This window comes from Brevibacterium otitidis (assembly GCF_042429315.1).
Classification (GTDB): domain Bacteria; phylum Actinomycetota; class Actinomycetes; order Actinomycetales; family Brevibacteriaceae; genus Brevibacterium; species Brevibacterium otitidis.
Genome location: NZ_JBHMAU010000068.1, coordinates 1 through 44,491, shown reverse-complemented (window position 1 = coordinate 44,491; position 44,491 = coordinate 1). Strand labels below are relative to the sequence as shown.

Here is a 44,491-nt window from a genome sequence, read left to right as displayed (position 1 = left end):
CGCCGCCAGCGTTCGTCCTGAGCCAGGATCAAACTCTCCATAAAAAAATGAAAAACAAAACCCCAGCCGAAAACCAAAGAAAAAGACAAGAGAAAACCAAACAATAGTCATCAAATGTCACATCTCTGCTTCAACCAGAAAAAACTGGCATCACAAAAACAAACAAACACGCTATTGAGTTCTCAAAGAACAGACGCCCTCCGCAACTACCAGAGCTTTCCGCTCTGTTCACCGCGGCGCGGTCGGTTATTCACTTTAGACTCACACTTGAGTGCTTTGCAAATCGCTTGCTCGTGATCTGCGCCACACGCTTCTCCGCGCTGGATGGGCCGTGCTCGGCTTCCATCGTGAAGGTTCAGTGTCAGCTGTTCTCGACTGCCGTTCCAGTGGTAGCGAGGCGTCCAGCGGTTCGTATGCGACCGGGACGGCCTGCTCTCTTCGGTGTTTCCGTCGAGCAACAGGTACTAACTTACACACAGTTGCAGCGACTGTGCAACTCGAGGGCGCTGTGTTCTGCCTCACCGCTCATTCCATGCGGCAAAACTGGCCTCAGAACTGCATTCGACGGGCGTGCAATGTGCCTTGTTCTCCCCGCTGTCAGGCGGCGTGCGTGCGGCTGTGTCTGCCGGTGATGAGGAACAGGATGACAGCTGCTGGACCGATGACGATCCAGCCGGAGACGCCGAGCGGATTGGCGATGATGGGCCGGTCCCATGCGGCGTCGACAGCGATCATGATGCTGATGCTGGCTGCAGCATTGAAGGCACCGTGTCCGATGGCTGCAGGCCAGATCGAACCGGAGATCTCCCGCAGCCAGGTGAGGACAGCTCCAAAGCAGATGCAGCCGGCCATCATGACCGGAATCGAGATCGGCGATCGGGTGTCGAAGTTGTGGCCGAGCAGCAGCACCGGCGCATGCCAGGCTCCCCAGATCGCTCCGGACACGATGATCATCGCAACGTTGCCCATACCTCGGCGGCGGAGAGCAGCGGTGAGGTAGCCGCGCCAGCCCAGCTCCTCCCCCAGCGCGAGCACACCGTTGGGAATGAACGCACCGATGACGACCTGGACGATCTGCAGCAGCACGAGCAGGACCAGCGGCAGCGCCAGACCCGCCTCGGCCATCTGCTCCCGCACGGCTGTCATCTGCCAGTCCGGTTCGAAACCGCCGAGCAGGGGTGCAACGAGCCCCGCGATGACCACGAGGATGAAGGCCAGGCCGACGGCGAGGAAGCTGAAGAGCAGGACGCGGACGAACGGATGCTGTCGGCCGTTGTGGTTCGCCCTGCTGCCGTCGGGGCAGCGCAGGGATCCGGCGCCGAGTGCTGCGAAGGTCTGTCGGACGGGAACCTTCTCGACGGTGCGCATGACGAACAGGGCGCTGAGCGCCGGGGTGAGCATCATGAGCGACAGGAGCACCAGCGGTACGAGGCCGGCGACGAGGGCTTCTCCGGTGGGCGGCGCCTCGGGATCGGTGTTCGCAAGCTGCCCGGCAGGGCTGCCAGGGCCGAAGAAGAGATCGTAGTTGAGCCACAGCGGAAGCACGACGAGCCAGGCCAGGCCATAAGCCAGCAGGCAGAAGATGAAGATGCCGCGCCAGGAGCCGAAGACCGGTTCCTGCGGGAGTGCTGCCTGGCCGGGTGCCGGAGGTTCGGGTGCCGGCTGGCCGGGTGCCGCTGGGGAGTGCGTCACGGGTGCTCCTTGCTGCAGGGGATCCTGTCCTCAGACTATCGTCTGCTCATCTCATCCGCGTTCGATCGAGGGCGTCGCTCCAGGTCAGGCGGGAGTGTTGCGCCAGGTCACAAGTAGAATTCGGTTTCTCGCCGCTGCTTCTCGCGGTGTGTGCGAACTGGATAGTCTGCATCCATCGACGACAGATGCGATTCGAAGGAGAACCTGTGCACCTGCCGACTGTCCGGCTCATCACCGCTGCTGCCGCAGCGTCCGTCCTTGTCCTGGCCGGCTGCGGTCAGGGCTCCGACTCGGGCAACGCTGAGCCCACCCGTGATCTGACCTTCGCCACCGGCGGCACGGCCGGTGTCTACTACCCGCTCGGCAGTGAGTTCAGCCGCCTGTTCCAGGAGGAGGTCGAAGGGCTGAGCGTTGTTGCGGTTGAGACCGATGGCTCAGTCGACAACCTCGGCCGGATCGCCAAGGGCGAGGCGCAGCTGGCGTTCTCCCAGACGAACACCGCCAACAATGCCCGCGATGCGGAAGCGGAGTTCAGCGATCTGGATCGGGGCATCGACAACATCGGATTCATCGGCCAGATCTACCCTGAGGCCGTCCACGTCATCACGCTGGAGGACAGCGGCATCGAGACCTTCGAGGATCTCAAGGGCAAGCGGGTGGCGATCGGCGCTCCCGGTTCGGCGAACAAAGCCGTTGCAGCGCTGCTGTTCGACGCTTACGGGATCGAGGAGGGCGACTACACGCCGTTCGAGGAGAGCTTCGCGGATGCCCGTTCGAAGCTGCAGGACGGTCATGTCGATGCCTCGATCGAGATCATCGGTGTGCCGGCGGCTTCGCTGGGCGAGCTCGATGCCAGCGCCGATGTGCGGCTCATCTCCCTCGATGAGGACAAGGCTGAGGAGGTGTCTGCGGACAACCACTATGAGACCTATACGATCCCCGGCGGTTCCTACGGCTTCGCGGATGAGGACATCACCACGGTTGCGGTCTTCGCCTCGATCGTCGCCTCCCTCGATCAGGTCAGCGAAGAAGACGCGTACGGCATCACGAAGACGATCTACGAACGGTCTGAGGACATCACGCTGGCGCAGAAGCGGTTCATCAATCTTGATGATGCGCTGTTCGGCCGCGGTGGTGTGCCGCTGCATCCGGGAGCCAAGCGCTACTACGAAGAGCAGGGCATCGACACCGGCGAGTGACGTACACGAGCCGCTGCCGTGGTGACACGGCGGCTGCGGTGCTGAATGCGGCGAGGGCCGGTGTGCATATGCACGCCGGCCCTCGCCGTCGGCTGGGCGGTTTCGCCCGGCCGCGGCAGTCAGCACGAGCCTGTCAGCTGATGACGGTGAGCGCGCCGAGGGTCTTCTTGCCGCGGCGCAGCAGCACGACACCGTGGGCGCCGGCAGCGAGCACATCATCGGTGGTGATCGTCTGCTCGCCGTCGGTGACCTTGACGTTGTTGACGTAGGCGCCGCCGTCCTTGATCGCGCGGCGCGCCTCGCCCTTGGACTTGACGATGCCCGAGGCGGCGAAGGCATCGGCGACCGGCATCCCGTCCGAGATCTCGGCGGCCGGCACCTCGGCGCCGGGCAGCTCGGCGGTGGCCGAGCCCAGGGTTCCCGCGTCGAGAGCTGCCAGTTCGCCGGAACCGAAGAGCGCCTCGGCGGCGGCGAAGACCTGCTGGGTGGTCTGCTCCCCGTGCACAAGAGAGGTGACGTCCTCGGCCAGAGCGCGCTGCGCGGCCCGCTTGTGCGGGGCGGCGGCGAACTCCTCGCCGATCTGCTCGATCTCCTCCAGCGAGCGGAATGAGAAGACCTTGAGGAACTTCATGACATCGCGGTCATCGGCGTTGAGCCAGAACTGGCTGAACGCGTACGGGCTGGTGAGCTCGGGGTCGAGCCAGACTGTGCCCGATTCGGTCTTGCCGAACTTGGTGCCGTCGGCCTTCGTCATGAGCGGGGTGGCCATGGCGTGCACGCTCGTGCGCTCGACGCGGCGGATGAGATCAGCACCAGCGGTGAGGTTGCCCCACTGGTCGGATCCGCCGTGCTGCAGCGTGATGCCGTAACGGCGGTAGAGCTCGAGGTAGTCGTTGCCCTGCAGGATCTGGTAGGCGAACTCGGTGAACGAGATGCCGTGTTCGCTCTGCAGGCGGGCGGCGACGGTCTCCTTGGCCAACATCCGGTTGACCGAGAAGTGCTTGCCGATATCGCGCAGGAAGTCGATCGTCGAGATCTCACCGGTCCAGTCGAGGTTGTTGACCAGCTGAGCTGCGTGCGGGCCCTCGACGTCAAGGAAGCGCTCGATCTGGGCGCGGATCTTCTCCACCCAGCCTTCGACGACATCGCGTTCGTTCAGGGTGCGCTCACCGGACATCCGCGGGTCGCCGATGAGGCCGGTGGCACCACCGACGAGGGCGTACGGATTGTGGCCGGCCAGCTGCAGCCGGCGGGCGAAGAGCAGCTGGACGAGGTTGCCCATGTGCAGGCTGGGTGCGGTCGGGTCGAAACCGATATAGAAGCTGACCGGACCTGCGTTGAGCGCCTGCTGCAGCGCCTCCTCATCGGTGGACAGCGCCACCAGGTCGCGGGCCTTCAGCTCACGGAAGATATCAGTCACGATTCACCTTTTCTCATCTGGTCTGCGCGGCGCCGGAATCCGTGGCAGTCACCGCGCTGGCGCCGGGCGGATTCTTCCCGGCAGCACCACAGTGCATATCTTACTCAGACGCGCGGGGGTGACGGGGCGGGGTCCGTATGGCTGACGTCGGGCCGCGGCCGAGATGGTAGTCGAGCAGCACGGAGGGGCGGGACCAGCACGTGGCTGGACCCGCCGCTCTGGATCGTCGGTCAGTATGAGAAGAAGCCGACGCCGCCGGCTCGGCAGGTGAGGACGTGTCTGCCCGACTCTGCATCGGTTGGAACGGTGCCGAGGATCGGGTCCGACGCCTCGTCAAAAGCGTCCCCAAGAGGAATCCCGACCTTGAAGCGACGCCACTCATCGCCTTCATAGTGGCCGTACTCGAGCCACCGTCCGTCTTTCTCCACCTGCCAGTGGTACCTGACAACGGTTTGGCCAGCACGAGGATCGTTGATGAGAAGCACGTGTTCCAGACGGCCGTCGCTGGCCACTTCCTGCAGTGCCGACACAGCGTCTGAGTTGATCGGCCAGTAGTGGCGTGCCCTCTCCCGCGCTTCCTCATCGCTCCATGGTTCGCGTGGATCCCACCCACGACGCACCCGCTCTGTGTCGTCATCGCTGGTCAGTGTCCGGAACACACCGTCGACGAAGTGCGGCTGATCTACAGGAACGAGGTCCTCGCTGAAGCTCATGTCCTCGCCAGTTCCCTTGACAGCGATGACAAGGGTATCGCCGGAGCGCTCTCCGCCAGGGCAGAACTCGTAGATCTCGTCGACAGAGATGCTCTCGACGTCGAACGTCTCTGCCCCGTAGTAGCGGCGGACTTCGGCAGCTGGCTTCAGCAGATTTGCGGACTGACGGCCGCGTACAAGATTGGTCAATCCGACTCCCATGCTGTCGAGCAATTCGATTGTCAGGGCCTCCAGCGCAAAAGCATCGTTCTCGCTGATGCCACCCTTAACGATGTAGGCATACTGCTCAAGGTCGATCTCATCGTCACTCGACTCGAGAATCTCGCGGATCGCCGTGTGCTTCGCTGTCAGCATCGGGCCGTCCTCATCGGCGGTGTTGATGTCCTCAAGCCTGGAGATCTCACGCTTCGCATCGCGGAAGTGGCTCGCCCAGCGAGTCCCGGTTCCTTTCCCGACGTAGAAGACAGAATGCGGATCGAAGGTCTCCCCTGCGGGCGCCTGCGTCAGCGCATAGACATAGTAGTTGTCCTCGTTCGACACGATGTGTTCGCTCGTCATGTTTTCCTCCCTGTGCTGCGTGCTCGATCACGTACTTCGCTTCGACTTCGCCGAGGTAGTCGCTAGCCGCGCCGCCCAGCACCATCTCGCTTCCTCTGTTCCGAACTTCTCTTTCCTGGTGTGCTCTGCAGCACACTTGAAATATTAATGCACTGCTCCGCACTTTGTCTAGTTGCTTAATGATACATTCCAGTTCATACTGTTGTGCATGGTGACGATGAAGACCGCAGTGGCAGCACAGGGATACTCGATGGTTCGGCAGAAGACGTTCGGTTCGACACCGTATGAAATGTGGTCGCTGACCTCGCAGGCGACCCGGGAGCGGTTCTTCGCAGTCGTCGTTCGTACGCTCAACCGCGACAGTCTCTTCCGCATCAGCGATGTCGTCGCATTCGGCCGCCGCTTCAAGGTCGCCAGCGCCGTCATTCTGCGTGCAGGTGACGACGTCGAGATCGTGTCGCCTGAAGAAGCACTGGCAGCCGTCTCCGATAGGCTGAGAACCCAGCTCACACGCCGGATCACGCGAGCAGAAGTGACAACGCAGACGACCGACGAACTGCCCGCTGCTGAGATCGAGAAAGACCTGGCGCTGCTGGAGCAGGAGATCGCTGACATCGAGGAGGAGATCCGTGGAGCACCGTGATGCCGTCGAGCTGGTGTCATTGCGCAGCATCTGGACGCAGTTGGAGATCTCCAACCACGGTGCGAACGCAATGGCAGGTGCGGGTCTGCTCGGCCAGTCGTACGTCCTCAAGAGTGAAGACAGCTCCCGGGCCCAGCCATTGTTCTTCGAAGCCAGCTACATTGATGAATTGGCCGGCCGGCCGCATGTGAGCAGGGCTGATGTTCAGGCACTTGCGGCACGCACCCGAGCTGAGATCGTCCTCGTCATCCGTCAAAGCGGCCCGCAGAAGGAAGACCCAGCTCTCTGGGGCCGCACGTGGTTCGGGTTCGATGCCCGCAAGGCCTACAGCTCTGACCCCAATAAAGTGCGCGAACAGGATGAGGCCACCCGGAGGCTCTGGAAGATCTCGGCGGTCAACCGCGCACGGCTGGATTCGATGGAGCGCCACGGCGGATTCGGGATGCTCATCGCCACAGTCGGAGGACTAGTTGTGTGGACGCGTGAGATCACCGGCCTCGACCCCGAGGTGAACGCGGCCGATCCCGAGCGCTACGGCTTCACTGTTCGTGAGGCAGGAAGCTGGCAGGAGAAGCTGCGCGGCAACTGGCTGCGCACCGGCAAGGGCCCGTCGGTGCTGACGTGGCTGCCGGACCGGTCTTGACCTACCGCGATTTTCGATCCCGTCCGGGGAACTGCGCCCCCAGCAGTCGCAGCAGCGGTTCGGCTTTGACTGCGGTCTCTTCGAACTCGGCTGACGGGTCTGACAGTGCGGTGATCGCACCGCCGACTCCGTAGCTGAAGCCCCCGGCGGTGATCACGAGAGTGCGGATGACCATCGACAGGTCGAGTGCACCAGACAGTGAGAAGTAGCCGAGCGCACCGGAGTAGATGCCGCGCGGGCCGGCTTCGAGGTCGTCGATGATCTCCATCGTCCGCAGCTTCGGCGCCCCGGTCATCGACCCGCCGGGAAAGCAGGCGCGCAGGCAGTCGACGACGCCCGTATCTTCGGCCAGCTGGGAGCGCACGGTGCTGACAAGCTGATGGACGGTGGCGTAGCTTTCGACCTCCAGGAACTGCGGGACCTCGATGCTGCCGGGCACCGCGGTGTGCGTCAGGTCGTGGCGGACCAAGTCGACGATCATGAGGTTCTCCGCCCGCTCCTTCTCACTCGCCTGCAGCTCAGCACGCATGAGCGCGTCGGCCTGCGGGTCGGACGAGCGCGGGCGGGTGCCCTTGATCGGCTTCGATGTCGCCTGCCGGTCAGCGGTGATGGCGAGGAACCGTTCGGGAGAGGTCGAAAGCACCCCGATCTCCCCGAAGTGCAGCAGGCCGGCACGCGGGCTGCGGCTGGTGGCGCGCAGTCTCCGGTAGGTCTCGACGATTGGCAGGCGCGCCTCGCCGCTGAGCTCATTGGTCAGGCAGATCTCGTAGCTCTCCCCCGCCCAGACGTGCTCATGGCACCGGTCGATGAGTGCCTCATAGGCGTCCCGGTCGTGGCGCAGCGTCAGGTCACCGGTGATGGGCAGATCGCTGGGTGGCGGCACCGGGCCCGAGGCGGTGAGTGCGTGGGCGGCCGCAGCGAACCATGCCTCGGTGCTGGCTTCGTGGGCCGGGGTGGTGAGTGCGAGCAGGTGGGCGGTGCCGGTGTGGTGGTCGATGATGATCGCACGGTCGGCGAAGAGAAGCTGCGCATCCGGCAGCGGTGAGGCATGGGCGGCGCTGCCGCCGCATTCGGCTTTGAGCTCGTAGCCGAGGCTGCCGATCCACCCGAGGGCGAATCCACACCCGGTATCCGGCAGCTTGATCGTGCTGCGGATCTCCCGCATCCCGGCCTCTTCACCGGCGAGCCAGTCGAAGAACCCGGAGGTGATCGTCTGCTCCCCTGCCGGGCCGGTGACCGTCAGCGTCCCCGCGGGGACGTCGGCGGTGACCCGGTGCGCCAGTGGCCCGGAGGCGTCGCCGAGGATGCTGAAGCGCCCATCGGGGTGAGCCGGGTCGCGGCTGTCGAACCAGAAGGCATGCGTGCTGTCGGCGAAGATACCTGTGAAGACGGCCTCCGCCGGGACGGTCAGAGGATGTGTCTGATGTACCAATCGCAGTCCGGGCAGCGCTGCGAGCTCACCGGCGACCGGTGCACCGGAACCGTCGGCAGCCGGGCCGGCCGCCGCCTCGGGCGCAGGCGTGCGCTCGGCCGCAGCCTCGGGAGCGGGCGTGCGCTCGGCTGACGGCGAGGGATCCGCAGCGCGATGCGAATCGTGTTCGGGCCGGTGTGTGGCGTTCCAGTCGGCGGCGAGCGCGAGGAAGTTCGCAAGTATCTGCCGGCCGGCGGCGGTGGCGATGGATTCGGGGTGGAACTGCACACTCCAGGCCGGTCGGCTGCGGTGTGTCAGCCCCATGATGGTGCCGTCTTCGGCGCGGGCGGTGACGTTCAGGTGCGGGCCGGGGTCAGTGACGGTCAGGGAGTGGTAGCGGACCACTTCGGTGCCGGCGGGCACGCCTGTGAAGACGCCGGTGCCGGTGTGGCTGAGGGTTGAGGTGCGGCCGTGGCGGGGTTCGGCGGCCTGGCCGATCGTCCCGCCGCAGGCGAGTGCCAGGGCTTCGTGACCGAGGCAGACTCCGAGCAGCGGGATCGGCACCTCAGCGAGCACCCGAGAGCTGATGCCGATGTCGCTGGGCTCCTCCGGGGTGCCGGGACCCGGTGAGATGACGACGGCGTCATAGCTGGTGAGGTCATCGAGCACGGCCGGATTGCTGCGGTGGGAGATGACGTCAGGGGTGGTGCCGGTGAGGGTGGCGATGAAGTCGACGAGGTTGTAGGTGAAGGAGTCGTCGTGGTCGATGATGAGGATCCGGCTCACCGCTCACCTGCCTTCGGGTTCTGTGCCTGCTGGGCCGGTGCGGCCCGCAACTGAAGTAAAGCACATACCGGTGCGTAGGCGTCGGGACGACGACGCCCGCCGTCTCGCCCGAGGTGTGGGCGAGACGGCGGGCGATCCGTCGTGGTGCGCTGGGCTCAGCGGGTCGTCGAGGAGGCGAACTCACGCAGGCGGGCGAGTTCCGCCTCGGCGTTGGCCAGCTGCTGGGCGACCGCGCTGCGGGCGGTGCCGCCCTTGGCGCTGCGCGCGTCGATCGAGCCGAGGGTGGTGAGCACCTCGCGCATCTCGGGTGTGAAGTGCTCGGAGATCTCCGCATAGTCCTCATCGGAGAGATCCCACAGCTCGACACCGCGCGACTCAGCCTTGGCAACCGCTGCCCCGGAGAGTTCGTGGGCGACACGGAAGGGCACGCCCTGGCGGACGAGCCATTCGGCGACATCGGTGGCCAGCGCGAAGCCGCGCGGAGCCAGATGCGCCATCCGCTCGGTGTTGAACGTCAGCGTCTGCACCATCCCGGCGAACGCCGGCAGCACGAGGGCCAGGGTGTCGACGGCGTCGAAGACCGGTTCCTTGTCCTCCTGCAGGTCGCGGTTGTAGGCCAGCGGCATCGCCTTGAGGGTGGCGAGCAGCCCGGTGAGGTCGCCGATGAGGCGGCCGGCCTTGCCGCGGGCGAGCTCGGCGACATCCGGGTTCTTCTTCTGCGGCATGATCGACGAGCCCGTCGAGAAAGCATCGTCGAGGGTGATGAAGGAGAACTCGGCGGTTGCCCAGGCGATGATCTCCTCGCTCAGCCGCGACAGGTCGATGCCGGTCATCGCTGCAACGAACGTGAACTCTGCGAACACGTCGCGGCTGGCTGTGCCGTCGATGGAGTTCCCCACCGAATCGGAGAACCCGAGCTCAGCGGCGACTGCCTGCGGGTCGAGGTCGAGGGAGGACCCGGCGAGCGCGCCGGAGCCGTACGCCGAGGCGTCAGCGCGGGCGTCGAGGTCGCGCAGCCGGTCGACATCGCGCATGAGCGGCCAGGCGTGGGCGAGCAGGTGGTGGGCCAGCAGCACCGGCTGGGCGTGCTGCAAGTGGGTGCGCCCGGGCATCGGTGCTTCCGGGTGGGCCTTCGCCTGCGTGATGAGCGCGTCGACGACGTCGAGGACGAGACCGGCGATGATGCGGGCGGAGTCGCGGATGTACATCCGGCCCATCGTCGCGATCTGGTCGTTGCGTGAGCGCCCGGCCCGCAGCTTGCCGCCGAGTTCGGGCCCGGCGATCTCCAAAAGGCCGCGCTCGAGTGCGGAATGGACGTCCTCATCGGAGTCGGCTGCGGTGAACTCACCGGAGGTCACGCGGCGCTCGAGCTCATCGAGAGCGGCGATCATGCCGTCGAGCTCAGACTCGTCGAGGAGGCCTGCCCGGTTGAGCACGCGGGCGTGCGCCCGGGAGCCGGCGAGATCATAGGCGGCCAGCCGCCAGTCGAAGTGCGTCGACTTCGACAGCAGCGCCACGGCATCCGAGGGTCCCGAGGCGAACCGGCCGCCCCACAGGGCCAGCCGCCCCGGCGCCTCGGACCCGGGGGCGGCATCCGGTCCGGATGCCGTCCCAACACCGCCTGCGTGCTCGGGTGAGGTTCCTGGTGTCGGGCTCACAGCCGGATTCCCTTGCCGAACTTGTGGTCACGGGCGGCGGCCTGCTTCGAGGACAGTCCGTAGATGTCGATGAACCCGCGGGCCGACGACTGGTCGAAGGTATCGCCTTCGTCGTAGGTGGCCAGGCCGAAGTCGTACAGCGAGGACTCCGAGCGCCGGCCGGTGACGGTGGCGCGGCCGCCGTGCAGCTCCATGCGGATCTCGCCGTTGACGTACTCCTGGGTGTCGTCGATGAACGCGTCGAGGGAGCCCTTGAGCTCGGAGAACCACTGGCCGTCGTAGACGACCTCAGTCCAGCGCTGGTCGACGGTGCGCTTGAAGCGGGCCTGCTCGCGCTCGAGCGTGATGTTCTCCAGCTCCTTGTGCGCGGCGATGAGGGTCATCGCGCCGGGGGCCTCGTAGATCTCGCGGCTCTTGATGCCCACGAGGCGGTCCTCGACGATGTCGATGCGGCCGATGCCCTGGGCGCCGGCACGCTGGTTGAGCTCTTCGATCGCCTGCAGCGGGGTGACGTCGCGGCCGTCGATCTGCACCGGGATGCCCTTCTCGAAGGTGATGGTGACCTCATCGGCCGGCGGCGGGAAGGCCGGGTCGTCGGTGTAGTCGTAGACGTCTTTGGTGGGGCCGTTCCAGATGTCCTCGAGGAAGCCGGTCTCGACGGCGCGGCCCCACACGTTCTGGTCGATGGAGAACGGGTTGGACTTCGTCGTCACGATTGGCAGCTCATTGCGTTCGGCGTATTCGATCGCCTTCTCGCGGGTGAGGGCGAGGTCGCGGACCGGGGCGATGCACTTCATGTCCGGGGCCAGGGAGGTGATGCCGACTTCGAAGCGGACCTGGTCGTTGCCCTTGCCGGTGCAGCCGTGGGCGACGGTCGTGGCACCGTACTTGCGGGCGGCGGTGACGAGGTGCTTGACGATGACCGGGCGGGAGAGCGCCGAGACGTTCGGGTAGGCGTCCATGTACAGGGTGTTGGCTTTGAGCCCGGGCATGCAGTATTCGTTGGCGAACTCGTCGCGGGCATCGGCGACATAGGCCTCGACGGCACCGCAGTCGAGGGCGCGCTGGCGGATCGTCTCCAGATCCTCGCCTCCCTGGCCGACGTCGACGGCCATCGCCACCACCTCGGCACCGGTCGCCTCCTGGATCCAGCCGATGGCCACCGAGGTGTCGAGGCCGCCTGAGTAGGCGAGCACAATGCGTTCAGTCATGTCGGGACTCCTTTTCGGAAAGGTCGTTGCTGTTCAGAATATGGGTTCGGGCCCGCCGGGGCGCACCTGCACCCCGGCCGGCCCGCAGGCATGTGGTTATGCGTCGCCGGCCAGCTCGTGCAGCTTCTCAGCCAGGGCCTCCCCGCTGGTGGACTCGCCGGCGATGACGAGGACGGTGTCGTCGCCGGCGATCGTGCCGAGCACCTCGGGGATGACAGATCGGTCGAGCGCTGAAGCCAGGTACTGGGCGGCCCCGGGCGGGGTGCGCAACACGACGAACTGCCCCGAGCTGGTGGCGGTCACGAGCAGCTCTTCGAGCAGTCGCTGCAGCTTCGCATCGAGCAGGTCGGTGGCCTGGGCGGACTGCAGGCTGCGGTCCCCGCCCTCGCCGGGCACGGCGTAGACGGAGCCCTTGGCGGTGCGCACCTTGACCGCGCCGAGATCGACGAGGTCGCGTGACAGGGTCGCCTGGGTGACGGAGAAGCCGCGGCCGGTCAGCAGCCCGGCGAGCTCGGTCTGCGAGCGAATCACCTCCGTGCGGATGAGCTCGATGATGAGCTGCTGGCGGGCGGCCTTGGTCGTCGGGGTCAGCTGTTCGCTCATGCGCGTGCCTCCAGCCAGGCCATGAGCCCCATCTGGGCGTGCAGCCGGTTCTCGGCCTCGTCGAAGACGACCGACTGCGGCCCGTCGATGACCTCGGCGGTGATCTCCTGCCCGCGGTAGGCCGGCAGGCAGTGCATGACGAGTGCGCCCTCGGCGGCGACATCGAGGAGTGCGGAGTTGACCTGGTAGGGCATGAACGGCGAGTCGGTGCCGCCCCGGCCCTGAGCGTCCTGGCCCATCGACACCCACGTGTCGGTGACCAGCACATCGGCGCCGGTGGCTGCCGCCTGAGCGTCGACGATGATCTCAATCGACCCGCCGGTCTCGGCGGCGAGCGCGGTCGCGCGTTCGACGGTCGCGGCGGCCGGCTGATGGCTGGCCGGTGCTGCGATACGCACGTGCATGCCGGCGTTGGCGCCGGCGAGCAGGTAGGAGTTGGCCATGTTGTTCGCGCCGTCGCCGAAATAGGCCAGCGTCGTGCCGGCCAATCTTCCGGGTGCGTCGGTGGGCCGGTGCTCGCGGATGGTGAGCAGGTCGGCGAGCAGCTGGCAGGGGTGGTAGTCATCGGACAGGGCGTTGATGACCGGCACCGAGGAGTTCGCGGCCATCTCTTCGAGGCCGGCCTGCGCGTAGGTGCGCCAGACGATCATCGAGACCATCCGCGACATCACCTGCGCGGTGTCAGCGATCGACTCCTTGTGCCCGAGCTGCGCCTCGCCGGGGTTGATGATGAGCGGGCTGCCACCGAGCGCTGCGATGCCTGCGGCGAAGGACACGCGGGTGCGGGTGGAGGTCTTGTCGAAGATGACGGCTACGGTCTGCCGTGCCGCGCCCGAGGCGGTGGCTGCCTGCCCGGCAAACGGCACCTGGGTGCCGGGGTCGGCTTTGAGTTCGGCGGCCAGGTCGAGGACCTCGAGCAGTTCGGTGGGGCTGAGGTCGGTGTCGGTGAGGAAGTGTCGGGTCATGACTGTGCCTTCACGGTCTCGGCGATGAGTGCTGGCAGGGCGTCGATGAAGTCCTGCAGCTGTACGGGGGTGATGATGAGCGGGGGTGCCAGGCGGATCCGGTCGCCGGTGACCGGGTTGATGATGAAGCCGGCCCCCTGCGCGGCTGCCGCGAGTGCCTGGGCGACGGGCAGCTCACCGGCGTCTGCCTGCTGCGGGTCGGTGATGGCGAAGGAGCGCAGCAGGCCGGCCCCGCGTGCCCCGGTGATACCGGGGATTGCGGTGAGCTGTTCGGCCAGCCAGTCACCGGTCTCACGGACGTGGGCGAGCAGTCCGTCTGTCTTGATGGTGTCGAGCACGGCGAGGGCTGCGGCGGCGCTGACGGGGTTGCCGCCGAAGGTGGTGCCGTGCTGGCCGGCACCGAGCAGTGCACTGACCTTCTCGCCGATGGTGATGAGTCCGCCGATCGGGATGCCGCCGGCCAGTCCCTTGGCCACGGTGATCGCATCGGGCGTGATGCCCTCGCCGACCTCCGGGTGCTGGAAGGCGAACCAGTGGCCGGTGCGGCCGATGCCGGTCTGGACCTCGTCGAGGATCATGAGCGCACCGGCCTCGCGCGTCGCCTCGCGCACGGCAGTGAGATACCCGGCTGGGTGCAGGCGCACGCCGCGCTCTCCCTGGATCGGTTCGATGATGACGGCGGCGACCGTGTCATCGACGGCGGCTCTCAGGGCGTCGGTGTCGCCGAAGGGCACATGGGTGACCTCGGGCATGAGCGGGGCGAAGGGTGCGCGGTAGGCTTCCTTAGCCGTCAGCGACAGGGCGCCGATGGTGCGGCCGTGGAAGGCGCCGTCGACGGCGATGATCCTCGACCGACCCGAGCTGCCGGCTTCAGGGGCACCCACCCGGCGGGCGAGCTTGATGGCGGCCTCATTGGCCTCGGTGCCGGAGTTGGCGAAGAACACCTGGGAGCCTGCCGGTGCGCCGGCGATCTCCAGCAGCTTCGACGCCAGGTTCAGCTGCGGGTCGGTGGTGAAGAAGTTCGAGACGTGGTCGATCGTCGACAGCTGACCGGTCACCGCCTCGGTGATGGCCGGGTGGCCGTGGCCGAGCGTGTTGACGGCGATGCCGCCGAGCAGATCGAGGTAGTCCTTGCCGGCATCGTCGGTGACGGTGCAGCCGCGAGCTGCGACGAGCTTGGCCTTCGGGGTGCCGAAGACCGGCAGCATCGTCTGGGCGTAGTCGTCCTGCCAGCTCATGCCTGTCCTCCCTTCGTGTGGTCGTCCTGGACCATCGTGCCGATGCCTTCGGTGGTGAAGACCTCCAGCAGCAGCGAGTGGGCCATCCGGCCGTCGATGATGTGTGCCTGCCGCACGCCGGCTTCCACTGCTTCGAGCGCGGCGGTCATCTTCGGGATCATCCCGGAGTCCAGGCGCGGCAGCAGCTCGCGCAGCTCGGCCGGGGTGATCGCTGAGAGCAGTGAGTCTTCGTCCGGCCAGTCGGCGTAGAGCCCGGGCACGTCGGTGAGCATGACGAGTTTGTCCGCACCGATCTGCCGGGCGATCGCCGCGGCGGCGAGGTCGGCGTTGATGTTGAGTGGCTTGTTGACGGCTCCGCCTGCTTCGGTGGCGATCGAGCAGATGACCGGGATGCGGCCGGCGGCCAGCAGCTCGTTGATGAGCTCGGTGTTGACCGAGACGATCTCGCCGACCCGGCCGAGATCGATCTCCTCACCGTCGACGGTGGCGGTTGTGCGCGTGGCCAGCAGCAGATCGCCGTCCTCTCCGGAGAGACCGACAGCGGCGTCACCGTTCTGGTTGATGCGGGCGACGACCTCGCGGTTGACCTGCCCGGAGAGCACCATCCGCACGACCTCGGCGGCCTCTTCGCTGGTGACCCGCTGGCCGGCGCGGAATTCGCTTTCGATGCCGAGACGATCGAGCATCCGGGAGATGTGCGGGCCGCCGCCGTGGACGACGATCGGGCGGAGCCCGGCGAAGCGCAGGAAGGCGATGTCGTCGGCGAAGGACTGCTGCAGCTCCGGGGAGACCATCGCGTTGCCGCCGTACTTGATGACGATGGTCGCGCCTTTGAAGGTCTTGATCCACGGCAGCGCCTCGGTCAGGGTTTCGGCTTTGGCCTGGGCTTGGACGAGCCGGTGGGCTGACGATGTCTCAGTCATGATGAGTAGGCGCTGTTCTCCTCGACGTAGTCATGGGTCAGGTCCGAGGTCCACACGCTGGCCTCGAAGTTCCCGGCGTGCAGGTCGATCTCGACGACGACGCGGCGGTCGAAGAGCACCTCGGCGGGATCGGCTGCCGGGGCGGAGCCGACGCAGACGGGCACGCCGTTGAAGGTGACGTCGATGGCCTGCGGGTCGAATTCGGCGTCGGTGGTGCCGACCTGGGCGACGACGCGGCCCCAGTTCGGGTCCTCGCCGAATACGGCGGCTTTGAAGAGGTTCGAGCGGGCGACTGCGCGGGAGACGTCGACGGCCTGCTGTTCGGAGAAGGCTCCGCGGGTGGTGATGGTGATGTCGTGGCCGGCGCCCTCTGCGTCGGTGTGCAGCTGGGCGGTGAGCTCGGCGCACACCTCGGTGAGCAGGCGGGTGAACTCGACGAGGTCGGCCTGGTGTTCGGAGGCCCCAGAGCTCATGACGATGACGGTGTCGTTGGTCGACATGCAGCCGTCGGTGTCGAGCCGGTCGAAGGTCTTCTGCGTCGCTGACCGCAGGGCGATGTCGAGGTCGGCCGCTTCGACGACGGCGTCGGTGGTGATGACGACGAGCATCGTCGCCAGGCCCGGTGCGAGCATGCCGGCACCTTTGGCCATGCCGCCGATGCGGTAGGCGGTGCCCTCGCGGGTGGCGGTTTTGGCCACGGTGTCGGTCGTCATGATCGCCTCGGCGGCAGCGGCACCTGCTTCCGGGGTCTCGTTGGCAGCGTCGAGTGCGGAGGCGAGAGTGTCGAGGATCGGCGTGCGGAACTCCGGTCCGCCGATGCCGATGAGCCCGGTCGAGCAGACGAGCACCTCACCGGCATCGGTGCCGAGCAGTTCGGCTGTGCGGGCGGCGGTGAGTGCGGTCGTCTCGTAGCCGTAATCGCCGGTGTAGCAGTTCGCTCCGCCGGAGTTGAGCACCACCGCCCGGGCGGTGCCGTCTGCTGAGGCCTGCTGGCTCCACAGCACGGGGTTGGCCTTGCAGCGGTTGGCGGTGTAGACGGCAGCGACCGCATCGACGGGGCCGTCGTTGACGACGACAGCGAGGTCGGCTTTTCCGCTGGGCTTGAGTCCGGCGGTGGCGCCTGCGGCGCGGAAACCGCGCGGGTAGGTGACGCTCATGATGCGACTCCATTCGGCTGGCGAGTCGGCGGTGGCGGTGGCAACCGCTGTTCAGTATGCATAAGAATACATTACGAGTGAACTTTATTCATCTCTGGCGGTGTCACTGTGAGGGAGCTCACGGCCGCCGGGCCGCGCGCCCGCGCCTCAGGGAGCCAGCCCCCCGGTCGGCAGACCGGTCGCCTCGGGTAGGCCGAGGGCGAGGTGGGCCGACTGCAGCGCCTGGCCAGCGGTGCCGCGCACGAGGTTGTCGAGGGCTGCGACGACGACGATCCGGCCGGCGCGCTCGTCGATGCCGAACTGCAGGTGAGCGGTGTTCGAGCCGGTGGTGGCTGACAGCTGCGGCCAGGACCCGTCGCCGAGCACGTGCACAAAGGGCTCATCGGCGTATGCGGCGGCATACACCTCGGCGACGGCCTCGCGCGTCAGCTGGGCGCCACCAGCCGGGACGGCTGAGAGGGTGGCGAGGATGCCGCGGCTGACGGGGATGAGGGTGGGGGTGAAGGAGATGCGCACCGGCCCGTCGGCGGGATCAGCGCCGAGGGCGAGGTTGAGGTTCTGTTCGATCTCGGGTACGTGCCGGTGGGTGCCGGCCACGCCGTAAGGGGAGGCGTTGCCGAGGATCTCGGCTGCTGTCAGGTGGGGCTTGAGCGCCCTGCCGGCCCCGGAGACACCGTTGGCCAGCACGGCGCTCAGTCCGGCCGGTTCGATGAGCCCGGCCTGCAGCAGCGGGCCGAAGCCGAGCGTCACGGCGGTGACATTGCAGCCGGGCACTGCGATCCGGCGGGTCTGCCTCAGCGCCTCGCGCTGCTTGGTGCCGTCGGCGAGCAGCATCTCCGGCAGGCCGTAGGTCCAGGTGCCCGGATGGTCGCTGCCGTAGAAGGCCTCCCAGGCGGCTGGGCTGATGAGGCGGTGGTCGGCGGCGAGGTCGATGATGAGGGTCTCAGGTGAGGTCTCGGCGAGCGCGGCGGCGATCTCGCCCGAGGCGCCGTGCGGCAGAGCGAGGACGACGACATCGTGACCGGCGAGCACCTCGGCGGTCGAGGGCTTGACGATCATGTCGCCGTAGGCGAGCAGATGGGGCTGGTGGACCACCAGCCGGTCACCGGCGCTCGAATGGCCGCAGACCGTTGTAACGTGAAGTTCCGGGTGACTGCTCAGCAGCCTGAGGACCTCACCGCCGGCATAGCCGGTGGCGCCTGAGACTGCGACTGACATTCGCGACATATGCATAATCATACTGCACCATCGAACTTTATTCAGGAGGGGCTGTGGCCCACGTTGTACAGGCGATCGAAGCCGGCGGACCGGAGGTGCTGCGCTGCACCGAGATCGACGACCCGCAGGCAGGTCCCGGCGAGCTCCTCGTCGAGGTCGCCGCTGCCGGCATCAACTTCATCGACACCTACCGGCGCAGCGGACTGTATCCGATGGAGTTCCCGCACATCGTCGGCAGCGAAGGCGCCGGACGCGTCATCGCTGTTGCCGATGGTGTCACCGGTTTCTCCGTCGGCGACCGGGTCGCCTGGCACAACGCGCCCGGCTCCTATGCCACCCGTGTCGCCGTCCCAGCTGACGGCGTGCTGCGGGTGCCCGAAGGTGTGTCCGATGAGGTCGCTGCCGCGATCCCGCTCCAGGGCCTGACCGCCCAGTACCTGGCGACGGGTTCGCACCGCCTCGAGCCGGGGGAGACCGCCCTCATCCACGCCGGTGCCGGCGGAGTCGGACTGCTGCTCACCCAGCTGGCCAAGCACCTCGGCGCCCGTGTCATCACGACGGTCTCGACTGAGGAGAAGGCCGAGCTGTCCCGCGGTGCCGGAGCGGATGAGGTGTTCCTCTACGGTGAGGGCGTCGACATCGCCGCCACCGTCCGCGAGCTCACCGACGGTAAGGGTGTCGACGTCGCCTATGACGGGGTCGGCAGGGACACCTTCGACGCGTCGCTGGCCTCGCTCAAGGTGCGCGGTTCGCTCGTGCTCTTCGGCGCTGCCTCCGGGCCGGTCGAGCCCTTCGACATCCAGCGGCTCAACTCCTCCGGTGGGCAGTTCCTCTCCCGCCCCTCGCTGCAGTGGTTCGTCCGCAGCCCCGAGGAACTGGCCGAGCGTTCGGGCATGCTCTTCGACGGGCTCTCGACCGGCTGGCTCGACTTCCGCGTCGGCCACGAGTTCCCGCTCGCGGAGGCTGCCGAGGCGCATCGTGCGCTCGAGGGACGCAAGACCACCGGCAAGGTCATCCTCAAGCCCTGATCCGGGCGTTGCGCTTCCCGACGGCGGGATCTTAGGGGTGCCGTCGGGAAGGGCGTCGATGATGGCCGCGGTGCCGCCAGCTCATGTCCCACTATCGTGCACTGTCCGGATGCGTTCAACCCGTCAATCGGCTGATGAGCCTGGCTTCGATCCGGGGTCGCGCTACTTGAATCGCCGGGTCGCCAGCGCCGGCGCCAGCACGACCGCGGCGAGCACGAAGCCGCCTAACAGCACCCACGCGCCGAAGTAGGTGAACAGCTTGAGATCCGGAGCCAGCGGCGGGCCGAAGTCAGCTGACATCATGACGACGCCGCCGAGGATGAGGGCGGTGGCGATGATGACCTGGACCAGCTGGTCGACCGTCGTGCGCACGAGGTTCTTGATGAGGTCGATGTTGAGGCCGCTGGTGCCGATGTCGAGGGTGCCGTCCTCCAGGTGCTGGGCGATTCGGCTGATCTGGGCCGGCAGCGAGGCGAGCATCGGAGCGTTGGCGGTGACGTAGAGGTCAGCGTGGCCGAGGCTGTCCCGGAAGCTCACCGCCCCGCGCATGAGCGTGTCGCTGTGAGCGCGCACGAGGTCGAGCAGGTCGATTGTCGGATCGAGCTTCTTGAGGCTGCCTTCCAGCGTGGAGATCGCCCGGAATGCATCGGCGACAGCGGTGGGCAGTTCGAAGCCGTTGTCGACGACGAAGGACAGCAGCTCGGAGAACATCGCCGATGAGCTTCCGGAGCCGCCGTCGAACTGGAGCATGATCTGGCCGATCTCGCGCTGCAGCAGACGGATGTCGACGCCGGCCGGCACGCCGAACAGGTCGAGGATCGCGGTGGTGGCGGCCTGCGAGTTCTGCCGTTCGAAGGCCATGAGCAGCAGGGCGATGTCGCGGCGGTCGCGCATGTCGAGGCGGCCGACATTGCCGAAGTCGATGAGCCCGAGGCGTCCGGCCGGGTCGATGAGGATGTTGCCGGCGTGCAGGTCGGCGTGGAAGACGCCCTTGTGCAGCACCTGCCGGGCGACGGTCATGAAGAGCTGGTCGGCTGCCTCCCGGCGGGCAATCTTCGAGAGGTTCGCGACCACGTCTCCGGCCTTCGACAGGGGGATGCCGTCGACGCGCTCGAGGACGATGACGCGTTCGCCGCTGAGTTCGGGGTGCACGCGCGGGACGTCGACGAGCGGCTGCCCGTCGGGCCCGTGGGGCCAGCCGTTGCCGTGGTGCTGGACGGCCTCGCGCAGCAGCTGGGTGTTGCGCACCTCGGTGCCGTAGTCGAGCTCTTCGCTGAGCGATTCGAGGAAGCCGCGGGCGATCGAGCGCACGCCGATCTTCTTCGCCCAGCCTGCCCGGTTGTGCGCCTGGTCAGCCAGCGCGCGGATGATGTCGGAATCGGCGCGGACCTGCTTGCGCAGGTGCGGACGCTGGACCTTGACGACGACTGGGGTCCCGTCCGGCAGCCGGGCGGCGTGGACCTGGGCGACCGAAGCGGCAGCCAGCGGCGTCTCGTCGAAGGTGGAGAACACCTCATCGACGGGTCTGCCGAAGGAGCGCTCGAGCACCGGACGGATCTGGTCGAAGTCGACCGGCGGCACATCGGACTGCAGCTTGGAGAACTCCTCGACGAACTCGACGGGCACAACGTCGGAGCGGGTGGCGATGAACTGGCCGAGCTTGACGAAGGTGACGCCTGCGGCGGCGAACGCCTCGGCGGTGGTGCGTGCGATCTCGCGCATCGAGACCTTCAGGGTCGGGATCCGCGGGCGCAGGTAGCGGGCGAGTCCGTAGCGCAGCAGGATGCGCTGGATCTGGGAGACGCGGCTGACCCGCCGGTAGAGCACCGGCAGGCGCACGATCTGGCGCATGACCGAGGTGAAGGTGCCGGAGGGCAGCACGAGTTCGATGGCCAGCAGCAGGAACATCTGGATGACGATGAGCCAGGCGAAGATGAGCAGGAAGACCATCACGGCCGGGAAGCTCATCTCGATCCACGGGATCTGCCCGCCCTGGGAGATGCCGAGCAGCTCGTAGCTCTGCAGGGTGATCGGCCACAGCGACATGCCCATGACGAGCGAGACGATCGTGTTGCGCAGCGTCCCGGTGCCGACGGTGATCGTCCGGCGCACGAGCACGCCGACGATGACCGCATTGAGCAGACCGAGGAGGATCGAGTAGAGCACGTTCATGTTCGTCTGCCTTCCTCGTGTCTGCCCAGCTTCAGCGGATGTCCATCTCCGTGATCAGCTTACGGACTTGTGAGCCGGCTGCGGGGATCTGCTGGCTGAGCGTTTCTGCAGTGTCGTGACCAGCGCGGATGTAGCGGCCGGTCCACCCGTCGAGCTCACCGGAGCCTGCTGCGAGCGCCAGTGCGGCGAGCTCGGCAGGTGAAGTCCAGTCGGCGTCGGTGCGCCAGTCGTGCATCGGCATCGAGGCGGTCATGTCCGAGCGGATGACGCCGGGTGCCAGTTCGAAGATCTTCAACCCCTTCTCGTCGCCGAAGTGGACGACGGAGTCGGCGATCCGGAACAGCGCAGCCTTCGATGCTGAGTAGGCGCCGTAGGCGGGGGTGCCCTGCGCGCCGGATCCGGAGTTGAGGTCGATGATGCGGCCCGGCTGGCCGGTCGCTTCGGCGGTGGCGATGAGGACCGGGGCGAAGGCGTTGATCATGAGCAGTGGACCGATGACATTGGTGCCGATCACCTCGACGAGGGAGGCCGGGTCGGCTTCCCACAGCGGGCCTTCGCTCGATTCGACCCGCCCGGCGTTGTTGATGAGCACCCCGAGGCGCACTCCCGTGGCCTGGGCATGTGCCTCGATGTCGCCGCGCAGGGCGGCCACGGAGTCCGGCTGCGAGACGTCGACGCCGAACCCGGTCACCGTGCCCGAGGTCTCGGCGGCGATCTCAGCGGCAGCCGCCTGGGCGCGGGCGGTGTCGGTGGCGGTGATCGCCACCGGGTAGCCGGCGGCGGCGAAGCCGGTCGCCAGGATCCGGCCGATGCCGCGGGCTCCCCCGGTGATGAGGGTCAGCGGTCGGGTGGTCTGCGGTGCGGCCATCTCAGCTCCTCACCTCGGCGCCGAAGCGCTCTGCGGCCACGGCGGTGGCGGCCTCACGCAGCGCGGAGGCCTCGTCGGCGGTCATCGTGCGGTCCGGGGCGCGGAAGGTCAGACGGAAGGCCAGCGACTTCTTGCCCTCGGGCACCTGGTCGCCTGCGTAGAGGTCGAAGATCTCGACGTCCTCCAGTTCGGTTCCCGCACCTTCGCGCAGCGCCTCGGCCACCGCCGAGGCGGGGGTCGCCTCGTCGACGAGCAGGGCGACGTCCTGCCGGGAGACCGGGTAAGTCGAGAGCACCCCGGCCCAGGCGCGGGTGTCGGATTGGGTCAGCAGCGCATCGAGGCTGACCTCGAAGGCGACCGTGCGGGCGGGCAAGTCGAGGGTCTCGCAGACCTTCGGATGCAGCTCGCCGGCGTGGCCGAAGTGGGTGCCATCAGCGAAGTCGAAGCGTGCACAGCGTCCCGGATGGTACGGGGCGATCTGGTCAGCGGTCACGGTGAGCTCGAGTCCGCACGAGGCGGCGATCCGGTGCACCGTGTCGATGACATCGGCGGCATCGGCTTTCCGGCCGGCGCCGAGCACTCCGGGGGCTTCGGCGTAGCCTGCCATGATGCCGGCGAAGTGGTACGGCTGGGCTGGCACCGAGGCGAAGATCGCGGCCAGTTCGTCCTCGCTCGGGTGATACCCCGGGGCATAAGACTCGACTGGTGAGAGCTCGGTCCTCTGCGGCTGGGTCACGAGCCCGGCTTCGAAGATCGCGATGTCCTTGAAACCGCGGCCGAGGTTGCGGGCGGCGGCATCGACAAGGGTGGCGAGCAGGTGGGTGCGCATGAGCGGCTGGTCCTCAGCCATCGGGTTGGCCAGCCGGATGTTGGCACGGCGCGCGTCGCCTTCCGGGATGCGCAGCTCGTCGCTGCGGGCCTCGGAGGTGAACGGGTAGGTCAGCACCTCGGAGTAGCCCAGCGCGGTCAGCAGGTTCGAGATCCGCCGGCGTGCCGCCTGGGCGGCGTTGAGGCCCGTGCCGCCGGGGGCCACCGGCAGCACGGACGGGATGCGGTCGTAGCCGCCGGCGCGGGCGATCTCCTCGACGAGGTCGACGTCGTCGGTCAGGTCGGCCCGCCACGTCGGGACGGTGACCTCGAAGACCTCGGCTTCGGGGTCGGTGACCTGGCAGCCGACGGCAGCGAGCAGCCGGACGATGTCCGCACGGCTGTCCTCGGTGCCCAGCCGCCGGTTGGGCAGATCGGCTGCAAGCCTGACGGTGCGGGCCTGCGGGGCGTCCCCGGCGATGGTGATGGCCGGTTCGAGGGTGCCGCCGCCGAGTTCGACGAGCAGGTCCGCGCAGCGCTTGGCGGCCACCGGCCCGAGGGCGGGGTCGACGCCGCGTTCGAAGCGGCGGGCGGCCTCGCTCGGCAGCCGGTGCCGGCGGGCGGTGCGGGCGATCGAGATCGGGTCGAAGTGGGCGGCTTCGATGAGGACGTTGCGGGTCTCGGGGCCGACTTCGAGCTCGGCTCCGCCCATGACGCCGGCCAGCCCGATGATCCGGCTCTCGCCTGCCGCGCCGCCCTCATCGGTGATGAGGAGATCCTCGACATCGAGGGTGCGGGTGACGTCGTCAAGGGTGGTGAGCTTCTCCCCTGCCTGCGCGCGGCGGACGATGATCCGCTCGCCGAGGGCGTCGCGGTCGTAGGCGTGCAGCGGCTGGCCGAGTTCGAGCATGACGTAGTTGGTGACGTCGACGCTCAGGCTGATCGGGCGCATGCCGGCTTCGGTGAGCCGGCGCTGCATCCAGTACGGGGTCTGGGCGTTCGGGTCGATGCCGGTGACCTGCAGGGCGGTGAACCGGTCGCAGCCGGCCGCGCCGTGGATCGGGGCATCATCGGCCAGCTCGACTGGGTAGCCGTCCGCGGTGGGCTCCGGTGCCGGCTGGTCGGCTGGATCGTTGAAGTCCTGGCCTTTGAGCATCGCGAATTCGCGGGCGATGCCGCGCATCGACAGTTGGTAGCCGCGGTCGGGGGTGACGTTGACGTCGAGGGTGACTCGGTCGAGGCCGAGCAGTTCTCGTGCGTCGTCACCGGGTTCGCCGGTCAGCCCGAGGCGGGTGAGGACGATGATGCCCTCGTGGTCCTCGCCGAGGCCGAGCTCCTTGGACGAGCAGATCATGCCGTCGGAGATGTGGCCGTAGGTCTTGCGGGCGCTGATGGCGAAGCCGCCGGGCAGCACCGCGCCGGGCAGTGCGGCGGCGATGAGGTCGCCGGCTTGGAAGTTGTGGGCACCGCAGATGATGCCGCGCGGTTCGTCCTCGCCGACGTCGACCTGGCACCAGTTGACGGTTTTGCCGTTGGAGTGGGTCTCCTTCTCCAGTTCGAGGACCCGGCCGACGACGAGCGGGCCGGTGACCTCGGGGGCGATGAAGTCCTCTTCCTCCAGGCCGATGCTGGCCAGTTCGGCCGCGAGGACGCGCGAGTCGTCGACGACGGAGAGGTCGACGTAGTCGGCGAGCCATTCGAGTGGGACGAGCATCAGGCATTCACTCCAAACCGTGCTGAGAACCGCAGGTCGCCTTCGACCATGTCGTGCATATCGTTGATGCCCTCCTGGAGCATGAGCGTGCGCTCGATGCCCATGCCGAAGGCGAAGCCCTGGTAGACGTCCGGGTCGATGCCGGCGGAGCGCAGCACATTCGGGTGGACCATGCCGCAGCCGCCCCATTCGATCCAGCCGGGCCCGCCGACCTTATTGGGGAACCAGAAGTCCATCTCCGCGCTCGGCTCGGTGAACGGGAAAAAGCTCGGCCGCAGCCGGGTGCGCGATTCGGGTCCGAACATCGCGCGGGCGAATTCGTCGAGGGTGCCCCTGAGGTGGGCCATCGTGAGGTTCTTGTCGATCGCGATGCCCTCGACCTGGTGGAACACCGGGGTGTGGGTGGCGTCGAGCTCATCGGTGCGAAAGGTCTTGCCCGGGCATACGACGTACAGCGGGGCGCCGCGTTCGAGCAGCGAACGCGACTGCACCGGGGAGGTGTGGGTGCGCAGCACGAGGCCGGCTTCGACGGGCTCGACGAAGAAGGTGTCCTGCATCTGGCGGGCCGGGTGGTCGGGGCCGAAGTTCAGGGAGTCGAAGTTCAGCCACTCGGATTCGATCTCGGGGCCTTCGGCGACTTCCCAGCCGTGGCCGATGAAGTGGTCGGCGATGCGCTCCTGGATGAGCTGCAGCGGGTGGCGGGCACCGCCTCGGCGGCGGGCCGAGGGCAGGGTGACGTCGATCGCCTCGGCGACGAGCACCTCGGCGTCGCGCTGCTCCTCGAGCGCTGCCAGGCGGACGTCGTGAGCCTTCTTCACCTGTCCGCGGGACTGGCCGACGAGCTTGCCGGCAGCTGCCTTCTCCGACTTGTCGAGCGTGCCGATCTCCCGGTTCGCCAGCGCCAGCGGCGCCTTGTCACCCATGTGGGCCAGCCGGGCGGTCTTGAGCTCATCGAGGTTCGAGGCGGCATCGAACGCCGTCAGCGCAGCCTCGACGGCGGCGGCGACGGCGGACTCATCGCGCGGATCGACTGGCGCAGACATCTGCCTTCTTTCTGTTAGCGGACTCTCCATCGCATCCCGCGCATCCCGGCGCAGGAGCAGACCACGAGCCAGTCTAACGAACCGGGCACCGGCCTGTGACCGCGTCCGGCTGGTATTGCCTCACCGGGCGTGCCTGCCTAGTGTCCCACCTCGGCACCGACACCATCGGCCTCAAACGGCAGGGTGCCGGCCGGGTCGTCGGCGTCGACCTCTCCGGTGAGTCGCTGCGCCGGGCCAGAGAGCTGGCCGCTGAGTGCGGTGCCGACATCGAATACGTCGAGTCGAACGTCTACGATGCGAGGGCTGCTGTCGACGCCCGCGCCGGTTCTCACCTCGTGACAGGCGCCCTGCGTCTGCAGGCTGCAGTCGTAGAGTGAACCCATGTCGTCATCGCTACCGAATCATCGCGCCCTCATGACGGGGCTGACGATGGGAACGTGGCTCAACCCGATGAACTCGACGATGATCACCGTCGCGCTCATCGCGATCGCCCGGGACTTCGGGGTCGGGTTCGCTCACGTCAGCTGGGCCGTCACGGTCTTCTACCTCGTCTCCTGCACCGCCCAGCCGGTCCTCGGCCGGTGTGCCGACAGGTTCGGGCCCAAGAAGATCTTCGTCGCCGGGATGGTCGTCGTGCTCATCGCCACCGTGTGGTCGATGCTCGCCACCGGGATCGTCTCCCTGTCCATCGCCCGCGGCCTGCTGGCCGTCGGCACAGCGTGCGCCTACCCCTCGGCGGTGACGCTGCTCGGCGCCTGGATCCCACCGGGACCGGAGTCTGTGCGGGCACTCGGCCGCATCCAGGTCGTCAACACCCTCGGCATGGCCCTCGGCCCTGTCGCCGGTGGGCTCCTGCTGGCGGCCTTCGGCTGGCATGCCCAGTTCTGGCTCAATGTGCCCCCGGCACTGCTGGGCCTCATCCTCGTCGCCCGCGCCGCCCCGGCCGATGCGCTCACAGCCGGGCAACTCGAAGCAGGCCGGCCGTCCACTCCCGCTCTGGCGGAGGACACGGCGGCCACCGCCTCGGGAGCGGGTCGCAAGCGAGCGAACCTGGCGCTGTTCATCGACGTGCCCGGCATCATCGGGTTCACAGTGGCGATGAGTGCGTTCATCCTCGCACTGCTCGATTCGCTGCCCGGGCTCAGGCTTGCGCTGTTCGCGGTTGCGGTCATCACCGGGGCGGCGTTCGCGTGGTGGGAGCTGCGCGCCCCGCATCCGGTGCTCGACCTGCGCGAGCTCAAGGCGAACACCTCGCTGCTGCTGGTGCTCGCGCAGTTCGCGACGTTCAACGTCATCTTCTACCTGTGGATGTTCGGGTTCCCGCAGTTCTACGAGATCGCCCGCGGCTACCCGGTCGCGCAGGTTGGGATGCTCATGGCGGTGCTGGCGATCGTGTCGGCACTGTCGGTCATGCCGGCCACCCGGCTCATTACGCGGCTGGGTCTGCGGCCGTTCGTGTTCGGCGGCTGCGCGCTGCTGTTCTCGGCACTCGCGCTCATGTGGCTGGTGGGCACCGCTGGACACCCGGTGTTTGATGTGCTCATCCTCGCCGTGGCCGGAATGCCCTACGGGCTCATTCCGCTCGGCCTCAATCAGGGCATGTTCGCCTCAGCGCAGCGCGGCTCGGCCGGTGTGGCCGCCGGGCTGTTCCAGCTCACCCGCTACCTCGGTGCGGTCATCGCGATGGTCATCATGGCGCTCATCATCGGTGAGCAGTTCGAGCCGGCCCGCTGGCAGCCGCTCATCGCCGCGATGGCGGTCAGCGGGGTCATCGCACTCGGTCTCGTCGCGCTGTGGCGGCCGCCGAGCCTGCGCCGCTAGACGGTCAGAAGGTGTGCTCGGCTGCCGGGAAGGTTCCGGATTCGACGTCGGAGGCGTAGGCGCGGGCGGCATCGAGCAGGCTGGTGCGCAGGTCGGCGTACTGCTTGACGAAGCGCGGCATCCGCCCGCCGCGCAGCCCGGCCATGTCCTGCCACACGAGCACCTGCGCATCGCAGTCGGCTCCGGCGCCGATCCCGATCGTGGGGATCGACAGCGATTCGGTGATCGCCGCAGCAGCCTCGCCGGGGACCATTTCGAGGACGACGGCGAAGGCGCCGGCGGCCTCGACTGCGCGGGCGGTGTCGAGGAGTCCCTGGGCGGCGTCGCCGCGGCCCTGCACACGGTAGCCGCCGAGCTGATGCTCGGCCTGCGGGGTGAAGCCGATGTGGGCCATGACAGGTATGCCGCCGGCAGCGAGCTTCTCGATCTGGGGCACCATCTCAGTGCCGCCTTCGAGCTTGACGGCGTGTGCGCCGGCTTCCTTCATGAAGCGGGCAGACGTGGCGAAGCACTGCTCGGGCGATTCCTGGTAGGACCCGAAGGGCAGGTCGGCGACGACGAGGGCGCGCCGGGTGCTGCCGGTCACGGCCCGCACGAGCGGGATGAGCTCATCGACGGTGACCGGCAGGGTGGTCTCGTAGCCGTAGACGTTGTTGGCCGCCGAATCGCCGACGAGCAGGACGGGGATGCCGGCTTCGTCGAAGATCCCGGCGCTCAGCTGGTCATAGGAGGTCAGCATCGCCCATTTGACGCCCTGCTGCTTGTAGTCCTGCAGGTGGCGGATGCGCACGCGCCCGGCCGGCTGCGGGCCGGCGGAGGTCTGCGGCTGGGCGGAGCCCTGGCGTGTGCCGGTTCCGCTGCCGGATCCGTAGGGTGATGGCTGCTCGGTCATGGTGCTCCTCGGCTCGATGGGCGTCCGTTCAGTCTACGGACTCATGCCTGAACCGGCAGGCAGTTTCCTCCATCTGAGCTCGTAGCGCCACAGCGGCAGCCGGCGGAACTCTGCTCCGGGCAGCAGCTGGGCTGCTGTGCGGCGCACCTGGGCGTAGGAGTGCTGCGGCGGCCAGCAGGTGGTTGCCGGGTCGGTCTGCCAACCGTGCCGCAGCACCTGGAGGCGGTGGATGACGGCACCGGCTGCGTGGATGAGGTGATCGCTCGGCCGGGTCGGCCGGGCCAGGCCGATGACGATGAGCGTCCCGCCGTCAGCGGTGAGGCCGGCCAGCCGCGTGAGCGCTGCGGTGAGGTCGGGTAGGTGGTGCAGCACGGCCACGCTGACAACGGCGTCGAAGGCGGTGCCGAAGTCGTAGGTGAGCACATCACCGGTGATCCATGTCAATCCCGGCACGCGCGGAGTCACAGCGAGGTCAGCGGCACGGTCGATGGCGGTGACGGCATACCCTGCAGCGGCCAGTGTCTGTGCGAGCTGTCCGGTGCCGGCGCCGGCATCGAGCACCGTCCGAGTTGCTGGCGGCAGGGATGCGAGGATCCTCCGGTGGTAGTGAATGTTGTGGTTCCAGCCGCCTGCGCCATGCCGGCTCACATCAGCTGGCTGCGGGCGGATTCGTAGATGCAGATGCTCGCGGCGGTGGCGAGGTTGAGACTTTCGGCCTGGCCGTAGAGCGGGATCGCGACTGCGGCGTCGCACAGTGCGCGGTCGGCCTCGGGCAGGCCGTGGGCTTCGCTGCCGAAGACCCAGAGGGTCGGGCGGCTGAGGTCGAGGCCGGTGTCCCAGGGCACGTGCAGGTCGTGTGCCGGCGGGTGGGCATCGGCGGCGAGCACCTGCTGGCCGCGGGCGCGGGCGAGCTCAGTCACCTCGGACAGGCCGACGCCGGTGACGATCGGCAGGTGGAAGACGGAGCCGGCGGTCGAGCGCACGACCTTCGGGTTGAAGGCGTCGACACTGTTGGAGGTGATGATGACCCCGTCAGCGCCGGCGGCATCGGCGACGCGGATGACGGTGCCGGAATTGCCGGGATCGCGGACCTGGGAGAGGACGACGAGCAGCTTCGCTTCACCGGTCACCACTGAGGTGAGCTCAGCGGTGCGCTGTTCGCAGACGAGCACCACGCCCTGGCTGGCGACGGTGTCGGAGATGAGCGGCAGCAGCTCACCGGCGACCTGGCGCAGCCGCACCTTGCGCCTGCCGGCCAGTTCGATGAGGTCGGGATGGCGTGCAGCGGACTCAGCCGTCATGAAGGCGTCGACGATCGGCACCTCACCGGCCAGCGCCTCGCGCACGGCCTGGGGTCCCTCGACGAGGAAGTGGCCGGTCTTGTTCCGCCATTGGCGCTTGAGCAGCTTGCCGGCCTCTTTAATCCGCTTGGACTGCGGGGAGGTGAGCACCGGGCCGGTGAGGCCGGGGTGCACGGGCAGCTCAGCTGGCTGCGGAGAGTGAGGGGGTGTCGGTGCCATAGCTCAACCCTACCCGCAGACAGCACTCAGCCCCGGGTGGTGTTCCCGGGGCTGAGTGGGTGCGGTCGGTCACCGCTGCGGCCGTTGCCCGGCCGCCGAGTTCAGCTGTGTCAGGCTGCCGAGGTCTTGGCGGCGTTGACGTCGGAGGGCAGGGCCTCCTTGGCGACCTTGACGAGCGAGGCGAAGGTCGCTGCGTCGTTGACCGCGAGCTCGGCGAGCATGCGGCGGTCGACTTCGACTCCAGCGGCCTTGAGGCCCTGGATGAAGCGGTTGTAGGTCATGCCGTTGGCGCGGGCGCCAGCGTTGATGCGCTGGATCCACAGGCGACGGAAGTCGCCCTTCCGGGCCCGACGGTCACGGTAGCTGTAGACCAGCGAGTGGATGACCTGTTCCTTGGCCTTGCGGTACAGACGCGAACGCTGTCCGCGGTAGCCGGACGCACGGTCGAGAATGACCCTGCGCTTCTTCTTGGCGTTGATCGCCCTTTTCACACGTGCCACGTGTCACTCCTTATAAAGATCGGTGCGCGCACTCAGGTGCGCTCAGGCAGCAAGCCCGGTGTCTGCGTCTCAGGCCTTGCCCAGCAGCTTGCGGGCCTTGGCGGCGTCGCCGCCGGTCATGACCTGGTCGACGGACAGGCGGCGCTTGCGCCGCGAGGACTTGTGCTCAGCCAGGTGGCGCTTGTTGACACGCTCACGCATGACCTTGCCGCTGCCGGTGATGCGCATGCGCTTCTTGGCACCGCTGTGGGTCTTCTGCTTCGGCATAGTGCCGTCTCCTTATCGTTCTCTTGCGCAGCCGCGCCCGAGGCGGGGGCTGGCGCTGCACGGTGCGCTTCCCGACCATGGGGCCGGGAGGCCTCAAACTTATGCCTGGGCCTCGGCTTCGCGTTTCTCCGCCTTGGCCTGTGCTTCGCGCTCGCGGCGTGACTTCACCTCGGCGCTGGCACCCTTGGCTCCGCGGGATGCGCGGCGGGATTCCGCCTTGGCATCGGCCTTGGATCGCACGGGCGCAATGACCATGACCATGTTGCGGCCGTCGACCCGCGGAGCGGATTCGACCGTTCCGAGTTCGGCGACATCCTCTGCCAGCCGGTTGAGCAGCTTGATGCCCATCTCCGGGCGGGACTGCTCGCGTCCACGGAACATGATCATGACCTTGACCTTGTCTCCGCCGTTGAGGAAGCGGGAGACATGGCCCTTCTTGGTCTCGTAGTCGTGCTCATCGATCTTCAGTCGGAACCGGATCTCCTTGAGAGCCGTGTTGGCCTGGTTCTTCCGGGCCTCGCGTGCCTTCTGCGCCGATTCGTACTTGAACTTGCCGTAGTCCATGAGCTTGACTACAGGCGGCTTGGCCTGGGGTGCAACCTCAACAAGGTCGAGATCGGCTTCGCGGGCGAGGTCGAGCGCCTTGCGGATGGCGACGATTCCGACCTGCTCCCCGTTGGGTCCGACGAGACGGACCTCCGGGACTCGAATCCGATCATTGATACGCGGCTCGCTGATGTGCTCGCTCCTTCTTCACCAGATGATGATCACGACCGCTGAAAGGGAAAAGGCCCCCTTTCGGCGCATGCCAAGGGAGCCCAGACGAACGAACTGCGGATATCGCACCGCGTCGGCCGGCGAGAGCACTGGCCGTCATTCGAACCCGATCACCAATGATGATCCAGGTGGGAGCCGAGCTCCACTTTGCACGAAGTCCAGTGTACTACCCGTTGGGGCGAAGTGCACATCGAGCCGGAGAGGAGGCGGGTCGGCCGGCGGCGCATCTTGGCCGGCGGGGGTGCGTGTGGGAAGCTGGTGGGCATGACCGACGCATCTTCGCATTTCGAGTTCCAGCCCGAGCTGGCGGCTGCCCATGCGCAGGCCGCCCGCGACATCGCCGAGGTGCCGGCCCTGGAGATCATCTCCTCGGCAGCTCTGCACCTCATGAGCGCTGCCGCGGTCAAGTGCGGGCTGAGCGAGGACACCCCTGAGCAGAAGGCCGCAGACCTCATGGATCTCGATGAGGCCCGCAAGCTCATCACCTCTCTGGCCGGACTCGTCACCGCCGCCGCTCCGGAGATCGGCGACCACCATGCCCGCCCGCTGCGCGACGGACTGCGCAGCCTGCAGCTGGCCTTCCGCGAGGCGTCCACCGTGCAGGACGCGCCAGGTCAGGGACCGGGCGAGAAGTTCACCGGCCCCGTCTCCTGACGCTGCCGGGTCCAGCCCGGTTCTTCCGGAGGCCGCCGAGGCCCGCAGGCTGAGCCGGCATCCGCGGGCTCAGCCGAACATCTCAGCGGCCCGCAGCACTCCCCCGGCGTCGTCGAACTCCTGCCTGACGGCTGCGGCGAGCGCATCGTCGCAGAGGAAGTCGAGCGCCACCCCGGCGAGTCCATAGGCGCCGTCGAGCACACCCTTCTCGGCCGCCTCGGTGGCGGCTGCCTGCGCGAAACCGCGGGTGTGCAGGGCCACATCCGGTGCTGCGATCGCGAGCATCGGGTGGATGCCGGGCACCAGATAGCTGACATTGCCGAAGTCGGTGGAGGCGGCCAGCGTGTCGCTGACGACGCCGCGCGGCAGCGGTGAGCGCCCGCGCTCCTGCTGCCGGATCGACCAGCGTCCGGTGAGCGCCTGGTTCGCCCGCACCGGCATGCTCGGCGGATGCTTGTCCCAGCTCACCTCGACACCGCAGCCGGTCATGAGCGCTGCTCCGCGGGCGATGTTCTCGACCCGCTCGGACAGGTTCATGAGGGTCTCCGGATGCGAGGAGCGCACATAGAGACTGACCCGGGTGGATTCGGTGATGATCGACGCCCGGTCACCGCCCTCAGGAATGGCCGCATGCACGCGGTCGATCGGCGGCATCTGCTGCCGCATGAGTCCGATGCCCTGGTACAGCAGCGAAGCGGCGTCGAGGGCGTTGCGGCCCATGAACGGCTGCGCGGAGGCATGCGCGGCCACGCCGGTGAAGGTGACGTCGAGGACGCGGCGGCCGATCCACAGCACGTCGGCGGCATCGTAGCCGGCCGGGTGCAGCATGATCGCCGCATCGAGATCGTCGAAGGCCCCAGCCCGAGCCATGTATTCCTTGCCGGTGTGCCCCTCCTCGGCCGGTGTGCCGAGCAGCACCACCTGACCGGGCAGCTCCTCCGCGCGGCCGCCATAGGCCCGCGCGATCGCGAGGAACGCTCCGACTCCGGTGGCGGCGATGACATTGTGGCCGCAGGCGTGGCCGATCTCCGGCAGCGCATCGTACTCCGCGCAGATGCCGATCGTGCGGCCGGTGTCCGGTCCGAAGCGGGCGCACAGCGCTGTCTCCACTCCGTAAGCGCCGCGTTCGACCTCGATGCCAGCGGCTTCGACCTGCTCGGCGATGCGGGCAGCCGAGCGGTGCTCTTCGAAGGCGAGCTCGGCATAGCCGTAGATATCGGACGCCAGACTCAGCAGCTGCGGGGCGAGTTCGTCGACGGCGGCCCGCACCTTCGCGGTGGCGGATTCCGGAGCACCGGCGAAGGGGCTCTCCGGCGGTTCGGCGGCTGCTGCCCGGGCGTCCATCTCTGCGGTGAGCAGATGGAGATAGGTGGGATCCGGGACCGTGGGCTGACTGTCGGTCATGTGGGGTGCTCCTCCTCTTCGCGGAACTCAGCGCAGCGGCAGTGCCGCGGCCGTGGCCGGCGGCTGCAGGATCAGGACGCCGCTGCCGAGGCGGTGGGTGCCGGAGCAAGCGCCCACCGCCTCGGGAACGGTGATCAGAGCTGGATGGGGTTGCCCGGGCCGAGCGGCAGATCGAGGAAGAACCACAGGGCGAGCATTCCCAGCCAGGCGAGCCAGAACGGGATGACGAACGGCAGCATCCGCGACATGAGCGTGCCGATGCCGGCGTCGGGCTGGTAGCGGCGCATGAGGCCCAGCAGCACGATCATGTACGGGTTGAGCGGGGTGATGATCTGCGTTGCGGAGTCGCCGACGCGGAAGGCCGCCTGGGTGAAGGCCGGCTCGTAGCCGATGAGCGCGAACATCGGGACGAAGACGGCCGCCATAAGCGTCCACAGCGAGGAGCCGGAGATGATGAGCAGATTGAGGCAGGAGGCCAGGGCGACGAAGCCGATGATCGCGATGAAGCCGGTCAGCTGCATCGCTTCGAGTGCGGCCGCACCCTTGACGGCGGTCCAGGAGCCGATGCCGGTCCAGTTGAACAGCGCGATGAACTGGCCGAGGATGAAGGCCAGCACGAGGAAGGACATCATGTCCCCCAGCGCCTCGCCCATCATCGTGACGATGTCGGTCATGCCGGTGATCGTCTTGGCGATGACGCCGTAGACAACGCCGTTGGTGAAGAAGACGACGAAGACGATGAACACGATCGAGTCGAGCAGCGGCGAGGTCGGCAGGAAGCCGCCCTCCTCATTGCGCCACGGCGAGCTGGGGATGAGGAAGGCGAACAGCAGCAGCGCGGCCAGCAGGGCGGTGGCGATGCCGGCGCCGATGAGGGCCTTCCTCTCGTAGGGCTCGAGGTGGGGCGAGAGCTCGTCCTCACGCGTGTGCGGGTTGCCGTCCTCGTCGAGCTCGGTCTCCTCACGCGGGGTGTTGGTGCGCTCGAGCTGCGGTTCGAGGATCCGGTCGATGATGAATCCGGCGATGAGCGAGAGCACGATCGCCGAGGCGACGTTGAAGAAGTAGTTGGAGATCGGGTTGACCGCGGCGTAGTCGTGGCCGGGCAGGGAGTCCATCACTGCGGTGGTGATGCCGGCGAACAGCGCGTCGAGCGAGGTCGGGAAGATCGAGGTGGAGTAGCCGGCGCCGGTGGCGGCGAATCCGCCGAGCAGACCGGCGACCGGGTGGCGGCCGGCGGCTTTGAAGACGAGGGCGGCCAGCGGCGGGATGATGATGAAGGCCGAGTCGCCCATGACCGAAAAGCTGACGCCGACGAAGGCGACGGCGTAGGGCAGCATCCAGCGCGGAGCCGAGCTGAAGGTCACCCGCACGAGCGCAGCGAGCATGCCGGTCTTCTCCGCCACGCCGACGGCCAGCAGCAGCGGCAGCACGGTGGCCAGCGGCGGGAAGCCGACGTAGTTGGCGCCGATGTTGGCGGTGAACCAGGACAGCCCCTCACCGGTGAACAGGCCCTTGATGGCGACGGATTCGTCGCTGCCGGGGACTGAGACCTCGACACCGGCAAGCGCCATGAACGTCGAGATAACGCCGGTGATGAGGAAGAGTCCTAAGAACAGAGTGAAGGGTTCGGGAAGCTTGTTGCCGACGCGCTCGACTCCGTCGAGGAAGCGCTGGCCGATGCTCGGCTTGCCGGCGGTCTGGGGTGGGCTCGACATATCTATGGGGCTCCTGCGGGGAGGGTGATGCAGATCACTTCTGCGGTTCGGGCATCATCCTAGACGACTTCACCACAGCCGGCACTCGAATGATCGAACAGTCTCGGTGTCTGATATGCAGGACAGCGGCGGGCGCAGAATCCCGCGGAACTCAGGGCTGTGCAGCCGGAAAGTAAGGCTCACCTTTTCTTGAGTCATTCCAGAGAACTGTTAGGATGGGGGCATGTCTTCACCGACACCAGCTGAGACGATCCGGGCGGCCGGCCTGCGAGTGACCGCACCACGCCAGGCGGTCTTCGAAGTCCTGGCCGAACGGACCGATCATCCGGACGTCGAGCAGATCACCGCCCATACGCGCGCGCGGATCGGGAAGGTCTCTCACCAGACTGTCTACGATGTGCTCTCAGCTTTCGAACGCGCTGATCTGGTGCGCTGCATCGATCCCGCCGGGTCGGTGGCTGCGCGCTATGAGCTGCAGCGGCACGACAACCACCACCACCTCGTCTGCCGGGCGTGCCATCACATCCAGGATGTGCCGTGCCGGTCCGAAGGTGTGCCGTGCATGCACCCTGCTGAGGACTTCGGCTTCTCCGTCGAGCTGGCCGAAGTTGTCTACTGGGGGCTGTGCGATCGGTGCCAGGCCGCTGCTGCAGGAGCTGATCAGCCCGCAGCGAAGGCGTCCGTCGAGCAGTCGGCTGGCTAGAACAAGCAACCACTCCACCGCAACCCCATGTGCGTCGGCGTGCACACGCGCCACGCGCTTCACTTCAGGAGGACGTGTGACTGAGAAATTCACGACCAATGACTTCGGCATCCCGGTCGGCAGCGATGAGCACTCGCTGACCGTCGGCCCGAACGGCCCGATCCTGCTGCAGGATCACTACCTCATCGAGAAGCTCGCCCATTTCAACCGCGAGCGCGTCCCGGAACGCGTGGTGCACGCTAAGGGCGGCGGTGCCTTCGGTACGTTCACCGTGACCAACGACGTCTCGAAGTACACCCGCGCTGCTGTGTTCCAGCCGGGCACCGAGACCGAGGTGCTCACCCGCTTCTCGACCGTCGCCGGTGAGCAGGGCTCGCCTGACACCTGGCGCGATCCGCGTGGTTTCGCCGTGAAGTTCTACACCACCGAGGGCAACCTCGACATCGTGGGCAACAACACCCCGATCTTCTTCATCCGCGATGCCATCCAGTTCCCGGACTTCATCCACTCGCAGAAGCGAATGAGCGATTCGGGTCTGCGCGATCACAACATGCAGTGGGACTTCTGGACCCAGGTTCCGGCCTCGGCCCACCAGGTCACCTACCTCATGGGCGACCGCGGCATCCCGCGGTCCTGGCGTGAGCAGAACGGCTACGGCTCCCACACCTTCCAGTGGGTCAACGCCGAGGGCGAGCGCTACTGGGTGAAGTACCACTTCAAGTCGAACCAAAAGGATGAGTTCATCGAGAAGTACGGCCATGAGGGCTTCTCCGCTGAGGAAGCCGATCAGATGGCCGGCATCGATGCCGACTTCCACCGCCGCGACCTGTTCGAGGCGATCAAGGCCGGCAACTACCCGTCGTGGCGTCTGATGGTTCAGATTATGCCGTACGAGGATGCCAAGACCTACCGCTTCAACCCCTTCGACGTCACGAAGATCTGGCCGCATGAGGACTACCCGCTGACCGAGGTCGGTGTGATGGAGCTCAACCGCAATCCGGAGGACTTCCACTCCGAGATCGAGCAGGCTGCCTTCGCTCCGTCGAACCTGGTGCCCGGCACCGGCCTGAGCCCGGACAAGATGCTCATGGGACGCATCTTCGCCTACGCCGACATCCACCGCTACCGCATCGGTGCGAACTACGCACAGCTGCCGGTCAACCGTCCGAAGGCCGCTGTCAAGCACAGCTACTCGAAGGACGGCAGCATGTCCTACGAGAACTACCCGAAGGAGCAGCCGGTCTACGCGCCGAACTCCTACGGCGGTCCGCATGCTGATGCCTCCCGCGTGACGGAGAACAACCTCGTCGATGTCGACGGAGACGTACTGCGCTCGGCTCCGACGCTGCGCGAGGATGATGACGACTTCTCGCAGGCAGGTGCGCTCGTGCGCGAGGTCATGGACGATGCCGCCCGCGACCGCATGGTCGGCAACATCTCCGGTCACCTGCTCAACGGCGTGACCGAGGAGATCCTTGTCAAGGCCTTCGAGTACTGGAAGAACGTCGACGCCGATCTCGGTGCACGCGTGGAGAACGTCGTGCGCGCAGCCCAGAAGGAGAACGGCGGCACCAAGTCCACCCTCAACACGCCGAGCTGATCTGCTCAGCACTGCCGCAGACGCATGAGCGTCTGACGCAGCCGCTGCGGGGCCGCTGCCCGGGGAGAGATTCCCGGGCAGCGGCCCCGCTTCATGTGTTCGGTGTTGTCCGGTGTCAGAACTCCTCGTCTGCCAGTGCCGGGGTCTGGATGCTGCTGTCGACGTGGCGGATGAGCATATCGAGGGCGACGAGGTTGTGGCCGCCTTCAGGCACGATGAGATCGGCGCGGCGCTTCGCAGGTTCGACGTAGAGGTCGTGCATCGGCTTGACCGTCTCCAGGTACTGCTGTTCGACGGATTCGAGGGTCCGGCCGCGCTCGATGACATCGCGTTTGATGCGCCGGAGGATCCGCACATCGGCATCGGTGTCGACGAAGAGCTTGAGGTCGAGCAGGTCGACGAGCTCGGGTTCGGAGAGGATGAGGATCCCCTCGACGATGAGCACCGGGGCCGGGGCGATCCGGACGGTCTCCTCCGCACGGTTGTGGGCGGCGAAGTCGTAGACCGGGCAGTCGATGGGCTCACCGCTCATGAGGGTGCGCAGCTGCTCAATCATGAGCGCGGTGTCGAAGGCGTCAGGTGAGTCGAAGTTCAGCGCCGCCCGCTCCTCATAGCTGAGATTGTCATGCTGCTTGTAGTAGTTGTCGTGGTAGATGACGGAGGTGCGTCCGGCGAACCGTTCGACCAGCGCCCGGGTCAGCGTCGTCTTGCCGCTGCCGGTGCCGCCTGCGATCCCGATGGTGAATGATCGACTCACGTTCCCTCCCCTGGCCGGTCTGGTCATTCGTCCCAGCCTATAAGCTCAGCGGCTGCTGCGCTGACAGCCCCTCCCGAGGCGGCTGCTGGCCCGCGCTTCTGCCGCCGCCTTCAGCTCGGCTCGGCGTCCGTGAGCGTGATCGCGAGCGAATCGACGAGGCTGACGAACTCCTCGTGCGCGCTCAGCCGCTGCTGGAAGGCTGCGAGCTCGTGCTGCTGGGGCCGGCGGCTGACGCGGAGCACGAGCCGGATCTCCGGGCCGCTGATGTGCACGCTGCCGCTGCCCGGCTGCACGCCGATGGCGGTGATGAAGTCGCTGCCGGCCGCTGCTGCGGCGGCTGCCTTGGCCACCCGCTGATCGGCCCAGGCCGGGTACCAGTCATGGCCTTGGACGAAGGACCACAGTGCGGTGCGGCGCAGCAGGAAGGCGTGCGGGCTGCCGGGGTCGATGACGACGAGCTGGGAGTCCTCTTCGATCGCAGCCACGCACAGCCGTTCGCTTTCGATCGGCACCGGGCGCGCCGCATCGGCCCAGGCTGTGAGCGTGGGGATGTCGGTGAAGGCCGGGGTGCAATCCCGGCCGTCTTCGGCGGCCAACCGGACCATCGCCATCTCCGACTTGTTGTCGTGGACGAGTCCGCGCTCGTCGACGCTGTGCTCGACTGCCGCCGGCACCACCGGCGCATAGATGCGCACCTGTGCGAAGGCGGTGAGCACATCGCGGTGGCGCTGCGGATCCAGCGGCGCTGCGGCTGCGGCCTGCAGGGCGCGCAGCAGACCGGCATCGGCCTCCCCGGTGTCGCCGGAGAACGGATTGGGTTTGAGGTCGCGGCCCTGCCAGGGAGTGCCGGCCGAATCCGTCTGCCCGGCGGCGATGTGCGGCGGCAGCGCCCGGCTGCCCGGCGGCTGCGGTTCGGTCATCAGCGTCCTGCGACTTCGAGAGCTTCCTGGAGGGAGAACTTGCCGGCGTAGAGGGCCTTGCCCACAATCGCCGAGTCGACGCCGAGCGGCACGAGTTCGCGGATGGCGCGCAGGTCGTCGAGGCTGGAGACGCCTCCGGAGGCGACGATCGGCTTGTCGGTCCGGGACGCGATATCGCGCAGCAGATCGGTGTTGGGTCCCTGCAGGGTACCGTCCTTGTTGACATCGGTGACGACATAGCGGCTGCAGCCGGCTTCTTCGAGCTGTGTGAGGATCTCGTAGAGGTCGCCGCCCTCACGGGTCCAGCCGCGCGCGGCCAGGGTGGTGCCGCGCACGTCGAGGCCGATGGCGATCCGGTCGCCGTAGGCGGCGATGACCTCGGCCGTCCAGGCGGGGTTCTCCAGTGCGGCGGTGCCGATGTTGACGCGCTCAGCTCCGGTGTCGAGGGCGCGTTCGAGGGATTCGGTGTCGCGGATGCCGCCGGAGAGCTCGACCTTGATGGAGACGGCCTTCGTCACCTGTGCGAGCAGCGCGTAGTTCGTGCCGCGGCTGAAAGCGGCGTCGAGGTCGACGAGGTGGATCCATTCGGCGCCGCCGTCTTCGAACTGCTGGGCGACCTCGACGGGGTTGCCGTACTCCGTTTCGGTGCCGGCTTCTCCCTTGACGAGGCGCACGGCGGTGCCGTTGGCGACGTCGACTGCCGACAGCAGTGTCAGGGCGGGTTCGCTTGCAAGCTGTGACATGACCTCTTCTTTCATTTCTGCGCTGCGCTCAGCGTGCGGATCCAGTTGGCCAGCAGCGCGGTTCCTGCCCGGCCGGACTTCTCAGGGTGGAACTGGGTGGCCCAGGTGGTGCCGTCTTCGACTGCGGCGATGAACGGGCTGTCCAGACTGCAGATGGTGACGGCCGCCTCGGGTGGGGCGGTGGTGGCGGCATAGGAGTGGACGAAGTAGAAGCGCTCCGCGGCGATGCCGGCGAACATCGCGCTGCCGGCTGCTGCGGTGACGGTGTTCCATCCCATATGCGGCAGCACTGCGGCGTCGATGCGACAGACCGCGCCGTCCCACAGTCCGATGCCGTCACTCGTGCGGCCGTGCTCCGTTCCCGAGGTGTAGAGCACCTGCATGCCCACGCAGATGCCGAGCAGCGGGCGCTGCTGCCGGTGCCGCTCGCGGATGACGTCGACGGCGCCGGCGTTGTCAAGGGCGTCCATGACTGCGGAGAAGGCGCCGACGCCGGGCACGAGCAGGCCGTCGGCTGCCGCGGCCCGGTCAGGATCGGCGCTGAGCTCAGCTGTCGCGCCGGCGCGTTCGACGGCGCGCAGTGCGGAGTGGACGTTGCCGGCGCCGTAGTCGAGGACGACGATATCGGCGCTCATGTGCGGGCTGCTCCGAGCAGTCGGGTGATGCGCTGGGCGGAGACGCCGATGACGACAGCGGAGATGACGACACCGCCCCAGGCGAGCATGCTGCCGCTGAACACGGCGATGAAGCTGGCGATGACGCCGATGAGGCCCAGCAGCGCGACGACCATCCACAGCAGCGCGGTGCGGGCGATGGCTTCGCGCTGCGGGGTCATCGTCGCTTTGCTGGCTTCGAGCTTCGACATCTTCGAGGTGTCGATGTGGCCGTCGATGTCGCGCGGGGCGAGCGTCTCCAGCAGCAGCTTCTCGGTCTCCTCCGGCAGATTCGTCAGTGCCAGGCCGGCCGGCACATCGGCTTCGCGGCTGCCGTTGCGGTAGTGTCCGGCGTCGATCTGCTCATCATTGCGGGCCAGCAGCAGCACTTCGTGTTTGCCGGCCAGCTTCGAGATCGTCGCAGCGATCTCATTGCCTTCGGCGATGCTCGTGTCGTCGAGCACGATGGCGGAGAAGCTCCCGATCGGCACGACATCGCAGCGGATGCCGGACAGGGTGCAGGCGGCAGAGAGCTGCTCGGCCCTGCCGAAGGGGGTGACGATGACGGTCCGGCTCACAGGGCTCCCTTCGTGCTCGGCACGGCGCTGGTGCGCGGATCGTCTTCCAGCGCGGTGCGCAGCGCGCGAGCATAGGCTTTGAACTGGGCTTCGGCGATGTGGTGCGGATCGCGGCCGGCGAGCAGCCGCAGGTGTGCGGTGATGCCGGCGTGCACGGACAGCGATTCGAGGGCGTGGCCGACCAGCGAGCCGGTGAAGTGCCCGCCGATGAGGTGGTACTGCTGTCCTTCCGGCTCGCCGGTGTGGACGAAGTAGGGGCGACCGGAGATGTCGATGACGCACTGTGCCAGCGCCTCGTCGAGCGGCACGGTGGCATCGCCGTAGCGGCGGATGCCGGCCTTGTCGCCGAGAGCTTCGCGGATGGCGTCGCCGATGACGATCGCGGTGTCCTCGACCGTGTGGTGGACGTCGATGTGGGTGTCACCGGTGGCTGTCACCTTCAGATCGCACAGGGAGTGCTTGGCCAGCGCCGTGAGCATGTGGTCGAAGAAGGGCACACTCGTCGAAATATCGGCTGCTCCGGCGCCGTCGAGGTTGATGGTGACCTCGACGTCTGACTCGCTCGTGCGGCGAGCGGAGGTGGCGATGCGGCCTGTCATGAGTTCTCCAGGGTGTCGGGGTGAGCGGCGACGATGGCGGTGATGGCGTCGATGAATGCGCTGGTCTCTGCTGGGGTGCCGGCATTGACGCGCAGATGGCCGGGGATGCCGATGTCGCGGATGAGCACTCCGGCGTCGAGCAGCCGCTCCCACAGCAGCGCCGGATCGGCGACTCCGCCGAAGAGCACGAAGTTCGAGTCGGTCTCTGCGACATCGAAGCCGCGCTGATCGAGAGCGGTGACCATGCGGTCGCGTTCGGTGATGAGGGCCTCGACGTTCTCGAGCAGCGCCGGGGTGTGCTCCAGGGCTGCACAGGCGGCTGCCTGGGTCAGCGCTGAGAGGTGGTAGGGCAGGCGCACGAGCCGCAGCGCATCGATGAGCGCCGGGTGGGCGATCGCATAGCCCAGGCGAGCGCCTGCGAAGGCGAAGGCCTTGCTCATGGTGCGGGAGATGACGAGGCGCGGATGCTGCGGCAGCAGGTGCACGGCGGTGGTGTAGCCGGGACGGGCGAACTCGGCGTAGGCCTCATCGACGATGACGATGCCGGTGCTGGCGTTCAGCACCGCTTCGATGACCTCGGTGCGCAGTCTGCCGCCGGTCGGATTGTTCGGGGTGCAGAGGAAGACGACATCGGGCTGGTGCTCACGCACAGCAGCAACGGCGGTATCGGCGTCGAGGCCGAAGTCCGCTCCCCTGTCGACGGCGATCCAGCGCGCTCCGGTCGACTCGCTAATGAGCGGGTGCATCGAATAGCTGGGGACGAAGCCGAGGGCGGTGCGGCCAGGCCCGCCGAAGGCCTGCAGGATGTGTGAGAGGACTTCGTTCGACCCATTGGCCGCCCACAGCCAGTCAGCGGTGAGACCACCGACAGGCGTCGCACCGTCAGCGGACTGCCGACGAGCGAATTCCTGCACATAGGTCAGCAGGAGCTCCCGCAGCCGAGTGAACTCCCGGTCAGGATACCGATTCAGGCCGCTGAGCTCAGCGTCAATGGCCCGGCGCACCGCGTCGACGACCGACGGGGGCACCGGGTGAGAGTTCTCATTGACGTTGAGAGCAACGTCGACGTCGAGCTGCGGTGCCCCGTAGGGCTCTTTGCCGCGCAGGTCGTCGCGAATCGGCAGATCACTGAGCGAAAGCACCGCACCAGTCTATCGAGCCGGGACTTCAAGCTCCTGCCCGGGGTGGACGACCGAGGTCTCCAGGCCGTTCATCTCGATGATGGCGTGCATGGTGTCACGCGGGTCGCCGCCGCCGGCCGCCGCGCTGGCGATGCTCCACAGCGTCTGCCCCTCCTCAACGACGACGGTCTCAGCCGGGATCACCGGATCTGCACTGCCGATCGCCTGTTGGGGACGCACCATGAGCATCAGCAGCGCCACAGCACCGACGATGACGGCTGCCATCGCGATGGTGCGCAGCAGACGCAGACCCTGCTTGCCCCGCGGGGTCAGCCTCCAGGTGCGGCCTTCCGCACCAGTACGGCTCCAAGCGCTCATCACTGCTGTGCTCATGGTGTCCTCCTCAGATCCTGTCTTCCCTAGCAGGCTGGTGCGTTCTGCTCCGGCCCGGCGGCTTCCCTCCACCGGGCCGGAAGCTCGAACACATGTACTATTTAAGAACATATTCGAAGAAATGTCCAGTCACAGCGAACATCTGTGCGAAAATGGATTCGAACGCGAGCCCGCGGGCCTGCTGGACACACTGCCAGCAGGCACTGACATCGCTTGCTGACCAGCACAAACGCTCGACTGAACAACGGGGGAAGAAGGATGAGCGAACAGAAGAAGAGAGGCCGAGGCCGCCCGAGCAATGCGGACATCATCTCCGAGATCGAGGAGTTCCGGGCCCGCCAGGGCATCGACGAGGAGGCCTCGCTCAACATGGTCGGGGCTGATGACCGGCGGCTGACACCGCGGCAGAAGATCGTCCTGCAGACCATCGAACAGGCCGTCATCGACAACGGCTATCCGCCGAGCATGCGCGAGATCGGCAAGGCCGCCGGTCTGGCGTCGCTCTCCAGCGTCGCCCACCAGCTCGCGCAGCTCGAGCGCCTGGGCTATCTGCGCCGGGATCCGCGGCGCCCGCGCGCCATCGAGATCGTCAATCCGGCCGATGAGGCCGCCAAGGCGGTCGAGGAGGCCTTCATCGAGTCCTCGAATCTGGCCCAGGTGCCGGTACTCGGCCGGATCGCAGCCGGTGGACCAGTGCTGGCTGAGGAGTCGGTCGAGGATGTCTTCTCACTGCCGCGCCAGGTAGTCGGCAGCGGCGACCTGTTCCTGCTCAACGTCGTCGGCGACTCGATGATCGAAGCTGCGATCTGCGATGGCGACTGGGTCGTCGTGCGCAGGCAGCCCACCGCGGAGAACGGTGAGATCGTCGCGGCGCTGCTCGACGATGAGGCCACGGTCAAGCGGCTGCAGCGCCGCAACGGCGTGCAGTGGCTGCTGCCGGAGAACAAGGACTACGACCCGATCGACGGCACCTATGCCACGATCATGGGCATCGTCGTGGCGGTCATCCGCCGCGTGTGATCACTGCCCGCCAAGGATTCTGCGGCGCCTGCTCTTCGGAGCGGGCGCCGCAGTCGTCTCCGAAGTACTTGAGCTTACCTTGAACAGCTAGGGTGCAATAGCTTTACGAAAACTGTTGTGCTACGTGAACCAACTTTAACAACCGCCAACGAACGAAACCTAGGACCATTCAAACCCCGCAACT

At 67.3% G+C, this 44,491-nt stretch carries 42 protein-coding genes; 10 read left to right on the top strand and 32 right to left on the bottom strand.

What is annotated here, in order from left to right; all coding sequences use genetic code 11:
• Positions 1–597: 597 nt before the first annotated feature.
• Positions 598–1,692 (bottom strand): CPBP family intramembrane glutamic endopeptidase, encoded by a 1,095-nt coding sequence (locus ACFFN1_RS11265; protein WP_376840836.1) that lies wholly within the window; start codon positions 1,690–1,692, stop codon positions 598–600.
• Positions 1,693–1,898: 206 nt separating this feature from the next.
• On the opposite strand from ACFFN1_RS11265, the gene ACFFN1_RS11260 reads away from it, so the two are divergent.
• Positions 1,899–2,891 carry a TAXI family TRAP transporter solute-binding subunit gene (locus ACFFN1_RS11260; protein WP_376840835.1) on the top strand — a complete coding sequence of 331 codons (993 nt, stop codon included), beginning with the start codon at positions 1,899–1,901 and terminating at the stop codon, positions 2,889–2,891.
• 133 nt (positions 2,892–3,024) lie between these two features.
• Here ACFFN1_RS11260 and tyrS read toward each other — a convergent pair whose 3' ends face one another.
• Entirely contained in the window at positions 3,025–4,311 is a 1,287-nt protein-coding gene (gene tyrS, locus ACFFN1_RS11255; protein WP_376840833.1) for a tyrosine--tRNA ligase, read from the bottom strand.
• A gap of 230 nt (positions 4,312–4,541) precedes the next feature.
• A complete protein-coding gene (locus ACFFN1_RS11250) occupies positions 4,542–5,564 on the bottom strand; it encodes a GIY-YIG nuclease family protein (RefSeq protein ID WP_376840832.1) in 1,023 nt (340 codons plus the stop codon).
• 226 nt (positions 5,565–5,790) lie between these two features.
• Here ACFFN1_RS11250 and ACFFN1_RS11245 point away from each other — a divergent pair, with 226 nt between their 5' ends.
• Positions 5,791–6,225, top strand: a complete 435-nt coding sequence (locus ACFFN1_RS11245) for a hypothetical protein (RefSeq protein WP_376840830.1) — start codon at positions 5,791–5,793, stop codon at positions 6,223–6,225.
• Complete coding sequence (locus ACFFN1_RS11240) at positions 6,212–6,868, top strand: hypothetical protein (protein WP_376840828.1); 657 nt, start codon at positions 6,212–6,214, stop codon at positions 6,866–6,868. The genes ACFFN1_RS11245 and ACFFN1_RS11240 overlap by 14 nt, the downstream gene beginning before the upstream one ends.
• Before the next feature lies 1 nt (position 6,869).
• Here the strand turns inward: ACFFN1_RS11240 and pabB are convergent, their stop codons facing one another.
• From pabB to argC, 9 genes are all read right to left on the bottom strand, one after another.
• Positions 6,870–9,065, bottom strand: a complete 2,196-nt coding sequence (gene pabB / locus ACFFN1_RS11235) for an aminodeoxychorismate synthase component I (RefSeq protein WP_376840826.1) — start codon at positions 9,063–9,065, stop codon at positions 6,870–6,872.
• Positions 9,066–9,220: 155 nt separating this feature from the next.
• Complete coding sequence (gene argH, locus ACFFN1_RS11230; RefSeq protein ID WP_376840825.1) at positions 9,221–10,723, bottom strand: argininosuccinate lyase; 1,503 nt, start codon at positions 10,721–10,723, stop codon at positions 9,221–9,223.
• Entirely contained in the window at positions 10,720–11,934 is a 1,215-nt protein-coding gene (locus tag ACFFN1_RS11225; protein WP_376840824.1) for an argininosuccinate synthase, read from the bottom strand. The genes argH and ACFFN1_RS11225 overlap by 4 nt, the downstream gene beginning before the upstream one ends.
• A 96-nt stretch (positions 11,935–12,030) precedes the next feature.
• Entirely contained in the window at positions 12,031–12,537 is a 507-nt protein-coding gene (locus ACFFN1_RS11220; RefSeq protein ID WP_376840823.1) for an arginine repressor, read from the bottom strand.
• A complete protein-coding gene (gene argF, locus ACFFN1_RS11215; RefSeq protein ID WP_376840821.1) occupies positions 12,534–13,502 on the bottom strand; it encodes an ornithine carbamoyltransferase in 969 nt (322 codons plus the stop codon). The genes ACFFN1_RS11220 and argF overlap by 4 nt, the downstream gene beginning before the upstream one ends.
• Positions 13,499–14,740, bottom strand: a complete 1,242-nt coding sequence (locus ACFFN1_RS11210; protein ID WP_376840820.1) for an acetylornithine transaminase — start codon at positions 14,738–14,740, stop codon at positions 13,499–13,501. Before ACFFN1_RS11210 ends, argF begins: the two co-directional genes overlap by 4 nt.
• Positions 14,737–15,663, bottom strand: a complete 927-nt coding sequence (gene argB, locus ACFFN1_RS11205; RefSeq protein ID WP_376840819.1) for an acetylglutamate kinase — start codon at positions 15,661–15,663, stop codon at positions 14,737–14,739. Before argB ends, ACFFN1_RS11210 begins: the two co-directional genes overlap by 4 nt.
• Positions 15,660–16,820, bottom strand: a complete 1,161-nt coding sequence (gene argJ, locus ACFFN1_RS11200; RefSeq protein WP_376840818.1) for a bifunctional glutamate N-acetyltransferase/amino-acid acetyltransferase ArgJ — start codon at positions 16,818–16,820, stop codon at positions 15,660–15,662. The genes argB and argJ overlap by 4 nt, the downstream gene beginning before the upstream one ends.
• Positions 16,821–16,967: 147 nt before the next feature.
• Positions 16,968–18,047: an N-acetyl-gamma-glutamyl-phosphate reductase gene (argC, locus tag ACFFN1_RS11195; RefSeq protein ID WP_376840817.1), complete on the bottom strand. Its 1,080-nt coding sequence runs from the start codon at positions 18,045–18,047 to the stop codon at positions 16,968–16,970.
• Positions 18,048–18,091: 44 nt separating this feature from the next.
• Between argC and ACFFN1_RS11190 the strand changes: the two genes are divergently transcribed.
• A complete protein-coding gene (locus ACFFN1_RS11190; protein ID WP_376840816.1) occupies positions 18,092–19,066 on the top strand; it encodes a quinone oxidoreductase family protein in 975 nt (324 codons plus the stop codon).
• 162 nt (positions 19,067–19,228) lie between these two features.
• Here ACFFN1_RS11190 and ACFFN1_RS11185 read toward each other — a convergent pair whose 3' ends face one another.
• From ACFFN1_RS11185 to pheS, 4 genes are read right to left on the bottom strand one after another with little or no spacing between them, the layout of a single operon-like run.
• Complete coding sequence (locus ACFFN1_RS11185) at positions 19,229–21,238, bottom strand: ABC1 kinase family protein (protein WP_376840815.1); 2,010 nt, start codon at positions 21,236–21,238, stop codon at positions 19,229–19,231.
• 31 nt (positions 21,239–21,269) lie between these two features.
• Positions 21,270–22,106 carry an SDR family NAD(P)-dependent oxidoreductase gene (locus tag ACFFN1_RS11180; RefSeq protein ID WP_376840814.1) on the bottom strand — a complete coding sequence of 279 codons (837 nt, stop codon included), beginning with the start codon at positions 22,104–22,106 and terminating at the stop codon, positions 21,270–21,272.
• Position 22,107: 1 nt separating this feature from the next.
• Entirely contained in the window at positions 22,108–24,627 is a 2,520-nt protein-coding gene (gene pheT, locus ACFFN1_RS11175) for a phenylalanine--tRNA ligase subunit beta (RefSeq protein WP_376840813.1), read from the bottom strand.
• Complete coding sequence (gene pheS / locus ACFFN1_RS11170; protein WP_376840812.1) at positions 24,627–25,670, bottom strand: phenylalanine--tRNA ligase subunit alpha; 1,044 nt, start codon at positions 25,668–25,670, stop codon at positions 24,627–24,629. Before pheS ends, pheT begins: the two co-directional genes overlap by 1 nt.
• A gap of 140 nt (positions 25,671–25,810) precedes the next feature.
• Here pheS and ACFFN1_RS11165 point away from each other — a divergent pair, with 140 nt between their 5' ends.
• On the top strand, positions 25,811–26,047 hold the full coding sequence (locus ACFFN1_RS11165; RefSeq protein WP_376840811.1) for a class I SAM-dependent methyltransferase: 237 nt from the start codon (positions 25,811–25,813) through the stop codon (positions 26,045–26,047).
• Positions 26,048–26,051: 4 nt separating this feature from the next.
• Positions 26,052–27,491 carry an MFS transporter gene (locus ACFFN1_RS11160; protein ID WP_376840810.1) on the top strand — a complete coding sequence of 480 codons (1,440 nt, stop codon included), beginning with the start codon at positions 26,052–26,054 and terminating at the stop codon, positions 27,489–27,491.
• Between the two features lie 4 nt (positions 27,492–27,495).
• Here the strand turns inward: ACFFN1_RS11160 and panB are convergent, their stop codons facing one another.
• The 6 genes from panB to infC form a co-directional block, all read right to left on the bottom strand.
• Entirely contained in the window at positions 27,496–28,383 is an 888-nt protein-coding gene (gene panB, locus ACFFN1_RS11155) for a 3-methyl-2-oxobutanoate hydroxymethyltransferase (protein ID WP_376840808.1), read from the bottom strand.
• A 33-nt stretch (positions 28,384–28,416) separates the two neighbouring features.
• Entirely contained in the window at positions 28,417–29,031 is a 615-nt protein-coding gene (locus ACFFN1_RS11150; RefSeq protein ID WP_376840807.1) for a class I SAM-dependent methyltransferase, read from the bottom strand.
• A complete protein-coding gene (locus ACFFN1_RS11145; protein WP_376840806.1) occupies positions 29,028–29,903 on the bottom strand; it encodes a TrmH family RNA methyltransferase in 876 nt (291 codons plus the stop codon). Before ACFFN1_RS11145 ends, ACFFN1_RS11150 begins: the two co-directional genes overlap by 4 nt.
• Positions 29,904–30,013: 110 nt before the next feature.
• Positions 30,014–30,403: a 50S ribosomal protein L20 gene (gene rplT / locus ACFFN1_RS11140; RefSeq protein WP_376840805.1), complete on the bottom strand. Its 390-nt coding sequence runs from the start codon at positions 30,401–30,403 to the stop codon at positions 30,014–30,016.
• 69 nt (positions 30,404–30,472) lie between these two features.
• Complete coding sequence (gene rpmI, locus ACFFN1_RS11135; protein WP_102162652.1) at positions 30,473–30,670, bottom strand: 50S ribosomal protein L35; 198 nt, start codon at positions 30,668–30,670, stop codon at positions 30,473–30,475.
• Between the two features lie 99 nt (positions 30,671–30,769).
• On the bottom strand, positions 30,770–31,381 hold the full coding sequence (gene infC, locus ACFFN1_RS11130; protein ID WP_376840839.1) for a translation initiation factor IF-3: 612 nt from the start codon (positions 31,379–31,381) through the stop codon (positions 30,770–30,772).
• Positions 31,382–31,711: 330 nt separating this feature from the next.
• On the opposite strand from infC, the gene ACFFN1_RS11125 reads away from it, so the two are divergent.
• Entirely contained in the window at positions 31,712–32,101 is a 390-nt protein-coding gene (locus ACFFN1_RS11125) for a DUF1844 domain-containing protein (RefSeq protein WP_376840804.1), read from the top strand.
• 69 nt (positions 32,102–32,170) lie between these two features.
• Here ACFFN1_RS11125 and ACFFN1_RS11120 read toward each other — a convergent pair whose 3' ends face one another.
• A complete protein-coding gene (locus tag ACFFN1_RS11120) occupies positions 32,171–33,505 on the bottom strand; it encodes a M20 family metallopeptidase (RefSeq protein ID WP_376840803.1) in 1,335 nt (444 codons plus the stop codon).
• Between the two features lie 134 nt (positions 33,506–33,639).
• Positions 33,640–35,220: an AbgT family transporter gene (locus tag ACFFN1_RS11115; protein ID WP_376840802.1), complete on the bottom strand. Its 1,581-nt coding sequence runs from the start codon at positions 35,218–35,220 to the stop codon at positions 33,640–33,642.
• A gap of 223 nt (positions 35,221–35,443) precedes the next feature.
• Here ACFFN1_RS11115 and ACFFN1_RS11110 point away from each other — a divergent pair, with 223 nt between their 5' ends.
• The gene (locus ACFFN1_RS11110) at positions 35,444–35,923 is read left to right on the top strand and encodes a Fur family transcriptional regulator (protein ID WP_376840801.1); all 480 of its coding nucleotides are present in this window, start codon (positions 35,444–35,446) and stop codon (positions 35,921–35,923) included.
• Between the two features lie 76 nt (positions 35,924–35,999).
• Positions 36,000–37,523: a catalase gene (locus tag ACFFN1_RS11105; RefSeq protein WP_376840800.1), complete on the top strand. Its 1,524-nt coding sequence runs from the start codon at positions 36,000–36,002 to the stop codon at positions 37,521–37,523.
• 115 nt (positions 37,524–37,638) lie between these two features.
• Here the strand turns inward: ACFFN1_RS11105 and udk are convergent, their stop codons facing one another.
• From udk to ACFFN1_RS11065, 8 genes are all read right to left on the bottom strand, one after another.
• Positions 37,639–38,280 carry a uridine kinase gene (gene udk / locus ACFFN1_RS11100; RefSeq protein ID WP_376840799.1) on the bottom strand — a complete coding sequence of 214 codons (642 nt, stop codon included), beginning with the start codon at positions 38,278–38,280 and terminating at the stop codon, positions 37,639–37,641.
• A gap of 110 nt (positions 38,281–38,390) precedes the next feature.
• Complete coding sequence (locus ACFFN1_RS11095) at positions 38,391–39,200, bottom strand: SseB family protein (RefSeq protein ID WP_376840798.1); 810 nt, start codon at positions 39,198–39,200, stop codon at positions 38,391–38,393.
• On the bottom strand, positions 39,200–39,943 hold the full coding sequence (gene priA / locus ACFFN1_RS11090) for a bifunctional 1-(5-phosphoribosyl)-5-((5-phosphoribosylamino)methylideneamino)imidazole-4-carboxamide isomerase/phosphoribosylanthranilate isomerase PriA (RefSeq protein ID WP_376840797.1): 744 nt from the start codon (positions 39,941–39,943) through the stop codon (positions 39,200–39,202). Before priA ends, ACFFN1_RS11095 begins: the two co-directional genes overlap by 1 nt.
• A gap of 11 nt (positions 39,944–39,954) precedes the next feature.
• Positions 39,955–40,578, bottom strand: coding sequence for an imidazole glycerol phosphate synthase subunit HisH (hisH, locus tag ACFFN1_RS11085; RefSeq protein ID WP_376840796.1), 624 nt, complete (start codon positions 40,576–40,578; stop codon positions 39,955–39,957).
• The gene (locus ACFFN1_RS11080; RefSeq protein WP_376840795.1) at positions 40,575–41,174 is read right to left on the bottom strand and encodes a hypothetical protein; all 600 of its coding nucleotides are present in this window, start codon (positions 41,172–41,174) and stop codon (positions 40,575–40,577) included. The genes hisH and ACFFN1_RS11080 overlap by 4 nt, the downstream gene beginning before the upstream one ends.
• Positions 41,171–41,773: an imidazoleglycerol-phosphate dehydratase HisB gene (hisB, locus tag ACFFN1_RS11075; protein ID WP_376840794.1), complete on the bottom strand. Its 603-nt coding sequence runs from the start codon at positions 41,771–41,773 to the stop codon at positions 41,171–41,173. Before hisB ends, ACFFN1_RS11080 begins: the two co-directional genes overlap by 4 nt.
• The gene (locus tag ACFFN1_RS11070) at positions 41,770–42,915 is read right to left on the bottom strand and encodes a histidinol-phosphate transaminase (RefSeq protein WP_376840793.1); all 1,146 of its coding nucleotides are present in this window, start codon (positions 42,913–42,915) and stop codon (positions 41,770–41,772) included. The genes hisB and ACFFN1_RS11070 overlap by 4 nt, the downstream gene beginning before the upstream one ends.
• Positions 42,916–42,924: 9 nt before the next feature.
• Positions 42,925–43,287: a LysM peptidoglycan-binding domain-containing protein gene (locus tag ACFFN1_RS11065; protein ID WP_376840792.1), complete on the bottom strand. Its 363-nt coding sequence runs from the start codon at positions 43,285–43,287 to the stop codon at positions 42,925–42,927.
• Positions 43,288–43,656: 369 nt separating this feature from the next.
• Here ACFFN1_RS11065 and lexA point away from each other — a divergent pair, with 369 nt between their 5' ends.
• Entirely contained in the window at positions 43,657–44,307 is a 651-nt protein-coding gene (gene lexA, locus ACFFN1_RS11060; protein WP_376840838.1) for a transcriptional repressor LexA, read from the top strand.
• Positions 44,308–44,491: the final 184 nt, after the last annotated feature.

What these genes read in the sequence shown, in the direction of transcription:
- ACFFN1_RS11245 (WP_376840830.1), top strand. Translation starts at nt 5,791, where the DNA reads ATGGTGACGATGAAGACCGCAGTGGCAGCACAGGGATACTCGATGGTT.
- ACFFN1_RS11225 (WP_376840824.1), bottom strand. Translation starts at nt 11,934, where the DNA reads ATGACTGAACGCATTGTGCTCGCCTACTCAGGCGGCCTCGACACCTCG.
- ACFFN1_RS11220 (WP_376840823.1), bottom strand. Translation starts at nt 12,537, where the DNA reads ATGAGCGAACAGCTGACCCCGACGACCAAGGCCGCCCGCCAGCAGCTC.
- argF (WP_376840821.1), bottom strand. Translation starts at nt 13,502, where the DNA reads ATGACCCGACACTTCCTCACCGACACCGACCTCAGCCCCACCGAACTG.
- ACFFN1_RS11210 (WP_376840820.1), bottom strand. Translation starts at nt 14,740, where the DNA reads ATGAGCTGGCAGGACGACTACGCCCAGACGATGCTGCCGGTCTTCGGC.
- argB (WP_376840819.1), bottom strand. Translation starts at nt 15,663, where the DNA reads ATGACTGAGACATCGTCAGCCCACCGGCTCGTCCAAGCCCAGGCCAAA.
- argJ (WP_376840818.1), bottom strand. Translation starts at nt 16,820, where the DNA reads ATGAGCGTCACCTACCCGCGCGGTTTCCGCGCCGCAGGCGCCACCGCC.
- argC (WP_376840817.1), bottom strand. Translation starts at nt 18,047, where the DNA reads ATGTCGCGAATGTCAGTCGCAGTCTCAGGCGCCACCGGCTATGCCGGC.
- ACFFN1_RS11185 (WP_376840815.1), bottom strand. Translation starts at nt 21,238, where the DNA reads ATGAACGTGCTCTACTCGATCCTCCTCGGTCTGCTCAATGCGGTCATC.
- ACFFN1_RS11180 (WP_376840814.1), bottom strand. Translation starts at nt 22,106, where the DNA reads ATGGCCGCACCGCAGACCACCCGACCGCTGACCCTCATCACCGGGGGA.
- pheT (WP_376840813.1), bottom strand. Translation starts at nt 24,627, where the DNA reads ATGCTCGTCCCACTCGAATGGCTCGCCGACTACGTCGACCTCTCCGTC.
- pheS (WP_376840812.1), bottom strand. Translation starts at nt 25,670, where the DNA reads ATGTCTGCGCCAGTCGATCCGCGCGATGAGTCCGCCGTCGCCGCCGCC.
- ACFFN1_RS11160 (WP_376840810.1), top strand. Translation starts at nt 26,052, where the DNA reads ATGTCGTCATCGCTACCGAATCATCGCGCCCTCATGACGGGGCTGACG.
- panB (WP_376840808.1), bottom strand. Translation starts at nt 28,383, where the DNA reads ATGACCGAGCAGCCATCACCCTACGGATCCGGCAGCGGAACCGGCACA.
- ACFFN1_RS11145 (WP_376840806.1), bottom strand. Translation starts at nt 29,903, where the DNA reads ATGGCACCGACACCCCCTCACTCTCCGCAGCCAGCTGAGCTGCCCGTG.
- rpmI (WP_102162652.1), bottom strand. Translation starts at nt 30,670, where the DNA reads ATGCCGAAGCAGAAGACCCACAGCGGTGCCAAGAAGCGCATGCGCATC.
- ACFFN1_RS11125 (WP_376840804.1), top strand. Translation starts at nt 31,712, where the DNA reads ATGACCGACGCATCTTCGCATTTCGAGTTCCAGCCCGAGCTGGCGGCT.
- ACFFN1_RS11120 (WP_376840803.1), bottom strand. Translation starts at nt 33,505, where the DNA reads ATGACCGACAGTCAGCCCACGGTCCCGGATCCCACCTATCTCCATCTG.
- ACFFN1_RS11115 (WP_376840802.1), bottom strand. Translation starts at nt 35,220, where the DNA reads ATGTCGAGCCCACCCCAGACCGCCGGCAAGCCGAGCATCGGCCAGCGC.
- ACFFN1_RS11110 (WP_376840801.1), top strand. Translation starts at nt 35,444, where the DNA reads ATGTCTTCACCGACACCAGCTGAGACGATCCGGGCGGCCGGCCTGCGA.
- ACFFN1_RS11095 (WP_376840798.1), bottom strand. Translation starts at nt 39,200, where the DNA reads ATGACCGAACCGCAGCCGCCGGGCAGCCGGGCGCTGCCGCCGCACATC.
- priA (WP_376840797.1), bottom strand. Translation starts at nt 39,943, where the DNA reads ATGTCACAGCTTGCAAGCGAACCCGCCCTGACACTGCTGTCGGCAGTC.
- hisH (WP_376840796.1), bottom strand. Translation starts at nt 40,578, where the DNA reads ATGAGCGCCGATATCGTCGTCCTCGACTACGGCGCCGGCAACGTCCAC.
- hisB (WP_376840794.1), bottom strand. Translation starts at nt 41,773, where the DNA reads ATGACAGGCCGCATCGCCACCTCCGCTCGCCGCACGAGCGAGTCAGAC.
- ACFFN1_RS11065 (WP_376840792.1), bottom strand. Translation starts at nt 43,287, where the DNA reads ATGAGCACAGCAGTGATGAGCGCTTGGAGCCGTACTGGTGCGGAAGGC.
- lexA (WP_376840838.1), top strand. Translation starts at nt 43,657, where the DNA reads ATGGTCGGGGCTGATGACCGGCGGCTGACACCGCGGCAGAAGATCGTC.